This window comes from Komagataeibacter swingsii (assembly GCF_003207895.1).
Taxonomy (GTDB): domain Bacteria; phylum Pseudomonadota; class Alphaproteobacteria; order Acetobacterales; family Acetobacteraceae; genus Komagataeibacter; species Komagataeibacter swingsii.
This window is the reverse complement of record NZ_NKUB01000009.1, coordinates 1-57,671: the sequence shown is the minus strand read 5'-3', so window position 1 is coordinate 57,671 and position 57,671 is coordinate 1. Positions and strand designations below refer to the sequence as shown.

The following is a 57,671-nucleotide window of genomic DNA, read 5'->3' as shown; positions in this document are numbered from 1 at the left end:
GACAGCCCGACACCAAGGTTGCGGATGGCGGCCAGTCCCGCCATCGTGTCCTCGTTTTCATCCATCATGACGCTTTCCGTGATTTCGACACACAGGCGTTCAGGCGTCAGCTTGCGTTCCTTGAGGATACGCTCGATCAGCGCGGGCAGGCCACGGTTGCGGAAATGGGCCGCCGACAGGTTGACCGAAACCGTGGGGACATGCAGCCCCTGGCGTTCCCACTCATTGATCTGGCGCGTCGCTTCCTCCAGCGACCATGTGCCGATCGTCTCGATCTGCCCGGTATCTTCCGCCACCGCGATGAAGCGTGAGGGGTAGATGTTGCCCAGCGTCGGATGCTTCCACCGCGACAGCGCCTCCACGCCATACAGCCTGCCCGTCTTGATATCGACCTGCGGCTGGTAATGCAGGTTGAGCATGCCCTTGGCCAGCGATTCACGCAGCGCCGACCCCAGCAGCAGCCGGTCCTGTGCCGCGCGGTTATCCGCCGTGCTGGACACGCAGTAGCCGCCGCGCGCCTCCTTCTTGCACCGGCGCATGGCGATTTCGGCATGGCCCAGCAGGGATTCGCCATCCGGCCCGTTTTCAGGGAACAGGCTGATCCCGATACCAAGCGAGACGACAAGCAGGTTGCCCGCGATCTCGATGGGTTCCTGCATGGCCTTGATCAGGCTTTCGGCAAAGGCGGATGCCCTTTCCTCATCACTGTCGGGCATGACGATGACGAATTCATCCCCGCCTGAACGGCTGAGGATGTAGTTGCTGCGCGACATGCCCTTCAGCCGTTCGGCAATCGCCCTGAGGAAGGCATCGCCATTCTGGTGGCCCAGCGTGTCGTTGATGTCGCGGAAACGGTCCACATCAATCATGAAGACCGCGAACTGGTTGTCACCCGGCCGGTCGATCATCGACTTGATGACCTTGTGGATGGCGGTCCGGTTCAGGAAACCGGTCAGGGAATCATGGTTGGCAAGCTGCGAGATATGCTGCTGGGCCTCATAATTCTCGATCACGACGCTACAGAACGGCACGCAGCCGGTAACGATCTTCTGCGGCCAGTCGCTCAGCTTGTACTGGTTGCGCGAATACAGGGCGAAAATGCCCGAAATCCGCCCATTGCGCGACTTGATGGCCGAAGCCCAGCAGTTATGCAGCCCCAGCGATATCCCGAGCGAGCGGTAGCTGTCCCACACGATGCTGTTGGCTTCGGACAGGTCATTGCCCAGCGCGGCAAGGTCGCCTTCGGTCAGCGACATGTTTTCAAGTGCTGCGGCATAACGACGCGGCAGGCCGGGACCGGACAGGATGCTCAGGCGGTTGTTTTCATCCAGCAGGATGATGGCGGACACCGTGTTGGGCACAAAGCTTTCCACCTCGCGGCAGACAAGGTCGGCCACGTCCTCCACCTGCATGTCATTGGAAATGGCCTGGAACACCGTGTTCTGCAGGTCCAGCAGCTTGCGGCGGTGGCTTTCCTCGGTAACACCCTTCATGAAGGCCATGTAATAGCGCTTCTTGTCCGGACCAAGCAGGGCGGTCGAGATCGACATCTCGCCCGAAATGTAGTCCCCGGCCTTGTTCTCGAACGTGACCTCGCGCGATGTGCCGACAATACGGTTCACGCCCGTCTTGCGGTTCTTGTAGATATAGCTGTCATGATCGGCGCGGTAGACCGAGGGAACGAGGCAACTGACATTGCGGCCGATCACTTCTTCCTCGGTAAACCCCCACAGCTTTTCCGCTGCCGGGTTGAAGAACACGACCTCGTTACGCTCATTGATGATCACGACGCCGTCCGTTGCCTGCTCCAGCAACTGGAGACTGACATCCGCCGTCATGTCCAGCTTGGTGGTGGGCTTGTGATCGTCTATCATGGCAGGCGCGTCGTGGGGGGGCATTACGTTCTCACACTGTTTCATAAGGATATTCCAGCCGGTATCAGGCTGCGGGATAGAATGACGGGGCAAACGCCGCACGCATGGGTGTCGCGGCAAACGCCTGTGGCATGATGGGGGCGGCGGCTGGCACGCCTGCCGCCGTGGCGGCATGGGCGGGACGGCCGGGCAGGTGGCCCGGCCTTTCGTCACACCCTTCTGGCGACAGGCGCGCAAGCTGGCCCGGCGTCTCGATCCCCTGCGCCAGGACCGACACCTGCAACGCGTGACCCGCCATCATGACGGAGCGCACCAGTTCGGCCATGGCCGGGTCCGTGCCCACCTGCTGCATGAGGGCGCGGTCGATCTTGATCTTGTCAAAGGGGAATTCGCACAGCATCGACAGGACTGATTTCGGGCCACCGAATTCGTCCAGCGCAAGCCGTACCCCAAGCGCATGCACCTTGCGCGCCATGGCCAGCGCACGCGGGCGGTCACGCTGTATCGTGGCCTCGGTAATCTCGATGACAAGGCGGCCCGCGGGCAGGCCGGTGCGGGCAAGGGTCGCCTGCACCGTATCGGCGAACCGCGGCAGCAGGAACTGCGATGCGGACATGCCCACCGCGACACGGACATCCCCATCCCAGCCCGTCGCGGCCCGGCACGCCTGGTCCAGCACCCATTCACCCAGTTCGATAATCAGGCCGTTTTCATAGGCCAGATCCCGGATTTCCGCAGGCGGCACGTCGCCACGCACCGGATGTTCCCACCGCAGCAGGGCCTCGTATCCCGAAACCGCGCCCGTCGCGACAACGGTCTGTACCTGATAGAACAGCGAAAGCTGGCCATTGCTCATGGCGTTACGCAGGTCTTCACCCATCGCGCGGCGTTCACGCACACTCTGGTCCAGCGAACTTTCATAATACCAGATCGTATGATGCAGGTCGGTCTTGGCGCGGTACATGGCAAGGTCGGCACGCGAGATCAGGGTTTCACTATCCGTCGCGTCAACCGGATAGAGCGCAACCCCGATGCTGCCGCCACTGGTGACCACGTAATCATTGATGGGAATGGGCTGGTTCAGCGCCTGCTGGATGCGGTTGACGAAATCATGCAGTTCCGCCTGATCCGACGTACGGTAAATGGCGATGAATTCGTCCCCTCCCAGCCGGGCCACGAACTCGCCTTCCCCCAGTAGCGCACTGAAGCGTCCGGCCAGTGTGGTCAGCACAACATCGCCTGCGGCATGGCCACGGGTATCATTGATTTCCTTGAATTTATTCAGGTCGATACCAATGACCGCAAACTGTTCGCCCTTCTGGTCAGCCGTTGCGACTTCGTGATTGAGGCGTTCATTGAAGCTTATGCGGTTGGGCAGGCCGGTCAGCGCGTCGGACATGGCCATGCGGTGCAGTTCGTCATACGATTCCTGCCGCACGCTGCCATCAATGACAAAGCAGGCGATACCGGCGATGATCGTCAGCATCGAACCGGCGATGACAGCGAAGCCGATGGACTCAAACTGCCCATTGTCGTGCAGTGCCTGCATATGCGGGAGCATGGTGACATGCATGGCCGCCATGCCGGTGAAATGCAGCCCGGCCACGGCGCCCACCATGGCCAGCGTCATTTCGATCTCGCGCCGCAGGTTGAGCGGGCGCAACGCCAGCAGCAGGGCGGCGGCGGACAGCCCGATGCCGATCAGGACCGATACGATCACCATCGGCATGTTCCAGGCCACGGGCGCATCGATATGGTACGCCGCCATGCCGATATAATGCATGCTGGCGATACCAAGACCAAGGATGGCGCCCCCCAGCAGGCAGCCCCCGCGCCCGCGCAGCCTGACCGCCGCCATGACCGCAATGGGCATGGCCACGAACATGGCCACCAGCGAAAGCACGGTGTACAGCGGGTCCAGTTGCACGTCGCCACTGGCATGGTAGGCCAGCATGGCCGCGAAATGCGTGCACCAGACAAAACTGGCGCCCGCCATGGCGGTCAGGAAATACCAGCCGACACGCTGCCTGCCACTGGTTTCGGATACGCGGGCGACCAGTCGCATGGTAATCCATGCCCCCAGTACACAAACGATCAACGCACCAGAAAGCAGAAAGGGATTATAACCCCTCAGTTCATAGATATGATTGCTCATTGATTCCATTTTTGAACGATCAATACCATCTAATTATCAGCAGGCTTCCAAGGAAAAATCTGCCACCACACGGGTAATGTGGAAAACCGACCGGTATTAAACGCCTACAACAGGGGCATTTAACCAAGTATCAGATAATTATTTTTTTATTTGTTATGATTAACTGGATGTTAGTAAAGATTTCCAGAATATGCAACGAGAAATATCCTGTTGCGAATCCTGTATCCAGTGCCCCGCATCCCTGCACCATGCGGATAGGGGGACTGCGCCAATATTGATATGGAAATACCAGATCAGCACAAAATAATAGGCTTAAATTCCTAAATTATACCTGTTTCAGGCATTGTTCCAGTTTGTTACAGCCAGCCTTGCCAATGGCAATCCCCCAGCAGTGACCGTACGCCCCTTCAGGGCAACATGCGCTGGAAAACCTGATCCCGGATGCCCAGCAGGTGATAAAATCCTGCCCCGGCATGAAAGCACGCCAGGCAGAACAGTAACCATGCGTTCCAGTGATGTAACGATGAAAAAAAGGAATGCGTCCCGCCCATCAGGGCCGGGAAAGGGGAATTGATCGGAACGCCGAATGCAATCACGGGGCGCCCCGTTGTCCAGCGCGCCATGTAACCAAACGCGATTTCCCCGCCCAGCAGCAGGTAAAGCAGGCGGTGTATGCTGCGCGCGACACGATCCTGGAATGTCATGACAGGAAAGCGAATGGCCCGTCCCCCTGTCATGCCCCATGCGATGCGGGTAACGAACACCGCCGCCAGCAGCACGCCCAGCGACGTGTGCGTAGCCGCCAGAAACGCCCGCATGGGGGCGGTGCGGTCCATCAGGTGCCACGCCACCTGTCCCACCACGAACTGTTCCACCACCAGGACGGCGGTGATCCAGTGCAGCCAGCGGGTTTCCCAGCTATATCGCCGGGGCATGCGTGACGTGAGGGATGCATATGCTGCCATACCGATCACCTGCTGGCCTGCCCGCCGCTTAAAGACACCACGGATGCAAGGGCCGCATCAGTCAACGCCCGGAAGAATCGAACTGTCTTCCCCGCCGATATGCATGTTGGAATAGCCGCCATCCGTCATGCCGGGGGCTTCACTGCCCGATGCGGTGCCGGGCATCATCATCGCGCCCGTCATCTGGTCGGACTCCCCGCCATCATTATGGAACTGTGGCACGCCGCCACCCACGCCGGTTTCCGGCGCGCTGTAGCCGCCCGTCACCCCGGCGGCGGCATCATCCGCTTCCGATTCACCGGGTGTATAGCTGCCCATGCCACTGCCGTTTCCGCTGGAATGGCTGCGCGCATGCGCTACCCCCCCATGGCTGACCGCCACCATCATTCCCACCGCCAGGGCCGCCAGCCCCTTCGTGATATAACCTGACATCCGGCTTTTCCTCCCGTTATGTGCCACGCAACCGGGGCGCATGGCGTTCATGCTGTCTACATGGGGCATGCACCCCGCCGCGCCAATAGTATTGCGCATACGGCGGGACCGGGACATTTCTGCCACGCATATGACGCGCGTGTGCCATGCATCCTAAAACACGTGAACGGGCGTATGGTTGTCAAGAAACGTAACGCCGCACACGGTCCACCCGCCGCGTTACCGACACATTGCCTGCTGGAGAATGAGAGATGACCACCCTCGCCACCCTTCCCCTGAGCCAGATGACCGTCGTGCCCGACCTGCTGGCAGCGCCCGTGGGCACCGTGATGCTTGCATCCGAAGTCTCACGCGATGACCAGAAGATCGTCATTCGCAGCCGCCTTGTTGGAAACGGCGCGACAACGCCCGGCCTGATCATGATGACGGCGGCCGCCAAGGGCTATTTCGTGCCGGATGAGGCCTGTTCCGCCTTCGTGCGCACGGCGCTGGATGTCACGGAAGTCATGCCGCTGCTGCTGACGAAGATCGTCCCCGGCTTCCGCTACAAATACGACGCGGTCGTACGCGGTGATGTATGGCAACTGAAGGATGAGGCCGGTGCGCAGTTCGCGGGGCTTGCCATCGGTTCCTCCGACGAGGAGGAAAGCAAGGTCTATGCCTATGCCCGGATCGAGGGTGGCCGGATTGGCGATATCGTGGCGGCAACCCGCGTGGCCTATCTGGGCCAGCTTGATTTCGGCGCGGGCGCTGTCGCCCCGACCCTGGGCTGAGGCCATGCCCCCGCCCCGTTTGCGGGCGTGGGAACAGGCCGGCCGGTCACGCCGCGCCGGGCTGGCTTTCCAGGCTGGCGGAATTGGGCGTGCGCGGCAGGAAGAAGCGGATGATGCGCGCAAGGTTGGGCGCAAGCTTCGGCCGCAGCAGGCGCGGATCATAGCCGGAGAAGCGGCGTTCGTTCTCGATCAGGCAGATGTCGATCATGTCGCGCAGCGGCACATCGACATTGGCGACATCCTTCGTGCCATTCACGGTGAAGTTGTTGTCCTGCTCATGCTTGTTGCCTTCGGCATCGAACGTCGTGACCATGCCCAGCCGTTCATACAGCAAGAACAGCCAGACCCCGATCACGCGCGCCTCGAACCACGGGCGCTTCCACATCGGCATGGTGGCGCGATGCCAGGCCAGCCAGTTGGCGAACAGCAGGATATGTCGGCATTCTTCCTGCATCACCGGCTCGAACGTATCAATCAGCGCGGGCGGGAAGAAGGCGGATTTCTGCGCGATGGCAAACAGGCCGAACGCGAAGAAGCTGTCCACGCATTCCGAAAAGCCCGTGACCAGATAGGCCCATTCCACGTCGCGCGGTTCGATGTAAGGGGGTTCGGACGCCAGCGGGATATCGTAGGCCGCCACCATCTTGGACAGGACTTCCTTGTGGCGGTTTTCCTCCCACGCGTTGCGTGACAGGGCATCCTTCATGTCCGGGTCGTCAATCAGGCGGGCATAGGCCGCCATGCGCAGGCGCGCCTTGCCTTCGGTCTGCACGGCGATGTCCCAGATCGGCAGCGAGGTCACGCGTTCCAGCGTTTCCCTGTCAAGCCTGGGCCATTCGATGACCGAGGGTTTGTAGGGGTTGAAGGTCTCGCGGAACATGTCCGCCACAGCCTTCTTGTGCGCGGCCGATCCGGGCCTGAGCGGTCCCGGCACCGGGCTGGACCAGTGGCGGGCATTGAAATCGGCCTTCGCCACGGCATCAGGGGTCGCGGCCCCCGGGTCGCGGGCTTCGGGCAGAGTGGTATAGATGTCGGAAAGTGATTTCGTCATGTCGGCTCGCTGCTCGGAACGGTGTCGCGTGGATACGCCGGCCGATGTGGCATTCATCCCAACAGCTGACACCCTGATTGCCGGTGTCCATATCACACCGAACCAGGAAGTGCAGAACTGTTATCTGAAATTTGCGGGGAATGCCGAAACACCCCCCGCACAACGCAACACCAGCATTATGGACCCGCCAAGCGGTCCGCCTTGCCTTAAATCAATGCAGGTCAGAGATTTTGTCGATCACGCGCGTCACCAGCCCGTACTCGATCGCCTCATGCGCGGACATCCAGTAATTGCGGTCCGTATCCTTGCATACCTTTTCATAAGGCTGCCCGGTTTCGCGCGCGAACAGGCGGTTCAGGCGCTCGCGCATCTTGATGATCTCGCGCGCCTCGATGTCGATATCGGTAGCAGGCCCGCGCACGCCGCCCATGGGCTGGTGCAGCAGGAAACGGGTATTGGGCAGGCAGTAACGCCGTTCCCTGTTCCCTGCGGCAAAGATCAGCGCGCCGGCGGATGCGACCCAGCCGGTGCCGATCATGTTGATGGGGGCTACCGAATCGACAAAACGGATCATGTCATGGATGGTGTCGCCACTTTCCACATGGCCGCCGGGAGAGTTGACGTACACATCGATCGGCTTGTCCGACGCACCGGCCAGCGCCAGCAGGCGGCCGGTCACGTCGCGGGCGATCTTGTCGTTGATCGGACCGAACACCAGCACCTTGCGCTGGTCGAACAGGCGGCTTTCCAGCTCCCCGATGGGGGAGGACAGCGTGCGGTTCTTGTCGGGTTCCTCGGTTTCCGGACCCTGGGGTTCGGGGATATCGGGATCCCTGGGATCTTCATCATCCATGCGGATGCGGTGTTTCGGCTGCATGCCGTTCATCGGGTTCTCCCTATGCTCCGGGACTGTCCTGGTCATGTCCTTATCCTGCGCCGCCTTGCGTCCGGTGCCAAGTCCCGACCTGACAATCAGGCGCCATGACCGGAACCGGCCATATGGCCCCGTGCGCGATCCCCCTCGCTAAGATCGGCATTGCAGGCTAGTTTGCCCCGGTCGTGTCGTGTGCAGGCCAAAAAGGCCATGGGAGCTAAGATTGGGAAAGCGGGCACCATCGCCAAGTCCCGGAAGATTTTTTTTTCCGCCATCCAGGCAGGCCGCCACCGCGCGGGCCGCCCTGCTGGCGCTGCTTGCCACCGGCGTGGCGGGCTGCGCGCACCATCAGGACACGGTCGATTCCGTGTCCGACTGGTACCATAACTACCAGGGCGGCGTGATCGGCCAGCAGCGCCCGCCGCCACCGGGCACGCACCAGCCCTATCCCAAGGTCGGGCTGGGACCGGCCACGACGCCCGAACTCCCCTCCCCCGAACTGCGCGAGGACATCACCGCCGACCTTGAGGCGCAGCACGAACTCAACCAGCGCCAGGACGCGATCATGGGCACCATGCCCACCGCTGCCGACATTCCGCCCATCCCGTCGCATCCGGCTGGCAATGGCGGGGGGCAGTCCGCCTCCCTCGCCGCGGCGGATGATGGCGCGCAGGCGGGGCAGCAGGCAGCCGGGGGCGCCAGCAGGCCGAAATCCGAACGCGGCATGGCCCATCAGGCCGAACCCGTGCGTGACAGCAGGGGGCAACTGGTCATGCCGGAGGTGACGGAAACGGTATCCGACACGCCCGAGGCGATACCCGCCAACCTGCCGGCCATTGCCGACGGGCCGCCGGAACTCCCGTCGGTGGGCGGGATCAGCCTGCCCGACAACGCCGCGCGGGACGGCATGGACATGCCCAGCTATCACCTCGCGACACCGGATGACGGGGACGCGGTGCGTTTCCTGCCCGGGTCGGACCAGATCGAGGATGGCGAGGAAGACGTGGTCGGCAGCATCGTCAAACAGCGGGGCAACCGCTTTGTGATCGTGAATGGTTACGGCAATGCCGCCACCGCCACGGCGGAAGGGCAGACCGCGGCCCTCAACCTGGCCCTGCTGCGCACCCGCACCCTGGCCAGCATGCTGCGGGCGCGTGGCGTGCCAGCCAACCGTATCGTGGTGCACGCCCATGCCTTTGGCAATGGTGCAAGAATTGCCATCGTGCGCTAGAGTGTGGCGCCTGCCCCCCGATGGGCGGGCATGTCATTTCCCCAACCCGGCGCATATCCTGCCATGCGCCCGCAACAGAGCGTCCCATGACCGAAGAATTCCATCGTATCCGCCGCCTGCCGCCCTATGTCTTCGCTGAAGTCAACAAGGCCAAGGCCCAGGCCCGAGCGCGGGGGGAGGATATTATTGATCTGGGCATGGGCAACCCCGACACCCCCACCCCGCCCCATATCGTGCAGAAGCTGGTGGAAACCGTAAGCGACCCGCGCGCGCACCGCTATTCCGTCAGCCGTGGCATTCCCGGCCTGCGCCGGGCGCTGGCGGGTTATTACGAACGCCGCTTCAACGTAAAGCTGGACCCCGAGACGGAAGTGATCGCGACCCTTGGGTCCAAGGAAGGGCTGGCCAACCTCGCCTCCGCCATCACCAGCCCGGGCGATACGATCCTGGTGCCCAACCCGTCCTATCCCATCCATCAGTTCGGCTTCATCATCGCGGGCGCGTCCGTGCGTTCCATTCCCGCCACCCCGGATGATGAAATGCTGGAAGCGCTGGACCGCGCGGTGCGCCATTCCGTGCCGAAACCCACGGCGCTGATTGTCAATTTTCCGTCAAATCCCACCGCGTATCTCGCGGACCTTGATTTCTACCGCAAGCTGGTGGCCTTCGCGCGCAAGCACGAAATCTGGATCCTATCGGACCTGGCGTATGCGGAAATCTATTTTGGCGACAACGTGCCCCCCTCCATCCTTGAGGTGCCGGGCGCGAAGGACATCGCCGTCGAGTTCACGTCCCTGTCCAAGACCTATTCCATGGCGGGCTGGCGCATGGGCTTTGCCGCGGGCAACCCCAAGCTGATCGCGGCCCTGACCCGCATCAAGTCCTATCTGGACTATGGCGCGTTCACGCCCATCCAGGTCGCGGCGGTCGCGGCCCTCAGCGGCCCGCAGGACTGCGTGGCCGAAATCCGCGACATCTATCGCAAGCGCCGCGACGTGCTGATCCAGGGACTGCAGGCGGCGGGATGGGACGTACCCTCCCCCGAAGGGTCGATGTTCGCATGGGCGCCGATCCCCGGACGCTTCCGTGAACTGGGCAGCGTGGGCTTTTCCAAGCTGCTGCTGAAGGAAGCCGGCGTCGCGGTCGCCCCCGGCCTTGGCTTTGGCGAACATGGCGAGGGCTTCGTGCGCATCGGGCTGGTGGAAAACACCCAGCGCCTGCGCCAGGCCTGCCGCTCCATCCGCCATTTCATGACGGAACATGGCGGCATTGCCCCCACCACGCAGCAGGCCGCCCCGCTGCCTGACAGCCAGCCCGCCCATTCATGACTGCCCACTCGGTTGACGGAAAACACATGACTTCTTCCCCTTGCAAACCCGCCCCCAAACCGCCGCTACGCATCGGTATTGCGGGGCTGGGCACGGTTGGTGCCGGCGTTGTAAAGCTGCTGCGTGAAAACGCGGCCCTGATCCGTGCCCGCGCGGGCCGCGAACTGGTGGTGACCGCCGTCAGCGCGCGCGACCGCACGCGCGACCGGGGCGTTGACCTGAGCAATGTCGCATGGTGCGACACGCCTGAGGAACTGGCCACCCACCCCGATGTGGACGTGGTGGCCGAACTGATTGGCGGGGCGGAAGGGCCTGCGCGCCTGACGGTGACGCGCGCGCTGGAAAACCGCCGCCCGGTGGTGACCGCCAACAAGGCGCTGATCGCCATACACGGCGCCGAGCTGGCCTGCACGGCGCAGGCGGCGGGCGTGCCATTGATGTTCGAGGCGGCGGTGGCCGGCGGCATTCCCGCCATCAAGACCGTGCGCGAAGGGCTGGCGGCGGACCGGATCCTGAAGATTGGCGGCATCCTGAACGGCACGTGCAACTACATCCTGACCGTCATGCATGAAACCGGGCGGGACTTTGCCGAAATCCTGGCCGATGCGCAGAAGCTGGGCTATGCCGAGGCCGATCCCTCGACCGATGTGGACGGCGTCGATACCGCGCACAAGCTGGCGATCCTGGCCGGGCTGGCCTTCGGGCGGCCGGTGGTGTTTGCCTCCGTCTATATCGAGGGCATCCGCCGCATTGGCGCGCTGGACCTGCAATTCGCGCGCAGGATGGGCTACCGCATCAAGCTGCTGGGCATTGCGCGCCAGCATGAAAACGGCATCGAGGCCCGGGTGCATCCCTGCCTTGTGCCGCAGGACGCCCCCATCGCGGAAGTCAACGGCGTGTTCAACGCCGTGGTGGCGGAGGGGGCCTTTGCCGGTCGCCTGATGCTGGAGGGCCGGGGCGCGGGCGAAGGGCCGACCGCCACCGCCGTATGCGCCGACCTGATCGACATTGCCCGTGGCTCCGCCATGCCGGTCTGGGGCTGTGCCGCCGACAGCCTGGTGCAGGCCGTGGCCCTGCCCAGCAGGTCGTTCACGGGTGAATATTACCTGCGCCTGAACGTGGAAGACCGCCCCGGCGTGATTGCCGACATAACGGCGGTGCTGCGCGATAACGGGGTTTCGCTGCGCAGCATGCTCCAGCATGCCGATGCGCATGACATCCGCCCCGATGGCACCCACGCCGTGCCGCTGGTGCTGCTGACGCACAAGACCAGCGAGGCGGCGATGCAGCACGCGCTGCACCATATTGCCGAACTGTCCGCCGTACTGGATGAGCCTGCGCTGATCCGTATCGAAGCGGCCTGATCGACCGGCGGGGGATGGTCCCGGCCGGGCCATCCATACCGCCTGCCGCACCCCAACAAGGATCCGTTTTCATGTCCGCTGCCGACCTGCTTTCCCCCCTTCCCGCGTCCCCCGCGCCACAGGAGGAACAGGAGCCAGCCGTGCTGGGCGTTACCCGCAGTGTTACGGGCCGCCGGTGGAACTGGCGCGAGGGCGGGCAGGCCAGCCATACCGACCGCATGGGCATGGCCATTGCACAGCAGACCGGGCTGCCCGAAATCGTGGGCCGCATGCTGGCCCTGCGCCGCATCGCACCCGAACAGGTTGCAACCTACCTGGCCCCCACCCTGCGCGCGCTGATGCCCGACCCGTCCACCTTCACGGACATGGATGCGGCGGCCACCCGCCTGGCCACCGCCATCCGCAACGGGGAAACGGTGGGCCTGTTCGGGGATTATGACGTGGATGGCGCGTGTTCCACGGCACTACTGACCGATTTCCTGCGCCGTCAGGGCTGCACGGTGCTGACGCATATTCCCGACCGCATGACGGAAGGCTACGGCCCGAACGCGCCCGCGATCGCGGCCATGCAGGACCAGGGGGCGACCCTGACCGTCTGCCTGGACTGCGGCACGGCGGCGGTGGCAGTGCTGGAACATGCAAGCGGGCGCGGTGATGTCATTGTCCTTGACCACCATCAGGTGCAGGGGGCGCTGCCGCGTGTGCTGGCCACGGTCAACCCGAACCGGCCCGACTGCCCTTCGGGGCTGCACGGCATCTGTGCCGCCGCGGTCACATTCATGACCGTGGTGGCAACAGTGCGCATCCTGCGCCGTGACGGATGGTTTGAGTCCCGTCCCGACCCACAGCTTATGGACAGCCTCGACCTCGTGGCGCTGGCGACCGTATGCGATGTCATGCCGTTAAGCGGCCTGAACCGCGCCTTTGTCACGCAGGGGCTGAAGGTCATGGCGCGCAGGCAGCGTACGGGACTGTCCGCCCTGCTGGATGCGGCAGGGGCGCGTGACCCGCTTTCGGCATTTACATGCGGATTCGCGCTGGGGCCACGCATCAACGCCGGTGGGCGTATCGCGGATTCTAGCCTGGGGCTGCGCCTGTTGCTGTGCGAAGACGCAGCCGAAGCGCAGGCGTTGGCGGAGAAGCTGAATTCCGTCAACCACAACCGGCAGGGCGTCGAATCCGGCATCCTTGACCGCGCCATGGAACTGGCGGCCGCCCAACGCGCGCAGGGCCATGCCGTACTGGTGCTGAGCGGCCGGGACTGGCACCCCGGCGTGGTCGGGATCGTGGCCGGGCGCATCAAGGAAAAATTCAACCGCCCCGTTCTGGTGGGGGCGGAAATGGAAGATGGCAACGTGAAAGGCTCCGCCCGGTCCGTTCCGGGGCTGGACCTTGGTGGCGCCATCATCGCGGCACGGCAGGCGGGGCTGCTGTCATCGGGCGGGGGGCACGCCATGGCGGCGGGATTCGGCCTGCCGGCGGATGGCGTCCCCGCCCTGCATGAATTCCTTGACCGCCACCTGGCCTCCGCCGCCAGCCTGCCTGACGCCGTGGACCTGACCATTGACGCCGTGGTGAATGTGGCCGCCGCCGATGTGGCCCTTGCGACCGACATGGACCGTCTGGCCCCCTTTGGCGCGGGCAATGACGAACCCCTGATTGCCCTGCCCCGCGTGCGCGTGGCCTATGCCGAACGGATCGGGCGGGAAGGCAATACCCTGCGCCTGACACTGCAGGGTGAAGGCCGTGGTCCCCGGCTGAAGGCGCTGGTGTTCCGCGCCAATGAAAGCCCGCTGGCCCCCGTGCTGGAAGACCGTGACAGCCCACCACTGCATCTGGCGGGATGGTTGCGGGCCGAAAGCTGGAATGGCCGGACATCGGCCACTTTTTTCATCCGTGACGCGGCAATCGTCCAATAATTTCAATATTCCTGAATCAGGGGGTTGACCCTACCCCCGTGTCGGGATACTTACCGCTCACGCCTTTAGTCCCGTTCGTCTAGAGGCCTAGGACACCGCCCTTTCACGGCGGCAACACGGGTTCGAATCCCGTACGGGACGCCAGCTACTTTGCCGCAGTTTACTGCGGGTCTTGGCTGATCACAGGCACTTTCCTGATTTCCAGTTTGTTGGACCTTGAGCCAATCCTGAGCCAAACGGGTTTCCGTCACTCAGGGATGGCTTGGTGATATCAGGGATTCCCATGAGCGAATCACAAAAGACGAATATCGACCCCGCCATGGGCAGAACGCTGCCAAAAGAGATCTGGTATCGTGGCCCCAGCCAGTACCAGGCCCGGAAAATGGTCGACGGCAACCGTATCCGCTTTGGCCTGACACTGGTTCAATGAAAAACGGGCCGAGATTGATCCGGGCCAGTGTCATGATACCGCCGCCATCGACCGCATCCCGATCCGTCAGTTGATCGAACACTATCGGGATGCGTGCATGGCCCATAGGGAGAATGACCGCATCGGTCATATCCCTGCCCTCCTTGACGATCCTGTGGCGCCCTGAATGGCAAGCAAATGGAAACCTGCTGACTTGCGTGGATTTCGTGACAGGATGATTGAGACGGGCTTTGCGAAAGGCACGGTCGTCAAGCGCCTCCGCCATGCAATACGCCCGAATTTCTGGAGCCTGATGTGGTGCCGTTCATGTCATGCACGATCAGGCCCTGAGAGACTGCTTGAAAAGTCAGATCATGATAGCGCTTTAAAATTAAAGGAAGTTTTTGGTGAAGCTTTTTGCAAAAGCTTCGAAAGAACGCCGCCTTTTTGAGAAAAAGGCAGCACCCAAAAACTTTTATTGTTTTTTATCAATGATTTGTTTTCAAACAGCCTCTGAAGGAATACGGCGGAACCCACGGGGTCAAAAACGAAGATTTGCTGCACAATGCGTTGGCCCGCGCTGAAAACCGCTGATATCATGAGAAGTCCGATCCGCCGGACACCGCGACTTTAGCGACCGCATACACTTATGACATCACCCGTAATCATCCCTTCAATGACGCCAGCAAGCGAACAGGCTGGAGTTGCTGCATCCTTATTCCTTCGGCTGAATGGAACGCGTGTGCAGGTCAGCGCCCCGGACGCCGTCGAAACCATGGTTGCCCTTGCGTCTGGCGCAATGGAGGAAGACGCGTTCGCAGTCTGGCTTAGGCAGCCCTTTCAAGACTAAAAAATTTACATGTTTTCGGTACCGGATCAGATTTCCCCATGAGCATGACACCCCGCACGACCTCCCTGTCCTCCATGATCTGGCAGGTCGCTGATCTTCTACGCGGGGATTTCAGACCTGCGGAATATGGGCGCGTCATTCTGCCCTTCACCGTCCTGCGCCGCCTCGACGCCGTGTTGATCCCCACCCGTGACAAAGTGCTAAAGGAAAAGGCGAAGTGGGAAAGCAAAGGCATCGATCCGATGCCGTTCATGGAAAAAGCCGCCGGTTTGAAATTTGTAAACACGTCTGATTTTACCCTGAAAGACGTGCTGGGCGACCCGGACAACCTGACCCAGAACCTTTCCGCCTATATCAATGCCTTCTCACCTACCGCGCGCGACATCTTCGATCATTTCCGCTTCGCCGAGCAGACAGACCGCCTGGCAAAGGCCAATCTGCTCTATCTGGTCCTGGAAAAATTCGTAGGCTTCGACCTCAGTGACAAGGCCGTCGATAACCATCAGATGGGGCAGGTGTTCGAGGAGCTGATCCGCAAGTTCTCCGAAGCGTCCAACGAGACGGCGGGGGAACACTTCACCCCGCGCGAAGTCATCAAGCTGATGGTGAACCTGATCTTTGCCGAGGACGACGACCTGCTGACCCCAGGCAACCCGGCCGTGCGCACCATCTATGACCCCACGGCCGGCACGGGCGGCATGCTCTCGGTTGCGGAAGAATTCCTGCTTGACCACAACCCGGATGCGCGCCTGACCATGTTCGGGCAGGAACTGAACCCGGAATCCTATGCCATCTGCAAGGCTGACATGCTGATCCGTAATCAGGATGTCAGCAATATCCGCCTTGGCAACACGCTTTCTGATGACGAACTGGCGGATTACAAATTCGATTACATGCTCTCTAATCCACCTTTCGGCGTGGAATGGAAGAAGGTTGAGAAAGCCGTCCGGGCCGAGCATGAAAAGCTGGGTTATGATGGCCGCTTCGGCCCCGGCCTGCCCCGTATCTCGGACGGTTCCATGCTGTTCCTGCTGCATCTTGTCCACAAGATGCGTCCTGCAAAGGATGGTGGCGCGCGCTTTGGTATTGTCCTGAACGGCTCGCCCCTGTTCACCGGCGCTGCTGGTTCCGGTGAATCCGAAATCCGCCGTTTCGTGCTGGAAGAAGACCTGGTGGAAGCCATCATCGCGCTGCCGACCGACATGTTCTTCAACACCGGCATCGCCACCTATGTCTGGGTGCTGACCAACCGCAAGCCGAAGAACCGCAAGGGCAGGGTGCAACTGATCGACGCGTCGTCCTTCTGGCAGAAAATGCGCAAAAGCCTTGGCTCCAAGCGCAAGGAAATGGGAGAGGATGACATTACCCTTGTCACCCGCCTGTTCCGCGATGCGCAGGATGCACAGCTTGCCACCATCACCACCGCCGATGGCGCGCAGACGCGCGAAGTCGTGGCCAAGGGGGCGGAACCGCCCGAAGCCCCCGAAGGCGGCAAGGTCAGGCTGGCCCCGCTGAGCCGTATCTTCCGCAATGAAGATTTTGGCTACCAGACCATCACGGTGGAGCGCCCGCAGCGTGATGAGGATGGCAACATCATCCTCGGACAGCGCGGCAAGGCGAAGGGCAAGCCCATGCCCGACAGCAGCCTGCGCGATACGGAAAACGTGCCGCTGGATGAGGATATCCACGCCTACTTCAAATGCGAAGTCCTGCCTCATGCCCCGGATGCGTGGATTGACGAGGCCAGAACGAAGATTGGCTATGAAATCCCGTTCAACCGGTATTTCTATGTATTCGAGCCGCCGCGCCCGCTTGCGGAGATTGATGCGGACCTGAAGGATGTGACCGCGAAAATCATGGCGATGCTTGAGGAGCTTTCGGTATGAGTTTTCCGAAGTATCCGGCGTATAAGGATAGTGGGGTTGAGTGGATCGGTGAGATTCCGGTTGGGTGGAATATGGTCCAACTTAAACGGATTATCTCAGTTGTTTATGGCGACAACTTAAAAAATGAAGACCGCGCTGAGGATGGCTCTGTCCCAGTCTATGGTTCAAATGGAGTGGTCGGTTTTCACAATATTTCTAACGCACCATCTCCAACAATAATGATCGGAAGAAAAGGTTCGTGCGGTGCGTTAAACTGGTCTCAAATTCCCGCTTTCGCAATCGATACCGTATTTTTTGTTGAATTATCATCTTTGATAAATATGCGCTGGGTTTATTGGTTTCTGCATATTTTGAATTTAGCATCATTAAGTCAAGACACCGGCGTGCCGGGTTTATCGCGTGAAACACTGTATAGCCAATTAGTTACCTTTCCCTCACTTCCCGAACAACAGGCAATAGCCAGCTTTCTGGACCGTGAGTGCGGAAAAATTGACGCCCTGATTGCCAAACAGGAACGACTGATTGCCCTCCTTGCGGAAAAGCGGCAGGCCGTCATCTCCCACGCCGTAACAAAAGGCCTGAATCCCAACGCTCCCATGAAAGAGTCAGGTATTCCGTGGATTGGGATGGTGCCGGAAGGGTGGAAGGTTCGACCCTTGAAAAATGTGGCTTCTGTGCAAACAGGAATTGCCAAAGGCAAAGATGTATCTGAGGAAAAATCCGTAAAAATACCATATCTTCGCGTAGCAAATGTTCAAGATGGGTATCTGGATTTATCTGAATTAACAATGATTTATATTGATAGTGACCAAGTTGAACGATATCTGCTTCAAAAAGGCGATGTTCTGATGAATGAAGGTGGGGACTTCGACAAATTAGGTCGTGGCGCCATATGGCATGGCGAGATTGCTCCTTGTGTTCATCAAAATCACGTTTTTGCCGTGAGGCCAAAAGTCATAATTTCTGAATGGTTGTCTGCGGTCATAAGATCTGATTATGCCAAATTCTATTTTATGACTCGCGCCAAACAGTCAACTAATCTCGCTTCCATTTCTTCAACAAATTTAATGACTCTTCCAACTATAGTTCCTCCCCCTGAAGAACAGAAATTGATTGTTAAATTTTTAAAGATTGAACAAGGCAAATTTGAAAATATGATAACTGCTGCAAAGACAACAATCACTCTCCTCAAAGAACGCCGATCAGCCCTCATCTCAGCCGCCGTCACCGGCAAGATTGATGTCCGCAACCAGAACAAGGCCATCGCAGCATGATCGACACAAAAGGCCGCTCTCTGGAACTGTTCTATATCGACGGTCATCCGGATGGTATGGTGACGGCCGAACTGTTCAACTGGACGGGGCATGTATTCGTCACGCCGCGTACGCGCCTGACCGAAGCGCTGCGACGGAAGGAGGCCGATTATACTGGGGTTTATCTACTGCTGGGCGAAAAGGATGGACAGGATTTCGCCTATATCGGGGAAGCCGAGGACCTCAGCACACGGCTGAAGCAGCACGCGGCGGCGACTGACAAGGACTGGTGGGAAACGGCCGTTCTGGTCTCCGCCAGCGCCAACCGGCTCAACAAGGCGCATGTGAAATATCTGGAAGCGCGGCTGGTCACGATGGCGCGGGAGATCGGGCACACCCCGCTGCATAACGGCAACGCGCCCTCCCTACCGGGACTGACGGAAGCCGACATTGCCAAGATGGAGGCCTTTCTTGCCAACCTGATGGTGGTCCTGCCTGCCATCCGGGTGGATATGTTCATCCAGCGCAGCCGCCCAGCGGGGTCATCGCGGCCAGTTCCAACTTTTGAAGCGCCAGAGGCCGGAACGAACCCCACCACGACCGAGACAGCCCGCTTTTTCCTGCACAAACCACGCATTGACCTGACGGCGAAAGCCATCTTTCAGGACGGTGAATTTGTTGTGGAGGCAGGGTCTCAGGCCAGGACTGAATGGCATGGGGAAGGCACATATAAACCGCTGCATGAGGAACTGGTACGATCCGGTATTCTGCAACTGGCTGGCGAACATCGTGTGTTTACCAAGGATTATGCGTTCAGAAGCCCAAGTGCAGCCGCAGCCGTCGTGTTTGGTCATCCCGTAAGTGGGCCTGCTGCATGGAAGCTGGAAGATAACCCGGACATCACATTCCGCGACTGGCAGGCGCAACAGTTGGCGGCCATTCCTGACGAAGGGGCCGACTCATGACCGACCTCCACAAGGAACACCATCTGGAATCCGAAATCTGCGACTATCTCGGCCGTTCCGGCTGGCTGTATGAGGAAGGGTCTGCCAGCCGCTACGATGTCGGCCTGTCCCTGTTTCCCGAAGATCTGCTGGCATGGGTGCGCGAGTGCGAGCCGGATGCGTGGCAGACACTGGAAAAGACACATGGCGCAGCAGCAGGGACCGTGCTGTGCCAGCGTGTGCGCGATGCCCTGAACACGCGCGGCGTGCTGGTTGTGCTGCGTGACGGGCTGGACATTATCGGGCTGACGAAAACGCTGAAAATCTGCCAGTTCCGTCCAGCACTGAGGATGGTCCCACATCTACAGCATCTCTACAACGCCAATCGCCTGCGCGTGGTGCGCCAGGTGCGGTATTCGGCCAGCAATGGCAACGAACTGGATCTGGTGCTGTTTCTGAACGGCGTGCCCGTGGCAACAGCGGAACTGAAATCAAACTATACCCAGTCGGTTCAGGACGCGGTGGAGCAGTACTGCACCGACCGCCTGCCCAGGCCACCCGGCAAACCGGCGGAACCATTGCTCTCGGTCCCCGGTGGGGCAGTGGTGCATTTTGCCATCAGCAATAGCGACGTGATGATGTGCACCCATCTGGATGGCGCGCACAGCCGCTTCCTGCCATTCAATCAGGGGAATGATGGCAGGGCAGGCAATCCCGGCACCACAGCCTATCTGTGGCGTGAGGTATGGCAGCCGGATTCATGGCTGGACATTCTGGGCCGCTACATCATCCCGGTGAAGAAGAAGGGGAAGATTACCGGCTGGATCTTTCCACGCTATCACCAGCTTGCCGCCACGCGGCTTCTGGTTGCCACCATTGTGGCGGAAGGTCCGGGCCAGCGTTACCTGATCCAGCATTCCGCGGGGTCGGGCAAGACGAACTCCATTGCCTGGACGGCGCATTTCCTGTCAGACCTGCATGACCGGCATAATCACAAGGTGTTCGATACCGTGGTCGTGGTGTCGGACCGGACGGTTCTGGACCGGCAGCTTTCGGAAACAATCGAGAGTTTTGAACGCACGCGCGGCGTGGTGGCCTCCATTTCCGGCAATAATGACAGCAAAAGCCAGGAACTTGCCGAAGCCCTGCACGCGGGCAAAAAAATCATCATCTGCACGATCCAGACCTTTCCCTTCGCGCTGGCGGAAATCCGCAAGCTTGCAGCAACCGAGGGCAAGCATTTTGCTGTCATTGCAGATGAAGCCCATTCTTCCCAGACCGGCACAGCGGCCAGCAAGCTGAAGGCGGCCCTTTCAGCAGGGGAACTGGCAGAACTTGCCGATGGCGGGGAGGTCGGCATGGAAGACCTGCTGGCAGCGGAAATGGCGCAGCGGCCTGCCGCCGATGCGGGCATTTCCTTTATCGCCTTCACCGCCACGCCAAAGGCCAAGACGCTGGAACTGTTCGGGCGTCCGCCGCACCCCGACCAGCCCAAAGGGGAAAACAACAAGCCCGAAGCATTCCACATCTATTCCATGCGCCAGGCGATCGAGGAGGGCTTCATCCTTGATGTGTTGCAGAATTATGTATCGTGGAAACAGGCCTTTCGCCTGAGCCAGAACGGTCAGGTTCTGGATGAAACGGAAGTCGAAGCTTCGGAAGCAAAGAAGGTGCTGATGAAGTGGGTGCGACTGCACCCCACCAATATCGCCGCGCGTGTTCAGATCGTGGTGGAGCATTTCCGCCAGAATGTGCAGCCGCTCCTTGGCGGCAGGGCACGGGCCATGGTGGTAACGGCCAGCCGCATGGAAGCGGTGCGCTGGAAGCTGGCGATGGATCGCTACGTTAAGGAAAAGCATTATCCGTTCGGGTTGCTTGCAGCGTTCTCGGGCGAGGTGGATGACCCGGAAAGTGGCCCGGAGCCGTTTACGGAAAGCAACATCAATCCCGCCCTGAAGGGGCGCGACCTGCGGGAGGTTTTTGCCGAAGACCCGTGGCGGATTCTGATCGTGGCCAACAAGTTCCAGACCGGATTCGATCAGCCTTTGCTATGCGGCATGTATGTGGACCGGAAGCTGGGCGGCATTCAGGCTGTCCAGACGCTCTCGCGGCTGAACCGTTGCTATCCCGGCAAGGACATGACCTTCGTGGTGGATTTCGAGAACGACCCCGAAGTTATCCTCAAGGCGTTCCAGCAATATTACACCAGGGCCGAACTGGCCGACCTCAGCGATCCGAACTGCGTGGTCAACCTGCGCCACAAGCTGGATGATGCCGGGTTGTACGATCAGCCGGAAGTCGATCGCGTGGCCCGTATCCTGACTAATCCGAAAGCAACGCAGCAGCAGCTTGATGCGGCCATTGTGCCGGTCAGTTCCCGCGTGCTGGGCCGGTATCGCGCAGCCCGAAAACTCTTTCAGGACGAGCCGGAAGGTTCGCATGAACGGCAGGTGGCGAAGGAACGGATGGATGGCCTGATCCAGTTCCGGAGCGATCTGGCGTCCTATATGCGGATGTACGAGTTTTTCAGCCAGATGCTGAATTACGGCAATCCGGATTATGAAAAGCTGTATCTCTTTGCCAAAATGCTCTGGCCACTGCTGAAATTCGACCGTGAGCGCGAGACGGTCGATACAACCACCCTGCGCCTGACGCATCATCGCATGAAGGATCTTGGCAAGCAGAAGCTTGGGCTGAAGAACGAAACCGGAGAGGGGCTGGAACCAATAAAAGAGGCAGGTTCAGGGCTACCGCAGGACAAGGCGAAGGTTCAGCTCTCCCGTATTATCGAAGCCATCAATGATCTGTTCGAAGGGGACCTGACGGACGGAGACAAGGTGGCATTTGTTATGGGACTGGAAACCAAACTGGCAGAATCCAAAAAATTGCGCGAACAGGCGCAGGCCAATACCAAGGATCAGTTCGCCAATTCACCTGATCTCCAGGAAGAAGGGATGAATGCAACCATCGAGTTGATGGACGCACATGAAAAGATGGGCAAACAGATGCTCAACGATAATGCCCTACTGCGCACGGTTATTGCCGCCATCGTAAAACAGGGTGGGTTATGGGAAGGATTGCAGGGATAAAAATCACACCGGCGCCGTTTTCGTTCACAACACGGCAGGCGATAATAGTCCCATCGCCACAGGCTACGGCAGCGCCTGCACAGTCATTCGTCTGTATGCCCGGAATCCATACTTTTTATTTCCCTGATTTATCCGATAACATTTTATGCAAGTCCGGTCGAACCGTCTGCCCGATAGTACAGGTTTCGTCCTTGAGATCGACGCCGCTGTAATTGCGCATCCGCGCCGTCTTCAGCAACCATGCCAGGCTGTTCGCTGCGGCCATGGCGGATAACCCGCCATGGCCGTGAATGTTGGAAATGCAGTTCCGTCCCGAATCCCGCGTCCCTATCCGCGGATTCCACGTCATGTACAGGCTCATGCTTTCAGCGCAGCGCAGGCCGGGGCGTTCCCCGATCATCATCACCACGCACCGCGCGCCAAGGCCGGTCGCGATTTCATCGCCCAACGCCACCCGCGCCCTGTGCGCCACGACCAGCGGGGCGATACGCCAGCCGGCCAGCAGGGGCATCACCGCCGCCAGTACCGCAGGCCCCTGCTGCTGCGCCGCAAGCGCCGACAGCCCATCGGCAATGACGAACACCACATCATACCGCCCATGTGGCAGGCTTTCGCGGCTTCCGTCCGATAACTGTCGCCCAAGGTCGGGGCGCCTTACGTATTCCTCGCGGTCCCTGGCGCGACTTTCAACCGCGATCGGGGGCTGTGGCAGGTTCAGCCGACTGGTATCCAGCGTGGCGGAGACGGCATGACGCGCACGGACATGGGCGTACTGGAATTCCCGCACGGCCGCGCCGGAAATCGTGTTGCCGGCACGGGGCAGGCCGATCCGCGCCGAAGTCGTTGCCTGCAACCCGCGCCAGGTAAGAGGGGGATCATCAGTCATTGCAGGGTATCATCCCGGAAAAAAGGCCGGGGGGATTGATGCGCATCCGCCCCTTTGCATCAACCAGTTCCCGCGCGACCAGCCACGCCTCAAACTCCGGCGCCGCCCGCACGCCAAACAGCGAACGCAGGGTCTGGATATCGTGATAGGACAGGCTCTGGTAATTCAGCATGATGTCATCGCTGCCGGGCACGGCGATCAGGAAGTTGATACCAGCGGTGCATAACAGCATCATCAGGTTGTCCATGTCATCCTGGTCGGCCTCGGCATGGTTGGTGTAACAGACATCACACCCCATCGGCAGGCCCATGAGCTTTCCGCAGAAATGGTCTTCCAGCCCCGCCCGGATGATCTGCCTGCCATCATACAGGTATTCCGGGCCGATGAAGCCGACCACCGTATTGACCAGCAGCGGCGAGAAAGCCCGCGCCACGGCATAGGCCCGGACCTCCGCCGTCTGCTGGTCCATGCCGTGATGGGCATTGGCCGACAGGGCCGATCCCTGCCCCGTTTCAAAATACATGGTGTTCGTGCCGACCGTCCCCCGCCCCAGTGACTGGCTGGCCATATAGGCTTCGGACAGGACCGACAGGGAAATGCCAAAACCCGCATTCGCATCCTGCGTGCCGGATATGGACTGGAACACAAGATCCACCGGCGCGTTGCGCTCCATCAGCCGGAGGGTATTGGTCACATGCGTCAGCAGGCAGGTCTGGATGGGGATGTCATAGCGCACCCGCACATCTTCAAGCATATGCACGATGTCACCGGCATTGGCCATGTTGTCCGATGCCGGGTTTATGCCCACCACCGCGTCCCCCACCCCCAGCAGCAGGCCATCCAGCATGGACGCGGCAATACCCGGCAGGCTGTCCACCGGGTGATTGGGCTGCAGGCGCGACCCCATGCGCCCCGGCAGGCCCTGCGTATTGCGAAAGGCCGTGCGGACCGTAATCTTGCGGGCAACCGCCACCAGGTCCTGGTTACGCATGAGCTTGCTGACCGCCGCAACCATTTCAGCTGTCAGTCCCGGCGCAAGGGCCGCAAGGGTCGCGCCGTCGATTTCATGGTCCAGCAGCCAGTCACGCAGGTCCCCCACCGTCATATGCGCGACGGGGGCGAAGGCGGTGGCATCATGGCTGTCAATAATCAGCCGCGTGACTTCATCCGTCTCGTAAGGAACCGGGACCTCGTTCAGGAAGGTCCGGAGCGGAATGTTCGCCAGCGCCTCACGCGCACCGATACGCAGCAGGGGATCAGGGGCAGCGACCCCGGCCAGTTCATCACCGCTGCGATAGGGCGACGCATAGGCAAGCACCTGTTTCAGGGAGGAAAAGCAGAATTTCTCGCCCCCCAGGACAGCATGATATGACACGTGTACAATAGCCTTCCCAACAGGGGTGATTCATCCACGACCGGATTATAAACGCCTGTCCTCAGATTTCTTGACCGGCAGGCACAAAGACTTGACCAGTCCCCGCATGGGCGCGCGCCTGGCGGTCGCCACCTGCCTGCCGGGCCGTGCGGTACAGGCGTGGCGACACCCCGGTCCATTTGCGGAATGCGCGGCTGAAGGCGCTGATTTCCGAATATCCCAGCAACAGCGCGATCTCGCCAATCGGCATGGTGGGGCGGGCAAGGTATTCGCGGGCCGCGTCCTGCCGGATCCGTTCCACCAGGGCGGAAAACGTGATGCCCATCCCATCCAGACGACGTTGCAGGGTCCAGCGCGGCATGCGCAGCGTGTCCGCCACCTGCGACAGGGCCGGCACGCCATTGCCCATGGCATAGCGGATTTCGGCGCGGACGCGCGCCAGCAGCAAGTCCGTGGCGGGGGCTGCCTGCGGGCGCATTGCCGCGGATGGCAGCGCCGTTAGGCTACACCGCAGGACATCAAGCAGCCGCACATTTCCCTGCGGCATGGCGCAGCCCATTTCCGCCCTGTCAAATACCACCGCATTGACGCCCATGCCAAAATGCACCGGCGCGCCAAAGGCATTATCATATTCGCCCGGCGCGGCGATGCGGCGATGTTCCAGCCAGATGGCCCGTGGCGCCCAATGCTGCCCCAGCACATGGCGGAATATGTTGCAGAACATGCCCATGGTCAGTTCCGCATCCTGCCCGCGCCCGATGATGCCACCCGCCGTGATCCGGTATTCCAGCCGCGCGCAGCCATCATCCTGATGGACAAGGCGGGTCATGGTGCCGCCCTGGTGATATGGGAACAGTTCGGCCACGTTTTCCACCGCGTTGCCCAGCGTGGGGGACGCCATGGCGATAAAGCTGATCAGGCCCAGCATGTCCGGGGTGAAATGCCGGCCATAGGACAGGCCCACCCCCGCATGGCCGCTCTGCCGGGTGGTTTCCTCAAACAGAAGGCAGTACCCGGCAAGGTCGAGCGACGCCGTCTGCGAAAGGTCGGGATCAAGCCGCAGCCCGGCGGACAGGGCCACGCGGTCAGGATCGCAGCCCTGTTCACGGATGAACTGGTACGCCCCCGTGGCGGCAGCGGCAAGCACATGTGGCTGCCTGGCCGCGCCGTCTGCTGGGCCGGATATATCGCCAGGCCGCATCGTCCCTTCCCCACATCGTAAAGCAAGGGCCAGTTTTCATGTTTTGACGGTCCGGAACAAGCCCGAACCCTGTGATGCCAGAATGAATGATGCGGGGCATTCCGCCAGTGCCCCCATGCCATCGGCGCCAGCTGAACGGGCTGTTATTCCGCAAGGGCCTGTCTGAAAAGTCTGCCCGGGCGACATCCTGCAAGCATAAGGAATTGCTCTAACTCATTGTTTACCGAGCATCTTCACCCGTTCGAATGTGTCCATTCAAACCGGATCTGCTCTAGGTGACGCCTGCCGGGAACATGAACCGGCCTTCCCGACAGTGCCCAATACCTCAATTCCCGATATCAGGGAACAATACAGCCCCGTTGACGCAACAGCGTCCCCGTCAGGCTCCACGCGCGCGGCTGAGCCGATAAACCACCAGCCCCATGGCCATGAACACGCCATAGATACCAAAAATGGCCAGATGGCTGACGGCCATGCCCGCCAGTGCGCAGGATGCCGCGACAAAGGCAAAGCCCGGCACCACAGGATAACCCGGCACGGACCATGGCCGCGCCCGGTCCGGCCGGTTACGGCGCAGCCGGAACAGGCTGGCCATGGCGAACAGGTACATGGTCAGCGCACCGAATACCGATATGGTCACGAGCGTGGCGGTCAACGGCTGGCCGCCGATGGTGATATACCGGTCACCGTAAATGGCCCCCATCCCCACGCCGCCGCCAGCCAGCGTTGCCGCCCATGGCGTCCCGAAGCGGGGATGCAGGCGGCCCAGCACCGCGGGCAGGTAGCCTTCGCGCGCCATGGCATAGATCTGGCGCGAATATCCCATGATGATCCCGTGGAAAGACGCCACAAGGCCGAACAGCCCAAGCCATACCAGCATATGCACATAGCCGCTGCGGGGGCCGACCACGGCCAGCATGGCCTGTGGCAGCGGGTCGTTCAGGTTGGCCAGGGCTTTCCAGTCACCCACGCCCCCCGCAAGGATCATGATGCCGAACGCCAGGGCCATCAGGGTCATGATCCCGGCAATATAGGCCATGGGAATGGTCCGGTGCGGGGCGCGTGCTTCTTCCGCTGTCATGGCCACCCCTTCGATCGCAAGGAAAAACCATATGGCGAAAGGTACTGCCGCCAGGATGCCGCCGACGGCATGCAGGCTGAACGTATCGGACCCGGCCCAGCCATCGTGGACGAAATTCGCCCATGAAAAACCGGGCATCACCACAACCATGAACACAAGCAGCTCGGCAATGGCCGCCATGGTAATGACCAGTTCAAACGTGGCCGCAATATTCACCCCGACCATATTCAGCGCCATGAACACCACATACGCCCCCGTCGCGGCTGTCGCCGCGCCGACATGGGGGTACTGCACATGCAGGTAGGCCCCGATCGCCAGCGCGATGGCCGGGGGCGCAAAGACGAATTCCATGATCGAGGCAAAGCCCGTCAGGAACGCTGGTACAGGCCCGAACGCCGCCAGCACATAGGCAAACGGGCCGCCGGCCCTGGGTATGGACGTGGTCAGTTCGGTATAGGAAAAGATCAGCGCCACGTACATCAGCGCAACCATGAACGTGGTGACAAGGAAGCCCAGCGTGCCGGCCGTGGCCCAGCCATAACTCCACCCGAAATATTCTCCCGATATCACCAGCCCCACGGCAATGCCCCATAGATGAAAGACCCCGAAGCGGCGCTGGAGCACGGGCGCGGGGCTGCCAGCATCATGCGGCGGGGTGAGCGGGGTGGCAGAGGTCACGGAAGGGCGGGTCATTATCCACAACAGCTTTTATGATGGCCTGCAACAGGCGACACGCATGATGAACGCTCCCCGCCTAGCACGAAGTCCGGACAGGCTTCCATCACCACGATAGACCGCTCCGCCAACAATATTCTTGACCCCGTGAAACAGTTTCTTGACCTGGAAAAACGTCCTTGCCCCATCCTTCGCCCCGGGTGCCGCATCCGTCCCGTCCTCCAGGTGCAAGATCCGTTTCATCAGGCAATTTCCCGCCACCTGCCGGCAGGGCCGCAACAGGCGTTACACCAGCGAACAGGGGGAACGGCCGCCCCCTGTTCGCCGGGGTCATCGGGCGGACGCCGCACCATCGGCAGAATGCCATGCGCGCCATGGCCTGCATGGCTGATGGACGACACGCCCCTATCCCCCCGGGGCGCTGAAATATGGCATAGTCCGGCCACCACCCAAGGAGGGAACAGGCTTATGGAACCGTGGACGTCTTTCACGCTATTTGGAAAATCCGGCACAATCTACCAGTTCCGGCGCACGCCTTCGCCCCTGCCGCCGCAGGCCTGCATATTCCTGCTGACAACCGTCATGGGGTCAACGGTCAAGGGCGGGTCATGGCAGTTTCTTGAACCGGAAATCGGCACCGTGGCCTCACTGTCGGGCGAGTGGGACAGCGTGATCACGCCTGCCCGCGAAGCCAAGGCGGAAAGTGATGATGTCCTTGTCTGCTTTCCCGAAAGCGGCGACGTGGCCGACGCCTTTGCCGACCTGATCGAAGGCGGGGCCACACGCCTGCCGCGCTAGAAGCGGCCCGCCCCGCCCATATGTGAATGGACGCGGGTGCGCCCGCGGTCCACACTGCGCCGTCCCGCCGGATGGAGATCCCGCCATGTCCCGTTACCGCCGCCCTGTGCTGATGACCTTTGTGACGGGGCTTCTGCTAACCCACGGCATGGCTCATGCACGCCCGGACAGGCCGGTGCTGCTGCGCCATGCCACTGTTATCGATGGCACGGGCAGCGCGCCGCAGCCGGATACGGATATCCTGATCCGCGACGGGCACATCGCGGCAACCGGGCACAACCTGCCGCCCCCGGCCCATGCACGGACCATCGACCTGTCGGGCCAGACCGTGCTGCCGGGCCTGATTTCCGACCACAGCCATGTGGGACAGGTCAGCGGCACGCAGAATGGGGAAGTCAATTACACCCGCGCCAACATCCTGTCCGAACTGTCGCAGTACGAACATTATGGCGTGCTGACCGTTGTCGCCCTGGGGCTGAACCGCTCGCCCCTGTTTGACGACCTGCGGCGCGAACAGCATGCGGGCCTCAACCCCGGCGCCGACCTGTTTGGCGTGGACCAGGGCATTGGCGCACCCGATGGCGTACCGCCGCAGAACATGTTCCACCTTGGCGCCGACCAGATCTTCCGCCCCACCACGCCCGATGAAGCCCGCGCCGCGGTCAACAGGATGGCGGATGAAGGCACGGACCTGATCAAGCTGTGGGTCGATGATTTCCGCAACGGCGTGCCCGGCGCACGTGGCCTGCCCAAGATGCGGCCCGAAATATACCGCGCCGCCATTACGCAGGCCCACCTGCGCGGCAAGCGCGTGGCCGCCCATATCCATGACCTGTCCGATGCCCGCGCGCTGGTGGCGGCGGGCGTGGACATTCTTGCCCATGGCGTGCGGGACAGGTCGGTTGATGCCTCCCTGATCCATGCCATGACCCAGCAGGGCACGGGTTATATCGCAACGCTGGCCCTTGATGAGGCCAGCTATATCTTTGCCGAACACCCCGAATGGCTGGATGACCCGTTCCTGTCATTCGGGCTGTCACCCGCCCTGCGCCAGCAGTTCGCCGACCCGGCATGGCGGGAGAAGGTTCTGGCAGCCCCCCTGACCGCGGCCGCGCGCAAGGCGCTGGCGATGAACATGCGCAATCTGCTGACGCTGTACCGCGCGGGTGTCCCCATCGGTTTCGGCACGGATTCGGGCGCGACGCCAACCCGCATTCCCGGATTTGCCGAACACCGGGAATTCCGGCTGTCAGTCATGGCCGGGCTGACGCCATTACAGGCCATCACGCTGGCGACAGGGGATGCCGCCCACCTCATGCAGCTTGCGGACCGGGGCACGATCGCGACGGGACAACTGGCGGACCTGCTGGTGGTGTCAGGCAACCCGGCACAGGACCCGGCAGCGCTGGATCATATCCGGCAGGTCTGGCACCGTGGGCGTGAGGTGCCCGGCCCGCTGGCGGGACAGGACAGGCCGGCAGCCCGACCGAGGTGACAGAAAGCGATATGACCGGAAACAATATGCCCAAACCCCTCCGTAAACTGCTGCCCCTGATCGGGATGGCAGCCACCCTGGCCGCCTGCGCCGGGCCGGCCGGGCCGCAGCTATCGGGACCGGACGGTCCGATGATCGCCAATAACGACTGGAACGAACATAATTACGGTATGGGATTCTATTCCGGGCCGTATGATGACGGTTTCGAGGCGGAGGGACTGAACGGCGGGCCACCCAATTATCTGGGTGACGAGTTCATGGGCGTGCCGTGAACCAGAACCTGGCAACATGCTGGATGCAGTAAAAAAACAGCTTGAAAAACCATTGATAAATAAAAAGCTTCTGGATACCGCCTTTTGTCGAAAAGGCGGTATTTTCCTGAAGCTTTTTGAAAAAATATTTACCAAAAACTTCTTCATGATTTGCAGGATATATCGTCTGGTCCGGTATCATTTCGATGCGCCGCAGTCACGCGGCCACTGGTTGCCACCACCTGCGGCGCCTGCCAGTCCCATAACGCAGGCGGCCAGGACCTCCGGGCGCATGGAGGCAGGGGGCACCGGCACGGATGCGCCATGCATCTGCCGCGCCAGTTCCGCCCGGAACGGCTCCGCCAGCAGGGCGCCATAAAGATGCAGGCCGTCGATATTCACCGCGCCATCGGCTTCCCGTGTTGACCCCCCGATCCGCCGGGTCAGGGTGATGGACCCCACGCCCAGTTTCGTATCCGGTTCCTGGTTCACGATCATGTCGCCACGCGCATCCACCACACCACCCGTCGCAGCCGCCACGCCGTAACTCGCGCCTGGCCTGCCATCCGGGTACAGGGTCGGTTTCAGCACGATCACGTTGTCCACCGACTGCACATAGGCATTGGACACGACCTTCGGGTGGCGCTGTGATGTCGATTCAAAATAATTGCCGGTTATGCTGACCCTGACCCACGGGCGCATGGCGTCTTCATCCAGATGGGCAAGCGGGTCCGCGCAGCCAGGCGCGTCCGGGGTGACATAGCAGGTCAGCGTGCCGACCAGCATGACCTTGTTATGCGCCTGAAAATGATTGAAGGCGACCGTGGCATGGGATGCCGCATTGATCCGGCCCTTGCGCACGATGTCGACACAGCCATCCCCGCAGCGGCGGAAGTCGTTGTGCACGATCGCGACCCGGTCAAAAAAACCCGTCAGGCCAATGGCATCGCCGGTTTTGTCAGTCTTGTCGACATAGGGCTGCTTGGTCAGCTTCAGCCCCCGTATGATGATATTGGTTGAATCGGTAACGGTAAGGTCCGTAAGCCGCGCCCGCGCCGCAAGGGTCACCTGCCCGCACCCGCCATCAAGGGTTACGTTCGAGGGCAGGCGGAATGTCGCCTGCGGCGCGATGACACGCCCGTCCAGCTCGTGACTGAAAACAATCCATCCGCCACCGGCGGCCTGCGCGTCATTCAACGCATGGCGCAGCGTGCCCGGCGTCGGGTGCGCGCTGTCATCCCCCGCATCCGTGACCTCAAACAGGGGGTAGCCAAGGCCGCCCTGCGTATCCCCCGCTTCCCCGCCGAAATCATGGGGATAGGGATCATGGCGGACGATACCCCGCGCATCAGGCCGCACAACGGGGCAGGCCTGCCTGCCAAACCGGGCCGCGCCATCCCGGGCGGCGGCAAGGAAGGTAGCCGGGTCAGCGGCGCGCGCATGCCCCATGGGCATGATCGCGGCCATGCCCGCAAGCACGGCCGCAACCCCCATGGCGCGACGCATACCGGAAGTCCGGGACTGGCCATACGGATTCATGTGTCCTGCGCCCTATTCAGGAGTGCCGGAAATGGTGACGTTGCTTTCCTCCAGAAGCGGGCTGCCCTTTTTTGTATGGAGATGGGCATCCTCGAACGTCAGTTCGGCATTGCGTACTTCCATCGGCCTGGACGCCTCAAGCAGCACATGCCGCAGGAGCACCTTTTTTATGGGCAGGTCCGGCAGGCCCACGGCATAGCCCAGCATCAGGCCACCCGAACCCGTCACGTTCTGGATCGTGACATCATGGATGCGCGGTGATGCCCCCTCCCTTCCCACGGCGCGGTCATCATTCGCCGGGTCTTCATGCGGGATCTTGGGATAATAATCGGTCAGGATGATGGGTTCGCGCACATCTTCCATGGTTACGCCATCATAGACGATATCCGACACCTCGCCCCCATGCGCACGGTCCGTCTTGATGCGCAATCCGTTGGTCGTATGCTGGAACTGCAGGTGGCTGGCGCGCACATGCCGCACGCCGCCCGTGGTTTCGCTGCCGATGGACAACCCGTGCCCATGCAGGAATTTACAGTTTTCGATCACCACGTTTTCCGTCGCGGCATCGGGGTGCTGCGGGTCACGATGGCCGGACTTGATGGCGATGTTGTCATCCCCGTTGTCAATGACGACATTGCGGATGGTGATGTTGCGCCCGGCGGGATCGATCCCGTCCGTATTGGGTGAATCGGCGGGCGAGCTTATGGTAATGCCGTCCACCACCACGTTGCTGACATCCGTCATCAGCAGGTGGAAGGTCGGCGCATTGCGCAGCGTCAGGTTGCTTACATGCAGGTCATCAACATGTGAAAACGCGATCAGGCGCGGGCGGGGCGGCATTTTTTCGTGCCGGCTGCGGGCCTGCCGGGCAATCGTCCACCATGCCTCCCCCGCGCCATCAATCGTGCCCGCGCCCTGCAGCGTGATGTCCCCGACCTCCTTGCCATAAATGAAAGCCACGGGGGGCGTGCCCGCGCCGGGCACAAGGGCGGAGCGCAATGTCGCCCCCTTCTCGATCGACAGGGTCGTGTGCGACGGTATGACAAGCGGGCCGGAAAGGTATGTGCCGGCGGAAAGCTGGACCATGCCCTTGCCGGCGCATTCCCCAAGCGCATGGGTGATGGCCGGCCCGTCATCATGCGTGCCGTCATGCGTGGCCCCGAAACTTTCCGGTCGGCACACCGTATTCTCCGCCCTTGCCGCGACACAGGACAGTCCTGTCGCCACAAGCCCGACTGCAACCGCGGCAACCGCTCCGCGCGCCCTGCATGGGAAAAGGATGTTCCAGGCTGCCATCAATATTTTCCTTAACACAATAGAATTGCCAAAGCCGGGAAGAAGCCACGCGCCGGCGCGGTATCCTCCGTCCGGACCGCCTGGCGCCCTTCCGCCTGCGCCAGCCCCATCAGATCGGATGCATGAAGCGCATCATGGTCAGGATCTGCAGGAAGGGTGTCGTGAATTTCTCGAAATCATGCAGGCCGGAATGGCTGACCACTATGCCGTCATTGGGCTGGATGGGGAACATCCGCGCCAGGAAGAGGGATTCCCCGCGTGACATGTTGAACCTGTACACCGTGGGCCGTGGATTGGTGTCGGGATTGGTCAGGCGAAAGACGAATACATGGGTCCGGTCGGCCTGCATGTCATCCAGCCCGCCAGCCATGCCCAGCGCGTCAAGCAGGCTGGTGCGGCGCGCGGTCATGTCGATCTGCCCGGGCTTGAGCACGGCCCCCATCGCCACGAAGCGACGGGCATTGGCCAGGGCCAGAATCTGGTCGCCATCCGTCACTTCAAGCCGCGAGAGCAGAAGCTGCGTATAAGGCAGTTCAACCGACTGCCCATCCGCGCGGTGAACCACGACATCGGTGGCATTGCTGATCTGCGCCGGGCCGCCGCTGCGGGAAATGGCGTCAAGCACGTCAATCTTGCCGCCGATGGTGGGCACGCGCCCCGGCGTTTTCACGTCGCCCGCCACCACGACCGAATGACCGGGTGTCGTCACGAATTCGATCTCGACCTGCGGCCCGACGGCAAGCTGCTGCTGGACCAGCGCGTTGCGGATCGTGGTCGCCGCGTTGGCCAGGCTGGAATGCGCGACCTTGAGCGACCCCACATACGGCAGCGTAATGCTGCCATTGTTATCGACCATGACCGAAGGGAACACGGACCCGCCAATGGAAATGGGGGCAAACGTGCCGCCATCGCTGCGTTCATACACCGTAATGCGCAACGTATCCCCCGCCAGGATCGGCACGTCCGGTACCGTGACCGGGGTAAGGGAGACGGGCGTTACCTGCTCGGGGACAACATTTTGCGCCAGGTTGTTCGCCGTGATGTCAACAACATTGTAATTCGCCACGGAGTTGACCGAAGAGGGATGCGTAATCGCCTTCGCGCTGGGCGAGTCATGCGATCCGGAGCCAGCGCATCCGCTCAGCAACGGCATCATCATCAATCCGATGATCGCGGTGCAGCAAACCTTATTCAACATAGGCCTCCATCGTTTTCCCCAGCATGGTCAGGAGCGAGAAACGTTCAGTAGCCACCCGCCGGGCATCACGGGCGATCGTGGCGACGGATGTGGCTGATTCAGGTAATAAAGAAAGGACAGCGGCGCTTACCGCATGGGTATCAGGGGAAAGGGCGTCCGGCAGTACAATGCCGGTTACGCCGTCAACCAGCGTTTCGGCCGCGCCACCCGCCGGTGTCGTCACGACCGGAATGCCCGCCGCCTGTGCCTCGATCAGCACATTGGGCAGCCCTTCCCACCGCGAAAGCAGCACGAAAACGTCAAAATGCCGGAGCCAGAACCCGACATCGGGCCGCCTGCCGGTAAACAGGACACGATCCGCGATGCCCAGCCCGCATGCATGGGCATGGCACTGCTGCGCCAGCGGGCCGTCGCCCACCATGATGAAGCGCAGGTCCGGCCGCTGCGCCAGCATCCGCGCCGCGCAGTCAAGCCACAGCAGCGGGCGCTTGTTGTCATCAAGGCGCATGACCGTGCCGATGGTGCGCGTGGCCGGCACCCGGGCATTGAACGCCGCCATGAAGACCGCGCTGTCGCCGCGCGGCGTCTCGTCAAGCGGTCGCACGCCGTTATAGATGACGCGTACACGCGCCTCATCAATGCCCAGCCATGTGGCGTAACGCCGCGCGGCAAAGCGGGAATTGGCGGCCAGCACGATACCCGGCGCGGAAAGCAGGGTCTGGTAGAGCATGTGGTATTCGGGGCGGTCGCGTTCGGGACGGTCGGGCGGGGGCGCGCTGCGTACCGAAAGGACGATGCGCGGCACCGCCGCCAGCACCGCGCCCAGTCCCGCCGCCAGCACCATTCCGTCCTGCCACAGATGCACGACCTGCGGCCTGCGCTGGCGCAGCAGGGCGGCCACCCGTGCCGTCGCGGCGTCAAGCGGCGCGGGCAGCAGGTGTAGGACATCCCTTATGCCCCCCACAGCCGTGTCGCTGCGCGCCACGTCAGCAGGGATCTGGCTGTAGCAGTCAACGGATATGCCAGCGGATGTCAGGTCGGAGAGGAAAAAATCCCCATGTGGCCGGTCATCCAGCGCCCGGCAGGCGACTTCCACCGGACCATCGAGGCGATAATCACCAATGGCCCCGCCCGCGCGCGCGGCATGCGTCAGGCCCACGGCAGTATTGACCAGTTGCCGTTCCGCCCCCCCCGCACCCAGCGAGCCGTTGAACATGACCACCCGTCCGACCGGCCCCCGCATGGCGGGGGGCGTTCCACGCCGGGCAATGGCCGAGACAAGGCAGTCGCGCAGCACGGCCTGATGCATGTTGCGCGCGGCCGTATCACCCAGCCCGCGCCGTGCCAGCAGCCTGCGGTCACGACGCAGGGCGGCGAGCTGATCCGCCACGCCACCATCGTGCATGGCGGGCGCATCTTCACCCGGGGCCGGCGGCAGGCGTTCCAGCACGGCCTGCGCCGCGGACAGGTCGCCACGCCGCCTGAGCAACCCGGCATGGAGGCTGGCGACATCCACGGGCATGGCCCCTTTTTCCAGCAATGCGGAAAGCGTCGCATCGACACGCGCATGTTCTCCCACTTCCTCCCATGCGCGCGCCCACATGCCCAGATGCGGCAGGGCAGGCGCGCCGTCAGGAAAACGGGCCTCGACGAGTGCGCGGGCCGCATCGCGTCCCGTCATGCGCAGCACGGTGCGCACGACGATCACGAAGGCTTCACCACAATGGGGAAACCGCTCCGCAAGCCGCATCCAGCCCGCCAGCGCCGCCGGGCGCCCTTCGCTCCGGTCATGCAGGCGCATGGCCAGGAGGTGAAAACGCTCATGGTTGGGAAAGCGGGCGGCAAGGCTGTCCATTTCCCGCGCGCCCTGCGCAAATGTACGCACGCGCACGTGCCGCGCGAACATGGCTTCCGCCATGTCACGCGTGCCGCGGTCGGGATGCGATGGCTGCGCCGAGCCGTCGCCATCGGGACGTGATGCCCGATGGCCCAGGGTGTCCGCCGGCTCGTCGTGTATCAGGGGCACGCGGGTACCTTGTAGTAATCCCTGTACCACGCAACGAAGGCATCCACGCCGGTCTGCACGGGGGTCGCCGGGCGGAAGCCGGTCAGCGCCTGCAGGGCCGAGCAGTCGGCCCACGTACGGGGCACGTCGCCGGGCTGCATGGGCATGTAGTTGCGCACGCACGGCTTGCCCAGCGCCTTTTCGATCGCCTCGATGAACGCCATCAGGCTGACCGGCTGGCTGTTGCCGATATTGACCACCCGGTACGGCGCAACGGGGCTGGCGCCGGGATCGCTTTCACCAGCCTTGAGCGGCGGCTTCGCGGACAGCAGGCAGATCGCTTCCACCAGATCGTCGATATAGGTGAAATCGCGTTCCATGTTGCCGTTGTTGTAGACATCGATCGGCTTGCCCGCGAGCGTGTTGGCGGTGAACTTGAACAGCGCCATGTCCGGCCGGCCCCACGGGCCATACACCGTAAAGAAGCGGAAGGCGGTAATCGGCAGCTTCCAGATATAGGAATAGGAATGCGCCAGTTCCTCGGTCGCCTTCTTGGTGGCGGCGTACAGGCTGAGCGGATGGTCGCAACGCTGGGATTCGGAGAAGGGCATCTCCTTGTTCGCCCCATAGACGGAAGACGTTGACGCCATCATGAGATGGGGCGTCTTGTGCTGCTTGACCTGCTCAAGCACGTTATAGGTGCCGACCAGGTTGGCGCTGATATAGGTGCCCGGGTTTTCAATGCTGTACCGCACCCCCGCCTGCGCCGCGAGGTGGATGACCAGTTCGGGCTGGCACGCCGCAAAGGCGTTTTCCATGGCCTGCGCATCTTCAAGCATGAATTCGTTGCAGGTGAATTTATCGAATTCCCGCAGCATCGCATGGCGCTTCTGCTTCAGCGTCACGTCGTAATAGGTGGTCATGCCATCTATGCCGGTCACCTCATGGCCCTCACGCAGCAGGCGCCGGGCGACATGGAAACCGATGAACCCGGCCGTACCGGTAACAAGAATACGCATTGTATACTCCAGAAAATTCAGGTGGCCCGGGGTAAGCCACCCCTGTTTTGTCCTGACGGAACACGACCACGCCCACGCGTCGCCCTAACGGGAATCACGCAGCGCGTAGAACAGCAGAAGCGAAATGGCCCATGCGATGAACGCGCAGCCCGTGACGGTCAGCGGGGAGAGCAGGTAACGGGGGAATGCCGCCATGCCCGCCTTGACCGGCCGGACATAGATCAGCACGTACGCGTTCTGCTTGACGGCGTTCTGGCGCAGCTCACGCAATGTATTGCGGGCTTCGTCATAATGGGTCTGGGCTTCCTTCATCTGGTCAAGCAGGAGGGTATTGGTGTCCATGACCGAAGCCCACCCTTCGGTCGGGGTCGCGGCATGGTCGGCCGAACCGCCACGGACGCGCTGCTGGATTCCATTGATCTGGCCCTGGATCGTGGAAATCTTCTGCTGCAGCGACGCCAGCGCCGGGCTGTTCATGCCGCCAGAACGGCGCAGGTCATCGGCCTGGCTCTGCGCGGCAAACAGCGCCTGGCGCAGGGCCTGCTCCATGTTTATTTCGCTCTGGTTGGACCGTTCCGCGTCAACAACGCCCGTCCTGGCGCGGAACTCCGCCAGCCGGTTGCGGGTATCCGTCAGGTTTCTTTCGGTCTCGTTCAGGCTTTCCTCAGCATATTTCACCGCATCCTGCTGCACGCGCTGCGAAATGGTGTTGGCCATGCGTTCGCTCAACTGCAGCACGCCATCCGCCAGCGTGTAGGAATCATCGGCGCTAAAGGCATATGTATTGAGTGTGATGATGCCCTTGGTCACGTCGTACTGCAGGCGTACTTTCTTGCGCCAGTCCGCCACGACATCCTCGATCTTCGCGTGGGCGGAAAGCCTGCTGAGGAAATCGGCCCGTGGCGAGGCCAGCATGCCGCGCACGTTCACGCCCGCCTGGGTCAGGTCCTCGATGGCGGGCGCGGAATCAAGGTAACTGAGCAGCCCGTACGACTGCGTGGCCGAAACCGGGCCGGCCGGCGGCCCGAATATGCCAACACCCCCGCCCGTTTCACTACCGTAATGGTCTGTCGTGCTGCGGATGGCGAATGTCGCCTGCGTCTGGTACTGGGGGGCGGCCAGCAGGTCGTAATACACGAACGCGATGAACGTCGGCAGTATGACCATAAGGCCAAAAACCAGCAGCCCGAAGGAACGGCGCGGCAGTTCCAGCGGGAACGCAGGCAACCCGATGGCCGCGCGGCTGGAGGATAAGGGGGAGACCGATGGCGCCTTGGCCCGGGTCTCGACAGTTTGGGACGTGCCCGCAGATGACGTGTCAGACATGGATTATCCCAAGCTGGTTTTCAAATTCATTGATGGCGTCGGCCATGGTCTCATGCCACGATAGCTGGCCATCCACGATTACCGCGCCACGCGTGCACATGCGTCGGATGGTGGTCACCGCCTGGGAGACCATGATGATTTTCGCGTGCTTGCGGCGTTCGGCAAATGCGGCCATGCAGCGGCGTTTGAACGCGACATCGCCCACGGCGCTGACCTCATCGACAAGATAGATGTCAAAACGGATGGCCAGCGACATCGCGAACGCGATGCGCGATTTCACGCTGCTTGAGCAGAAACTGAGCGGCTGGTCGAAACTGCGTCCGATTTCGGCAAACTCACGCACGAAGCGGATGCACTCGTTTTCGTCAGCCCCGTACAGGCGCGCTATGAAACGCACGTTGTCACGACCGGACATGTGGGGATGGAAGAAACCGCTATAGGACAGCGGGTAGGAAACCCGCATGTCGGGACTGCGGATGATCTCCCCGCTATCGGGGTAATCCATACCGGCGAGCAGGCGGATGAGCGTACTCTTGCCTGACCCGTTGCCACCAAGGATCCCGATATCCTCACTGCCGTCAAACACCGCGTTCAGGTGCGACAGGACCGGGTTGTCCGCCGGCCGCCCGCGATAGGATTTGGTGATATCCGACATCGTGATCATGCGGATATGATCCGTTTGCGCATGAAGCGCTGCAGGCACAGGCCGACCACCACGGACCCGATGGCCCATTGCGAAAGATAGAGTGGACTCATGTAGATTGTATCATAATCAGACAGGTACCCCGCGCGGAACAGCGCCACGCCATGCAGCATCGGGTTCCACAGCAACCATCGCCGCAGGTCGACGGGCACCCGGTCGATAAAGAAGAAAATGGCGGAAAAGTGGTAAAGCGGGCGCGTGATGATCGGATACAGCATCACCCATGAACGCCACATCTTGCCCAGCACGGCATTGATCAGCCCGACACCCATTCCCATCGTGAAGATCAGGATGACCGCGCCGACGCATTCCATCGGGTATTCGGGCACGGGGGCGTACTCGCCCACGACCATTCCCCCCAGGATCATTACGGAGACCGCAAGCCACGTAACGCCTTCCAGCAGTCCCCACGATGTCACGATATCCAGCGCATGCACCAGCGGAAAGCGCAGGAGCATCTGGTTGGAACGGAGTGCCGCGCCAACATGTAGCGCCGTTTTCTGGAACAGGAAGAACGGCAGCACCCCGGTCACGAAAAACAGAAGGACATTGCCCCCCACCGGGTCCTGGCGGTTGATGGCCCAGTAGACGACGGACATGACGGCAACATGGGCGATCGGTTCGATCAGCGCCCACAGGTAACCCACGCTGGTATGCCCGAAACGGGTCTGCGCGGTGCGCAGGATCAGCGCGACGATAATGCGGTAATGGCGCATGAGGGCAGGCATGACCCAGTTGTCCGCCTGCGCTCCGTCCCCGGTCGGCATGGGGGGGATGGACGCGCCATTCCCCGCCATGTTTCCCACGCTGCCATTCATGTCTGTCATTCTCCATCAACCATTCGGTGCACCCATGGGCCAGGCACCAGGCCGGGCTGGTGCCTGAAGCCTCAGGCGGCGTTCGTTTTCACCTGACCACGTCCGACACCCGTGTAGGTGAAGCCCGCCTTGATGACATCCGTGGGATTGTAGACATTGCGCAGGTCCACAAGGATCGGGCTTTTCATCAGCCCACGCACCTTGGTCAGGTCGAGCGCGCGGAAAACGTCCCATTCCGTCACCACCGTCACGACATCCGCGCCGGCCACGGTTTCGTACGGGTCCTTGCAGAACACGACGCCGTCCTCGATCACCTTGCGCGCCTGTTCCATGCCGACCGGATCGAAGGCGCGGATATTCGCGCCCGCATCCTTGAGCGCGCGCGTGATGGCAATGGAGGGTGCGTCGCGCATGTCATCCGTGTTGGGCTTGAAGGTCAGGCCCAGCAGGGCAACCGTCTTGCCGCGGATATCGCCACCCGCCGCCTGGATGATCTTGCGGCCCATGGCGCGCTTGCGCTGGTCATTGACATTCGCCACCGCCTCGATGATGCGCCCGGGCGCGCCATAATCCTGGCCGGTCTTGATGAGCGCGCTGACATCCTTGGGGAAACACGACCCGCCAAAGCCGGGGCCTGCATGCAGGAACTTGGAACCGATACGGTTGTCCAGCCCCATGCCGCGCGCGACGTCCTGCACGTTGGCGCCGGCTTCCTCGCACAGGTCGGCGATTTCGTTGATGAACGTGATCTTGGTGGCGAGGAAGGCGTTGGCCGCGTATTTGGTCAGTTCGGACGTGCGGCGGTCGGTAAACAGGATGGGCGCCTGATTGAGGAACAGCGGACGATAGACTTCCGACATGACTTCGCGCGCACGCGGGTCGGTCGTGCCGATCACGATGCGGTCGGGGCGCTTGAAGTCACCGATTGCAGCACCTTCACGCAGGAATTCCGGGTTGGACGCCACCGTGAAATCCGCGTCGGGCCGCGTCTCGCGGATCAGGCGCTCGACTTCATCACCCGTGCCGACCGGCACCGTGGATTTTGTCACCACGACGGTATAGCCCTGCAGTTCCGCCGCGATATCCTTCGCCACCTGATAGACATAGGTCAGGTCGGCATGGCCATCGCCACGGCGCGACGGCGTACCCACGGCAATGAACACCGCGTCGGCGTCACGCACGCCCCACCCCAGATCCATGTCGAACTTGAGGCGGTCGGCCGCGACGTTGCTGGCGATCAGTTCCGCCAGACCCGGCTCATAGATCGGCACGCCACCGCTGCGCAGGGATTCGATCTTGCGTGGGTCCGTATCGATGCAGCGGACCTCATGCCCGAAATCCGCGAAACACGCGCCGGTTACGAGGCCGACATACCCGGCCCCAATCACAGCAATTTTCATCCTACTCTCCCTTGTAACGGAAAACCTGTGTCGTAAAGTGACATCGTATCCCCCAGCATGCGCTGGAGGCCGAATCTCTGCTCAATAAAGGCCGGGGCGCCGGTCCGGGCCTTGAGACGAAACGTGCGGTCCTGCATGACCCGGATAACCGCGGCGGCAAGGTTTTCGGCCTTGTCATCGCGGACCAGATACCCGGTAATGTCCTGGATCACCGCTTCACGCGAGCCACCGGCATCCGTCGTGACAACGGGAACGCCCAGTGTCTGGGCCTCCAGCAATACGTTGGGCAGGCCCTCGACCTCGCTGGCCAGCAGCATGACATCCATGGCCGCGATCCATGGCTCGACCGGACTCTGCCGGCCCGCAAGCGTCACGCGGTCGGCAAGGCCGTGGGCTGCGATCCACTGCTCAAGCTCCGCGCGCAGCACGCCATCGCCCACAATGGTGAAACGGGCCTCCGGCACCTGTGCGGCCACGATTTCAGCCACCGACAGCCACAGGTGCGGCCGCTTGGCGGGCGCCAGGCGGAACGTACCCCCCATAAGCAGGTTGTCCGGTCCCAGCCCGAGGCGTTCGCGCACCATGGCGCGCGCTTCGGGGTTGCCGCGCTTCTGCACGGACGCGGTCTCCACCCCGTTGCGGATCACGGCGATCGATCCCGGCTCCAGCCCCAGCCACTTTTCGTAATCTTCCGCGCCCACGCCGGAATTGGCGGTCAGGCGCACATCGGAACGCTGGGCCAGGCAGCGGTACATCGTGGCGAGATAGGAACGGTAGCGCCGCCGGTCCGTCTCCTGCGCCACGACATTGCGCGTGGAACAGACAATGCGCGGCACCCCCGCCAGCACGGCGGCGACCGAGCCGGTGGAAATGACGCCGTCCTGCCACAGATGCACCAGTCCGGGCCGATGGCGGCGAAAACAGTCATATAGTTTGATGACATCGCGCGATATGCGCGTGGGCATTGCCGCGATGATGCGCAGCGCCTCGCGCGCGCCCACATCCTCCGCCGCGATCTTGCGAAAGCACGCGGCCTGGTCGATCGGGCCAAGATCCTCCATCTGGAGGTGCTCGTTGGCGGCGACCGGCATCATCACGGCCCGCCCGCGCTCGGCGGCCATGTCCTGCGCGACCAGCCATGTCGGGCCACGACCGGCCGCCGCGCGCAGCCTGGCCACGCCCCCGGCCGAATAGGCGACCTGCCGTTCCGCCCCACCCGCGCCAAGCGACGACGTGACCAGCATGACCGCATCGCCCGGCTCGATCAGCGTGCGCGCGGGCGGATGCAGCAGCGCGCGTTCAAACAGCGCATCGGGAAAGCGGCGGCGCCCGCTGGTGACGGCCGGCTGCAGAAGGGAGGCCGAGCAGCGCGCCGCCATGCGCTCGGTCTCGATGCTGGCCGTGCCATCCTCCAGCCCGCCGGACAGGAAGCTCCATGCCCGCACGTAATCCCCCGCGGCCAGCAGGGCGGCCGACGCCGCTTCCCGCGCGCGCATGCGCATGCGGGGATTGGACATGGCGCTGACCGCCAGCTTCACCGCACGCTTGTGCTCCCCTATGGAGGTTTCGAGGATGGACAGGTCAACCAGCCCTTCGGCCCCGCCTGAACGGAAATGCTGGCGGGCCTTGGCAATCAGCGCGTCAATGGCGGCATTACGTTCCAGCTTGCCCAGCGCATTGATCAGCCCGCGCCAGTACGCAAGCTTGGTGTCATCCAGCCGCAGGGATGTTTCCCATGCCTTCGCGGCCCCGGCCCAGTCCTTGAAATTGGCGCACAGCCGCGCGCGCATGACATGATAGCGCGCGATGTCCGGCTCAAGCGAGATCAGGTGATCGATCGCCTTGAGCAGTTCATCCTTGGGCGCGCCCATGATCTGGCGGGTCCTGAAGCGGCTGCGCAACAGCGCGATGTTATTGCTGTACAGCGCGGCCGCCCGGTCCTGAACCGCCAGCGCGCGGTCGGGTTCATTCACGCCCTGGAAAATCTGGGCAATGCGCAGCGCGGCGGGCAGGCTGCCCTCCCACAGTGATTCGGCGTGCTCCAGCACCTTCAGGGCCTCGGCCTTGGTGTCATGGCGCAGCACATGGTCGGCCAGGCAGGCGGCGGAATTGGCCGTCTCGGGCCACGTGGCCAGATGTTCGGCGTAAACGCGCCGCAAAATCCTGCCGTCGGCCCTGTTCATGCGGGCTTCCAGCAGGCGTTCAGCCGCGGCGAGATCACCCGGACAGACCTGCAGGAAGCTTATGAACAGGCGCTCGGCTTCACCATAATCGCCCCGCTCCAGCGCGCCGTTACCCAGTTTCCACAGGTGGCGGCCATTGCCTTCCGCCGGGGACCCGGCCCGTTCCACTTCCAGCCACAGCAGCCGCGCCTTGTGCTTTTCCCCCACGCCTTCGTAAGCCTGCGCCAGCAGGGATTTCATGTCCCGCGTGGCGGCCGCTTCTTCCTGCAGGGGTTCCAGCATGCTGACCACCACCTGGAACTGTCCCGAACGGACCAGCCGGCGCGCATCCTCGACAATCAGGCCCAGGTCCGCGCATGTCAGGGCTTTCCCCGACGGGGGAAGAACCTGCAGGATGAGGGAATCGCTCATGCGTACCCCGCCATGACGGCCGGGGATACGGGGGCGTCCTCGCGGAAGGCATGCGGCGTGTCGATCGTGTCCTGGTACCACAGTTCGGTACAGAACATTGTCCACAGGATACGGATGCTGCGCGCGGAGCGGTGCGAGGCGTGACGGAGGTGGCGCTCGACCTGCGCCGTGCTGAACAGGCCGCGCTGACGGCAGGCCGAACCCGTCAGGAGGTCACGCATGTAGGAACCGACCAGGCGTTCGGTCAGGTCGCGCACGTAATGGCGGGGCAGGCCGACGTCTCCCCTTCCAGCCGGTGCGGATGCGCCTTCCTGCGCGGCAGGCGTGCCACAGTGCCGGACGACAGCCGGGTCCAGGAAGGGGGCCACCGCCTCACGGTCATCAAGGGCGGCCACGCAGTCCAGCACCAGCAGGTCGCGGCCCGGCAGGCTCAGGCGCAGGTCCATGGCCGCGCCCGCGCGGCGCAGGTCGGGCGTGTCCACCGCCTCCAGCCCCGGGCCGAGCGCATCCGGCACGGCAAAAAGCAGGGTATGGGTCATTGCGGGGCCGACGACCGTCATGCGTTCGGATTCCGTCAGGCCGCCATGGCAGTGCTGGAACAGGTCGCGCACGAAGGGCATGACATCATAGAACGACGTTTTCCACCATACCGGCGGTCGCCCTTCCTCACGCAGGCGCACGACGTCGCGCATGAACACGTCGTAGCGCGGCGCGCTGCCCAGCAGTGCCGCGCCACCCGCGGACGAGACAAGGACCGTTTCCTCCGAATACTGCGGGAACAGGGCCGGATGTCCCGGCAGCAGGGAGACAAGTGGTTCACCGGCAATGCGTTGCAGCGCGCGCAGGCGCTCGACAATGACATCGTCATCCTGATCCAGGTTATTGCGGACGGGATGGAGCGGGGGAGCCTGCGGCCCGAGAGTCCGCAGCAGGGCGTACCCGCTATCCGCTTCCCCATCCCCCATAAGCAACGCGCGCGCGCCACCGCTGCCGGTGGTGACCGCCCGGCCCAGCAGCCGTGACAGGGTGGCATCCGCTCCCGCCTGCTGCGTGCGGTCCATGGGCACGCCGTCCGGGGCCGGCATGGCCCACGGGGCCGTATGAACCTTCAGGTCGCGGCCTACCGTCAGCATGTGGCCCGGCAGCAGGCGGCTTATGCCCGCATGCAGGTCAAATTCCGACGGCGCGCAACCAAGGGAGAAAACATGGGCCAGGGCATCAAGGTTGATGCGCCCTTCCAGATGGGGCCAGGCCTGCACCGTGCGGACATCGGAAGCGAAGACGAATGTCTTGTCATGCGCGGCGTAATAGAGCGGGCGCTGGCCATGGCGGTCGCGGGCGCATGTCAGGCTCTGCGTGGCCCCGTCATGAATGGCGAGCGCAAAGGGACCCTGCAGGCGCACGAACAGGGCATGGCCATGACGTGCCCAGCCAGCCAGCAGCACGGCGCCGGCATCCGACCCCGCCGGGCAGGCAAGTTCGCGACACAGTTCGGCCAGGTTATCAAGCCTGCCATCAAACAGCATGATGACGCCGTGCCGATGCACATGAACGGGACCGCCCATGCAGGCAACATGCCCATCGGCCGATTCGATGACCCCCGACATGGCGCCACCCGGCGGAATACGATAGGCCAGGCCCGCACCGCCCTGCCGTATCATCGATACGACACGGGGCGATACCCTGGTATTTCCCATCCATCCGACAAGAGCGCCCATTCCCGGTGCCTTACGCCGCTGCTGCCTGAGCCTGGCGGTTCAGGATATCGCTCAGGAATTCGATGCTGCGGGTATTGTCGGGTTCCAGTTCCACCGCCTTGAGCGCAGCCTGCACGCCCAGGTCGTAATCCTTGCCCGAACGGCAGAAGCTGGCCAGACGACGCCAGTGGGTCGCCCGGTCCGGTTCCTGTTGCGTCAGATGGTTCTGGACCTCGATGGCGTCACGCCACTGGCGCTTGATACGATAGACCCGCGAAAGCACCTTGAGCGCATCGACACGGTTGGGCGCGAGGGCCAGGATCTTGCGGCCGAATTCTTCCTGCCGCTCAAGGTCTTCCGCCTGCACGGCATCCTTCATGATGCGGCGGTACGCGGAAACGGCCTTGCCCAGGAAACGGTGCGCCTTTTCATTCTGCGGGTCGATGCCCAGCACGATGTCCGCCTTTGACACGGCTTCCGCCACCGCGCCGGAATTGAAGTCGTTGCGGAGTTCCTTGACCAGCTTGCGCGTCAGGGATTCGATCTTGGTGCCAACGACCGCCTTCTCTTCGGGGGGAAGCTGCCCGAAGAGCTGCAGCGAGCGCGCCCAGTTCTGCGCGCGCGCCGCGTTACGGGCGGCACGCAGCAGCGAAGACCCGTCAACCGGGTTGGTCAGGTGGGCGTAATGTTCCCATGCATCCGCTGATTCCTCCCACGCCTGCTTGCCTTCCAGCGCCTTGGCCAGCACGCGCTGGAGCGGCATGTTCGCATGGTCAAATGACAGGCCACGCCGGCACAGGGCAATGGCCGGATCCGTTTCGCCAACGGCGACAAGGCGCCGCGTCTCGCGCACGATCGGCGAGACGATCTTGCGGATGCCCGAATGGGCGTTGCGGTTTTCGGGATCGATTTTCAGGACGCCGTTCCACGCGGCGGCGGCGTTCACGTCGTTATTCTGCTCGGCGGCATGCCGCGCACGGCGAATGAGCGAGCGCACCAGCCCCGCCTGCAGCACGGCGTCATCCGCGGCCGGGTGCCCCTTGAGGCGAATGCGCGCCAGCAGGTCCGCCGCGTCTTCCAGGTGGCCGGCATCCACCAGCGTTGGCACCGATCCCATCGCGGCGCCGGGATCGATATCGGCAATCTGCATGGCGACTTCCGCCAGCGGCTTCATGCGCTTCAGCCGCTGGAGCGCCATTGCCTTGATGACAAGGGCCGAGACATCCGCCCTGTCACGCTGCAGGGCGCCATCGGCGTCCTGGATGGCGGCTTCGAAGTTGCGGCCCTTCAGTTCCGCCCGGGCTGCTTCGGTCAGGGGCATGGACTGGGCGGGCTGCAAGACCGCCAGCCGCTTCCAGATCGCCGCGGCTTCCTGGAAGCGGCGGGATTTCACGAACGCCTTGGCCGCAGCCGTCAGGGCCTTGGAATCGTCGGGCGCTTCGGTCACCAGTTCGAGCGCGAGCGAACAGGCTTCCTCCAGCCGGTTCAGGCGCTGGGCGATGCGCACCAGCAGGATCTTGGGTTCGACCAGTTTCGGGTCCAGGTCAAGGGCGTGGCGCAGGCTGGCCAGGCCGGAAATGCTGTCGCCGCGGTGGTAGGCGATGGTGCCAAGCTGGGCAAAAACCTCGGCATTGGTCGGATGGTCGATGGAGGCGCCACGCAGCATGGCCTCGGCCTCATCGGCTTCGCCGCGCTTCACCATGGCGCGGGCGTCGGCCAGGATCGCGTCGATGCGCATGTCATCGGGATTGACGACCGGGGCCGGCATGGCCGATGCCGCCGGCCTGCTTTCAGGCGCGGACGTGGTACTGGCGTCTGGCGCGGGCTGCGCCGTGCCGGATGCCTGCGCCATCGCCGCCGTCATGATCGGGCGCGCGGTTCCCGGCGTGGTCAGGGGAACGACGTAATTTTCATACAGATAGGTGCCCAGCACATCCTTGAAGTCGGTGGCGTAGTGCTTGTTATCCTCGCCCTGCTTCGCCAGCGCGTTCTTCAGGCCATGGGCCGTGACCAGCGGGGTCGGGTCAAAGTAGTTATAGCCATGGGCCTGGCATTCGGCGCGTATCCAGCCACACAGCCGGTTGCGCGAGGCGATCAGTTCCCCATTGTCTCCAGGCACGTTGATATGGCTGACGAACACCACGTTATTGCCAAGCGTGCTGGCGATGCGCTGCATGTCCGCGGCCACTTCCTCCTGCTTCGTGAAATGCACGTAGCCTTCAAGCATGATGCTTTTCAGCAATGGGGAAAGCGTATGGAACGCAGGAATCTTTTCCAGAAGCTGCCGCCGCTCGGGAATTTCCTTGATGCGGCGGTGTTTGAAGAAGATCTCCTGAATATCCTTGTGATCTTCAAAAACCCGGTTGACGCAGTTCAACTGGAGCAGGAACGCCTTGTAATGTATTTCCTTTATGGATGAAATTTCCACGAAATACACATCGGACGGCGTCCTTGCCGTGTCGGCTTCGTAGCGCTCGGACGCGATAAGCGGCACCATGTCATCCGGAAGGTTCCGCCCTTCCATGCATTCGATAAGCTGAAGGATTTCCTTGGTGGTATGCACGTAACCATACACGCGCGACATGTTGCGCTGCATGTCGCAATGCTTGGAGGCGATATACAGCGGTTCCGCGATGCGGCAGGTGCCCAGGGGGGTGACGGTTACTTCATGCACTTCAGCCTGTGTCAGCTTTTCCTTAACAGGTGAACCGACTTCATTATCTTTCAGCATGTATCCGTTCCTGTTCGTGCATCATCTGTTAAAACAAAAGACCGGCGTCCCGCGCGGGGGACGTTTCTTCATCAAAGGCGGAAAAAATCGATTTCTGGCGGCATGTTTCCCGGATCAAGGATGGCCTTGACGTCGATGACGACCTTCCCCACGCCACCAAGGCAGCGGTCAACGAGTGACCAGCCCCCCGTTACGAATGCATCATGCGCGACGGCCAGTATGACGCCGTCCGAAGGTTCGATATCCGCCTCCGGGCATAGCGGTGCGCCCAGCTGCGCCACGACATCCGCCGGTTCGGCCCATGGGTCCACGATCTGCGGGACAATGCCGAACACCTGCAACTGCCGGATCAGCGCGCGTGCGGGGGTGTTGCGCATATCGGGCAGGTTTTCCTTGAACGTGACACCCAGCACGGTCACGCGCCGTCCGCGCTGCCCATCAGGCCCATGCTGCCGGACAAGGCGGTCAATGCATTGCTGCGCAATGAATCCCGGCATGCTGTCGTTGACATTGCGCGCGGTCAGCACGAGCGAAGGCTCGATCCCTGTCTGCCGGGCGCAATAGGCCAGGTACATGGGGTCGACCCCGATGCAGTGCCCACCGACAAGACCGGGCCGGTAGGAATGGAAATTCCATTTTGTCCGCGCGGCCTGGAAAACATTCGTTGCATCCAGCCCCAGCGCGCCAAAGATGCGCGCCATTTCGTTCATGAGCGCTATGTTGACGTCACGTTGCACGTTTTCAGCCAGCTTGGTCGCTTCCGCCACGCGGATCGTCGGGGCGGCATAGATCCCCGCCTCCACAATGCTGCCATACAGGCGGCTGGCCCGCGCCAGGGCGGCGGGCGTATGGCCGGCGACGACCTTCGTGACCGTGCTGAGGCAGTGCTGCCGGTCACCCGGGTTGATCCGCTCCGGACTGTAAGCAACCATGAAATCCCGCCCGGCCCTCAGGCCGGATCGTCTTTCCAGTATCGGAATGCATATGTCCTCGGTCACACCGGGAAAGACCGTGGATTCATAAACGACCAGCGCGCCCGGGCGCAGGGCCGCGCCAACGGTCTGGCAGGCGGCCTCGAGATCGGACAGATCCGGCCGCCCCTCCGCATCAAGCGGCGTTGGCACGCACACGATGAACACGTCGCATGCCGCAAGCGCTGCCGTGTCATCTGTATAATCAATATGGGTACTGGACAGTATCTGCTGCGTGAATTCCTGACCGGAATCCAGCCCTGCCTGCAATTCATTCAGTCGTTTCTTGTTAGTATCAAATCCGGTGACGGCGGCGCCCTGCCCGGTAAAAGCAACAGCCAGCGGCAAACCGACATAGCCCATGCCGATGACTGCGATACGCTCTCCCACAAGGGATATATCAGGGGCAACGACTCCCACTACCGCATCCCGCATGGATGCGACAGGCTCACGAACATTAGCAGGCTTGCACCAGATACTTTCATTTCGATTACTTTATTCTTTACCGATATTATATGACTTATTCCATAATTACCACAATCATTAACTAAATATTTACCTATTCGTCAATGGGTTAAATTAAACATTTTTCTGGTTTCAGTTATTCAAATTTCAGAAATATATAGGAATATATACCTATATATTTCGATATAACAACAAGATTTCAGGTTATATTGATTATTTACCTGCTTTTGCCAGTACTTGCGGTAAATTGATGACGGCAGTTACCATAACAGGCCATGACCGCAAAAGATCCGCCTGCCGTTCCGCATGCGATGGTCCCGGTTACTCGTTCCCGCTTCATGCCTCAAGGAACCGTGTTCGACCCTTATGGGGCCGGATCAGGAAGATTGATTTGGGTCAAGCACTTACGCCCCGTTCCCTGCCATTATCAGGCAGCAAGGTCAGGCAAGCGGGAGTGCCGTGCAATGGATACCGTCAATCACATGCATCCTCTGGATGCACCGTCAGGCAGCATGGATCTTCTGGCGATCAATACCATACGCACACTGGCGATCGACGCCATCCAGAAAGCCAATTCCGGCCACCCGGGCACGCCGATGGGGCTGGCGCCCGCATCCTACGTGCTGTGGCGCGATATCCTGAAATATGATCCCGCAGCGCCGGGATGGATCAATCGCGACCGCTTCGTGCTATCGGTCGGCCATGCCTCATCCATGCTCTATGCAACGCTTTTTCTCGCCGGTGTGCGCGAGATGGCGGCCAATGGCCATGTCACCGACCGCCTGGCCGTAACACTTGATGACATCCGGCAGTTCCGCCAGCTTGGCTCGCGCACGCCGGGCCATCCTGAATATGGCGTCACGACCGGCGTGGAAACGACAACCGGCCCGCTGGGTCAGGGCCTAGCGGTGTCCGTGGGCATGGCGATCGCGCAGGCTTGGCTGGCCAGGCATTTCAACCGTCCCGGCCATGATGTTTTCGATCATCATATCTACGCCTTTTCGGGCGAAGGCTGCCTTATGGAAGGGATCAGCGCGGAAGCCGCCTCGCTGGCCGGCCATCTGCAACTGGGGCACCTTGTCTGGCTGTATGACTGCAACAGGATATCCATTGAAGGGAATGTTGACATCACCTTCACCGAAAACCTTGCGGCGCGCTTTCGCGCTGCCGGGTGGGATGTGCTGGAAGTCGCCGATATCAACGATCTTGCCACATTGCGCGCAACCCTTCGCGCCGCGCGGGATGACCTGACAAAGCCCACTTTCGTCATCACCCACAGCATTATTGGCTATGGTTCGCCGCACAAGGCCGGCAAGGCGTCCGCGCATGGCGCCCCGCTGGGCGTGGAAGAAGTGCGCGAGACAAAGCGCGCCTATGGCTGGCCGGAGGATGCGCAGTTCCTGGTGCCGGACGGCGTGCCTGAACACATGCGTTCCGGCATGCAGGGCGCGCGTGCGCATGCGGCGTGGCACAGCATGATGGAGTCCTATCGCAGGACATGGCCGGACCTGGCCGCCGAACTTGACCGGATGGAGCACGGCGGCATGGCCGTGGCGGATATCATGAAGGCGGCGTGCCCCGATTACGCGCCCGATCCGGTTGGCAGGGCCACGCGCGAAACCTCGGGCGAAGTGCTGAACGCCGTTGCGCAGGCCATGCCTTTCCTGCTTGGCGGCTCGGGCGACCTTGCCCCCTCGAACAAATCCGCGCTGACATTCAAGGGAACAGGCTGGTTCGAATCCCCCGCCTGGCAGGGCGATTACAGCGGCCGGAATTTCCATTTCGGCATTCGCGAACACGCCATGGGCGCCATCTGCAACGGCATGGCGTCCTATCGTTTACGCCCCTATGCCGCCACCTTCCTTGTTTTCATGGATTACATGAAAACGCCCATCCGGCTTGCCGCGATGATGGGCCTGCCGGTCATTTACATCTTCACGCATGACTCCATCGGCATGGGCGAGGACGGCCCCACCCACCAGCCCATCGAGCACCTGCTCCAGCTGCGCGGCATTCCGAACCTGCTGACCATTCGCCCGGCGGACGCCAATGAAGTGGCCGTGGCGTGGCAGGTGGCCATGCAGTCCACATCCCGCCCGGTTGCGTTCGCGCTGAGCCGGCAGGCACTGCCCACGATTGACCGTTCGCGTTACGGCGCGGCGGACGGGCTGCGCAGGGGGGGCTATATTGTGGCCGACATGCCCGACCCGCAACTGATCCTGATCGCGACAGGGGGTGAGTTGCATCTGGCCATGGGCGCGCATGAAACACTCCGGGCCGAGGGCGTGGCCACACGTGTCGTCTCGCTACCGTGCTGGGAACTGTTTGAAGAACAGCACCAGTCCTACCGGGATTCGGTTCTGCCGCCAGCGGTCACGCGGCGCGTTACGATCGAAGCCGGTTGCGGGATTGGCTGGGAACGTTATGCAGGCCCGCAGGGCAGGATCATTGCCATGCATTCCTTCGGCGCATCGGCGCCTTATCAGGATCTGATGCAAAAATTCGGCTTTACCGAGGACGCCGTCCTCTCGACCGCGCGCTCCCTGCTCTGACCCCGGCGGCGCGTCGAGGGGTGTAACGTCGGAATTCTCGGATGCCGCCTTTTTTTCAAGAAGGCGGCTGCTGCCTGAAATGTTGGAAAAAAGCGTCCCCCGGAACGTCCCCGCGGTTTGCGCCCGGCCCGCGGGGGAGTCCTAGCACCGCGTCGAAAAGCGGTCCCACGGCGTGATGCGCGTCACGGGCAGATCAACGGGGCGGGCATAGACCTCGGCTGACAGGAACGCCAGTTCCCCCGCCACCTGGTCTTCGGGCAGCGAGATGGACCATGCACGTGGGTTCCCATCGGTTCCGTCATTCCAGCGGTAGCCACGCTGGCGCAGCATGTCCTTGTATTCATAGGGCGCGTTCTCCGCCCAGATCCGGCAGCGGATCTGGCGCGCGCTTTCCAGCAGCGCCCCCAGCGCCGGACGCCCCGATACCGGCAGGTCGCGATCCAGGATCGCGATCCCCGCCAGGCAGTCATCCACCGCCCGATGGCCGTCGAACCAGAAACCCGCCTGCATGCCCAGATAGGACAGCTTGCGCCCTTCATACCCTTCCGCCGCCCAATCGACATCGCGCATGGAACATGCCCACGGCTTGGTGGTGAAGGCAGGCGTGAAGCGTTCGGCGAACTTGCGGTCAAAATTTGCATTATGGGCGATAATCAACGATGCGGGCGCGACAAAACGTTCCACTTCCTCCGGGATGACGGACTGCCCCGCCACCATGGCCGGGGTAATGCCGGTCAGTTCGGTAATCTGGGCCGGGATGGGACACGATGGTTCACGCAGGCGGCTGAAGGGTTCCAGCGATCCCAGTATTCGCCCATCCAGCGTGTAGACGAAGGGCACGATCCCGAATTCGATGATTTCGTCCTTCGCGGCGCTCAGCCCGGTTGTCTCAAGGTCAAGGAACATGCCAAGCCGCGTGCCCGTCCCCTCCGGGTACTGGTCCAGCACGCGCGGCGCCAGCGGGCGCAGGACGCGGTAACGGCCCGTGCCCTCCAGCGTCCGGGCCATGTGTTCCATCTGTTCGGGGGCTGGGTCGTCTGTCATCACGGCTCTCCTGTAGCAGGCATGTCTGCATGGATATGTAGACAGCATGCGCGTTGCGTCCAGCAGAACGGGCGTTGTCCTGTGGCGCGACATGGAATATTACAAAATTTGTCAGGTCGGCCTGATCCTGATGCAATCCGACATGCGCACACAGGATACGCCATGGCCCAGCATGCCGCGCCAGACCCCGCCCCCCGGCCCGCCAGTCCCGCGCCCCCGGCATCGGGGCCTGCGAACGCCCACCGCCTGGAAGATAACGGGCATGACACGATCGTGCGCGTGGGGCAGGTCGACCGTATCTGGTCCGATTTCTACCACCATGCCCTGACCGCGCCGTGGAGCACGTTCTTCTACGGCTCCCTGCTGGTTTATATCGGCATCAACCTGCTGTTCGCCCTGCTGTACATGGCGGACAGTGACGGGATCAGCGGCACGCATCCGCACAGCTTCGCCGATTTCTTCTTTTTCAGCGTGCAGACCCTGTCCACCGTAGGCTATGGCGGCATGATCCCCACAAGCCACACCGCCAACCTGATCGCCACGGTGGAGGTGCTGGGCGGCATGATGATCAACGCCCTGGCGACCGGGCTGATCTTTGCCCGTTTCTCCCGCCCGCGCGCGCGGGTCATGTTCAGTGACAAGGCGCTCATACTGCGCGAAAACAACCAGCTTCACCTTGATATCCGCATCGCCAACTGCAGGCGCAGCCCGATCCTGTCGGTGGATGTGGAATTCGCGCTGGCCCGCCTGATCCGCACGCCCGCGGGCCGGGTGGTGCGGCAGTTCGATCCCCTGCCCCTGCAGCAGGCGCACGTGCCGGTGCTGCGCTTTGCCTGCACGCCCACACATGTCATTGATGAAAACAGCCCGCTATGTGGCATGACGGAAGCCGACCTGTCGGCGCAGGAGGCGGAAATCATCGTCAGCCTGACCGGCACGGACGAAGCATCCGGCCAGACAGTATTCGCTCGCTCCGCTTACGGTTTTGACCGTATGCTCTATAACCATCGCTTCGTGGATATCATAAACGCCGGGCCGGATGGACGGATCACCGTTGACTACACCCGTTTCGACCAGACCGAATCGCCACAGGACGCAGCTGCCGATGTGGCGGAATACCTGGCTGACCAGCCTGACTGACATGGACGGGCCGCGCATCCTGCGCGCGGGCCTGTGCGCCATGGGCATCATGGGCATCATGGGCATCATGGGCATCATCATGGCCTGCGCGGGGATCACGCACGCCCGCCCCGTGCGCCATGCCCCGCCGCCGCCCGCGCCCGACGCTGCACCCGAGCTGCTGTATGGCCTGCCCGCCGCCTGCATCGCCCATGTCATCACGGCCCCGCTGCTGACCAACAGCGGCAGCCCCATCATTCCTGTCACGTTCAACGCGATGGACGGACTGTCCTATCTCAGCGTAACGCAGGACAGGGTGGGGGTGTACGCCGCCACGACACATGACTTTCCCGTGGAATCCATCATCGACGTCCAGACCATCGCGGGCGGGGACACCACCTATACCACCACCCTGAACACCCTGCGCATAAGCAACGGCATGGCGGAAAACGTGCCGGCCCTGCTGGAGGGGATCGGCCTGCCCCACGTCAATGACCGGCCCGTGCTGGGGATCATCGGGTATGATGTGCTGGGCAATTACGACGTGCTGTTCGACTTCCCGGCCCGGCGCATGGTCCTGTTCCTGCCGCGCGAGGGCGGCGCATGCCCGCCGATGCGTGACTGGCTGGGGGCGGACAGCACGGCGCTGCCGCTCCTGCCCGATTCCACCGGGCGGATGACCGGGGTGGCCCTGCGGATGGGGGAACGCACCATCCGGATGGAGGTCGAGCCGGGGGCCGACATCTCATCCCTTTCCCGCAGGGACGCACGCGCGCTGGGCCTGACCAGCGCCATGCTGCGCACGGACATGCATGTGCGCACCAATGCAGGCAAGATCCTGAACGGCCGGCGGCATCATTTCGATAATGTCACGCTGGGGTCGTGGCAGAACCTCGGGCTGGACGTGAATGTGGAAAAGACCACCTACAGCGTCCTTGGCATGAATTTCCTGCGCCGCAGGCGGGTCCTCATGGCCTTTCCACAGGACATGGTCTTCATGACCCCGCAGCAGGACATGCCGGACGACCGGGGACAGGCGACACATGGCGTGCTGAGCACGCGCACCGCCATCGCCCGCATGGTCGATACCCCGCCGCCTGCGGGCAACACCCTGCTGGTGCCAACGGACAGGCCCGCCGCCGGGCCTGCCGCGCCCTGACCCCTATGCCGGCAGGTCGCCACCCGCAGGCAGCAGCCTGTCGCGATAAGGACCGGGCACGCGTTCGAGTTCGGCCATGCTGCCCTGCTGGGCGATGCGTCCCTTTTCCATCACCACGATACGGTCGAACCCGCGCAGCGTGGACAGGCGGTGCGCCACCGCGATCACGGTGCGCCCGACCATCAGCCGTTCAAGGGCGGCATGGACATGGCGCTCGCTTTCACCATCCAGCGCGCTGGTCGCCTCATCCAGGATCAGCACCGGCGCATTGCGCAGGAAGGCGCGCGCGATGGCGATGCGCTGACGCTGCCCGCCCGACAGCATCACGCCCCGCTCCCCCACCACGGTATCGAAGCCGCGCGGCATGGCGGCGATGAAGCCGGTGCATCCCGCAGCCTCCGCCGCCGCGTGGATTTCGGCATCGGTGGCGTCGGGGCGGCCATAGCGGATATTTTCCCCCACCGAACGGCGCAGCAGGTACACATCCTGCGGCACGACCGCCATGGTGGCGCGCAGGCTGGCCTCATCCAGTTCCAGAATGTTGATGCCGTCCATCTCCACCGCCCCCGCCTGCACGAAACGCTGGCGCTGCAGCAGGGCCAGGACCGTGCTTTTGCCCGACCCCGACACGCCCACCAGCCCGACACGGGTACCTGCGGGAATGTCCAGGTCAAAATGCGACAGGACCGGCGGGCTGCCGGGATAGGCAAAGGTGACATCGCGTAGCCGCACATGCCCCCGGCATGCGGCGGGGGGCAGGGTCATGGACTCCACGACACCGCTATGTTCATGCGGCACCAGCAGGTGGCCCAGCGTTTCAGACAGGCGGGTGACATGCTTCATGGCCTCGACCATGGAAAAGGCAAGGTCGCGCGTGCAGTTCAGGATCAGGAAGCCCAGCGTCGTCACCATCACCACGTCACCCGTCGTGGCCCGGTGCATACGCCACAGCAGCACCGCCCAGACCAGCAGCCCCGTGGTCATGAAGGCGGTGACGGTGGAATGGATCATGCGCAGCTGTTCCATGTACCGCAGCGACCGGCTGTGCATGCCTGTTTCTACCTGGATGCGCCTGCGCATGCGGCCGTGTTCGGAACCGATCATGCCATAGGCGCGCACCAGTGGCAGGTTCTGCATCACATCCAGCATTTCGCCATCCACCTCCGCCGCCTCGGCGGCATAGGACAGGTGCAGGAACTGCCCCCGCCCCGCCAGCCGGTATATGCCAAGGCCCAGCAGCAGGGTCATGCCCACCAGCACCAGCGCCATCCACGGGCTGACGGTGCCAAGGGTGACAATGGCCAGCACAAGGTTCAGCACCGAAGGCAGCAGGTTCCACGCCGCCATGTTTTCCAGCGCCACCACCGCGCCCGCCGCCGCCGACACGCGCGCCGCCAGCGCACCGGACAGCCGGTCCGCAAAATAGGTCGCGGCGTGGCCCGTAAGGTAACGGAACAGGTCCTGGCGCACATCGCCGCCCACGCGCACGAACACGCCCGACGCCATCCATCCCGCCACGCGCCATGCCGCGTTGTCACAGATGATGGTGGCGCAGAACAGGATGATGGACACCCATACCGCCCCCATCCCCTGCCCGCCCTGCGTCATGCCGTTGACCAGGTGGCGGATGATGGCGGACATGCCCACGTTGCACGCGACCGCCACCGCGATCGCACCGACGATGATGGCATGCCAGCGCGCATGCAGGCGCACGTAATGGAAAATGAATGTTAAGCGGCATGGAAAAGTGACCCCTTCGGAAGGGGGACAGGCAGCTAAAAACGACCCCTTTCTGAGAAACGGGTTCACGATGGCCTTCATGCTGAATGGAGGCCCGGTTTGGGATGCTTGTTGTGGAAACAATTGGAAAGATCCG

43 protein-coding genes and 1 tRNA gene (1 of these 44 running past the window's edge) are annotated in these 57,671 nt (G+C 62.3%); 18 read left to right on the top strand and 26 right to left on the bottom strand.

The genetic code is table 11. The features are described 5' to 3' along the window. From CFR76_RS08715 to CFR76_RS08700, 4 genes are all read right to left on the bottom strand, one after another. On the bottom strand, positions 1 to 1,874 hold the 5' portion of the coding sequence (locus tag CFR76_RS08715; RefSeq protein WP_110556782.1) for an EAL domain-containing protein. It extends 361 nt beyond the left edge of the window; only the first 1,874 of its 2,235 coding nucleotides appear in the window; its start codon is at positions 1,872 to 1,874; the stop codon falls past the left edge of the window. Between the two features lie 64 nt (positions 1,875 to 1,938). Beyond that, entirely contained in the window at positions 1,939 to 3,939 is a 2,001-nt protein-coding gene (locus CFR76_RS08710; protein ID WP_244191852.1) for a putative bifunctional diguanylate cyclase/phosphodiesterase, read from the bottom strand. A 497-nt stretch (positions 3,940 to 4,436) separates the two neighbouring features. Then, a complete protein-coding gene (locus CFR76_RS08705) occupies positions 4,437 to 4,994 on the bottom strand; it encodes a cytochrome b (protein ID WP_110556780.1) in 558 nt (185 codons plus the stop codon). Positions 4,995 to 5,051: 57 nt separating this feature from the next. Further along, on the bottom strand, positions 5,052 to 5,426 hold the full coding sequence (locus CFR76_RS08700; RefSeq protein WP_110556779.1) for a hypothetical protein: 375 nt from the start codon (positions 5,424 to 5,426) through the stop codon (positions 5,052 to 5,054). A 251-nt stretch (positions 5,427 to 5,677) separates the two neighbouring features. Here CFR76_RS08700 and CFR76_RS08695 point away from each other — a divergent pair, with 251 nt between their 5' ends. Continuing rightward, on the top strand, positions 5,678 to 6,199 hold the full coding sequence (locus CFR76_RS08695; RefSeq protein ID WP_110556778.1) for a hypothetical protein: 522 nt from the start codon (positions 5,678 to 5,680) through the stop codon (positions 6,197 to 6,199). Between the two features lie 46 nt (positions 6,200 to 6,245). On the opposite strand, the gene CFR76_RS08690 is transcribed toward CFR76_RS08695, so the two are convergent. Together CFR76_RS08690 and CFR76_RS08685 are read right to left on the bottom strand one after the other, a co-directional pair. Then, the gene (locus tag CFR76_RS08690) at positions 6,246 to 7,250 is read right to left on the bottom strand and encodes a ferritin-like domain-containing protein (RefSeq protein ID WP_110556840.1); all 1,005 of its coding nucleotides are present in this window, start codon (positions 7,248 to 7,250) and stop codon (positions 6,246 to 6,248) included. Positions 7,251 to 7,461: 211 nt separating this feature from the next. Then, positions 7,462 to 8,136: an ATP-dependent Clp protease proteolytic subunit gene (locus CFR76_RS08685; RefSeq protein ID WP_110556777.1), complete on the bottom strand. Its 675-nt coding sequence runs from the start codon at positions 8,134 to 8,136 to the stop codon at positions 7,462 to 7,464. A 211-nt stretch (positions 8,137 to 8,347) separates the two neighbouring features. Here CFR76_RS08685 and CFR76_RS08680 point away from each other — a divergent pair, with 211 nt between their 5' ends. The 6 genes from CFR76_RS08680 (at position 8,348) to CFR76_RS18005 (ending at position 14,396) form a co-directional block, all read left to right on the top strand. Next, entirely contained in the window at positions 8,348 to 9,355 is a 1,008-nt protein-coding gene (locus CFR76_RS08680; protein WP_110556776.1) for an OmpA family protein, read from the top strand. Positions 9,356 to 9,441: 86 nt separating this feature from the next. Further along, positions 9,442 to 10,683: an LL-diaminopimelate aminotransferase gene (locus CFR76_RS08675; RefSeq protein ID WP_025439351.1), complete on the top strand. Its 1,242-nt coding sequence runs from the start codon at positions 9,442 to 9,444 to the stop codon at positions 10,681 to 10,683. A gap of 26 nt (positions 10,684 to 10,709) precedes the next feature. Further along, positions 10,710 to 12,047, top strand: coding sequence for a homoserine dehydrogenase (locus CFR76_RS08670; protein ID WP_110556775.1), 1,338 nt, complete (start codon positions 10,710 to 10,712; stop codon positions 12,045 to 12,047). Positions 12,048 to 12,118: 71 nt separating this feature from the next. Continuing rightward, positions 12,119 to 13,966, top strand: coding sequence for a single-stranded-DNA-specific exonuclease RecJ (recJ, locus tag CFR76_RS08665; RefSeq protein WP_110556774.1), 1,848 nt, complete (start codon positions 12,119 to 12,121; stop codon positions 13,964 to 13,966). A gap of 68 nt (positions 13,967 to 14,034) precedes the next feature. Then, positions 14,035 to 14,110, top strand: a tRNA-Glu gene (locus CFR76_RS08660). A gap of 139 nt (positions 14,111 to 14,249) precedes the next feature. After that, positions 14,250 to 14,396 carry a hypothetical protein gene (locus CFR76_RS18005; protein WP_167402086.1) on the top strand — a complete coding sequence of 49 codons (147 nt, stop codon included), beginning with the start codon at positions 14,250 to 14,252 and terminating at the stop codon, positions 14,394 to 14,396. 351 nt (positions 14,397 to 14,747) lie between these two features. Here CFR76_RS18005 and CFR76_RS18000 read toward each other — a convergent pair whose 3' ends face one another. Continuing rightward, entirely contained in the window at positions 14,748 to 14,975 is a 228-nt protein-coding gene (locus CFR76_RS18000; RefSeq protein ID WP_167402085.1) for a hypothetical protein, read from the bottom strand. A gap of 54 nt (positions 14,976 to 15,029) precedes the next feature. Here CFR76_RS18000 and CFR76_RS18795 point away from each other — a divergent pair, with 54 nt between their 5' ends. Genes CFR76_RS18795 through CFR76_RS08635 form a run of 5 tightly spaced genes read left to right on the top strand, consistent with a single transcriptional unit; the run spans position 15,030 to position 22,397 of the window. Then, positions 15,030 to 15,206 carry a hypothetical protein gene (locus CFR76_RS18795; protein ID WP_408884363.1) on the top strand — a complete coding sequence of 59 codons (177 nt, stop codon included), beginning with the start codon at positions 15,030 to 15,032 and terminating at the stop codon, positions 15,204 to 15,206. A 57-nt stretch (positions 15,207 to 15,263) separates the two neighbouring features. After that, complete coding sequence (locus CFR76_RS08650; protein WP_244191851.1) at positions 15,264 to 17,111, top strand: type I restriction-modification system subunit M; 1,848 nt, start codon at positions 15,264 to 15,266, stop codon at positions 17,109 to 17,111. Next, the gene (locus CFR76_RS08645; RefSeq protein ID WP_110556773.1) at positions 17,108 to 18,385 is read left to right on the top strand and encodes a restriction endonuclease subunit S; all 1,278 of its coding nucleotides are present in this window, start codon (positions 17,108 to 17,110) and stop codon (positions 18,383 to 18,385) included. The genes CFR76_RS08650 and CFR76_RS08645 overlap by 4 nt, the downstream gene beginning before the upstream one ends. Beyond that, the gene (locus CFR76_RS08640; protein WP_110556772.1) at positions 18,382 to 19,329 is read left to right on the top strand and encodes a GIY-YIG nuclease family protein; all 948 of its coding nucleotides are present in this window, start codon (positions 18,382 to 18,384) and stop codon (positions 19,327 to 19,329) included. Before CFR76_RS08645 ends, CFR76_RS08640 begins: the two co-directional genes overlap by 4 nt. After that, positions 19,326 to 22,397, top strand: coding sequence for a type I restriction endonuclease subunit R (locus CFR76_RS08635; RefSeq protein ID WP_110556771.1), 3,072 nt, complete (start codon positions 19,326 to 19,328; stop codon positions 22,395 to 22,397). The genes CFR76_RS08640 and CFR76_RS08635 overlap by 4 nt, the downstream gene beginning before the upstream one ends. A gap of 115 nt (positions 22,398 to 22,512) precedes the next feature. On the opposite strand, the gene eutC is transcribed toward CFR76_RS08635, so the two are convergent. From eutC to eat, 4 genes are all read right to left on the bottom strand, one after another. Then, on the bottom strand, positions 22,513 to 23,283 hold the full coding sequence (gene eutC, locus CFR76_RS08630; RefSeq protein WP_110556770.1) for an ethanolamine ammonia-lyase subunit EutC: 771 nt from the start codon (positions 23,281 to 23,283) through the stop codon (positions 22,513 to 22,515). Continuing rightward, entirely contained in the window at positions 23,276 to 24,658 is a 1,383-nt protein-coding gene (locus CFR76_RS08625) for an ethanolamine ammonia-lyase subunit EutB (RefSeq protein ID WP_110556769.1), read from the bottom strand. The genes eutC and CFR76_RS08625 overlap by 8 nt, the downstream gene beginning before the upstream one ends. Positions 24,659 to 24,719: 61 nt before the next feature. Continuing rightward, positions 24,720 to 25,805: an AraC-like transcriptional regulator QhpR gene (gene qhpR / locus CFR76_RS08620; RefSeq protein ID WP_244191850.1), complete on the bottom strand. Its 1,086-nt coding sequence runs from the start codon at positions 25,803 to 25,805 to the stop codon at positions 24,720 to 24,722. Between the two features lie 433 nt (positions 25,806 to 26,238). After that, complete coding sequence (gene eat, locus CFR76_RS08615) at positions 26,239 to 27,633, bottom strand: ethanolamine permease (protein WP_110556767.1); 1,395 nt, start codon at positions 27,631 to 27,633, stop codon at positions 26,239 to 26,241. Positions 27,634 to 28,083: 450 nt separating this feature from the next. On the opposite strand from eat, the gene CFR76_RS08605 reads away from it, so the two are divergent. The 3 genes from CFR76_RS08605 (at position 28,084) to CFR76_RS08595 (ending at position 30,180) form a co-directional block, all read left to right on the top strand. Further along, positions 28,084 to 28,413 (top strand): hypothetical protein, encoded by a 330-nt coding sequence (locus tag CFR76_RS08605; RefSeq protein ID WP_110556765.1) that lies wholly within the window; start codon positions 28,084 to 28,086, stop codon positions 28,411 to 28,413. 85 nt (positions 28,414 to 28,498) lie between these two features. Beyond that, on the top strand, positions 28,499 to 29,908 hold the full coding sequence (locus CFR76_RS08600) for an amidohydrolase family protein (protein WP_110556764.1): 1,410 nt from the start codon (positions 28,499 to 28,501) through the stop codon (positions 29,906 to 29,908). A gap of 26 nt (positions 29,909 to 29,934) precedes the next feature. Beyond that, positions 29,935 to 30,180 (top strand): hypothetical protein, encoded by a 246-nt coding sequence (locus CFR76_RS08595; protein ID WP_244191849.1) that lies wholly within the window; start codon positions 29,935 to 29,937, stop codon positions 30,178 to 30,180. Between the two features lie 177 nt (positions 30,181 to 30,357). Here the strand turns inward: CFR76_RS08595 and CFR76_RS08585 are convergent, their stop codons facing one another. The 13 genes from CFR76_RS08585 to CFR76_RS08525 all read right to left on the bottom strand — a co-directional run bounded on the left by CFR76_RS08585 (position 30,358) and on the right by CFR76_RS08525 (position 49,876). After that, positions 30,358 to 31,665 (bottom strand): hypothetical protein, encoded by a 1,308-nt coding sequence (locus tag CFR76_RS08585; RefSeq protein WP_244191848.1) that lies wholly within the window; start codon positions 31,663 to 31,665, stop codon positions 30,358 to 30,360. Positions 31,666 to 31,710: 45 nt separating this feature from the next. Continuing rightward, positions 31,711 to 32,994 (bottom strand): glycoside hydrolase family 28 protein, encoded by a 1,284-nt coding sequence (locus CFR76_RS08580; RefSeq protein ID WP_110556761.1) that lies wholly within the window; start codon positions 32,992 to 32,994, stop codon positions 31,711 to 31,713. Between the two features lie 109 nt (positions 32,995 to 33,103). Further along, positions 33,104 to 34,192, bottom strand: coding sequence for a polysaccharide biosynthesis/export family protein (locus tag CFR76_RS08575; RefSeq protein ID WP_244191847.1), 1,089 nt, complete (start codon positions 34,190 to 34,192; stop codon positions 33,104 to 33,106). Beyond that, entirely contained in the window at positions 34,182 to 36,218 is a 2,037-nt protein-coding gene (locus CFR76_RS08570; protein ID WP_110556759.1) for a glycosyltransferase, read from the bottom strand. The genes CFR76_RS08575 and CFR76_RS08570 overlap by 11 nt, the downstream gene beginning before the upstream one ends. Next, complete coding sequence (locus CFR76_RS08565) at positions 36,209 to 37,216, bottom strand: NAD-dependent epimerase (protein WP_110556758.1); 1,008 nt, start codon at positions 37,214 to 37,216, stop codon at positions 36,209 to 36,211. Before CFR76_RS08565 ends, CFR76_RS08570 begins: the two co-directional genes overlap by 10 nt. Before the next feature lie 84 nt (positions 37,217 to 37,300). Beyond that, entirely contained in the window at positions 37,301 to 38,542 is a 1,242-nt protein-coding gene (locus tag CFR76_RS08560) for a hypothetical protein (protein ID WP_110556757.1), read from the bottom strand. Next, positions 38,535 to 39,206, bottom strand: a complete 672-nt coding sequence (locus tag CFR76_RS08555) for an ABC transporter ATP-binding protein (protein WP_110556756.1) — start codon at positions 39,204 to 39,206, stop codon at positions 38,535 to 38,537. The genes CFR76_RS08560 and CFR76_RS08555 overlap by 8 nt, the downstream gene beginning before the upstream one ends. Next, positions 39,203 to 40,072 (bottom strand): ABC transporter permease, encoded by an 870-nt coding sequence (locus tag CFR76_RS08550; RefSeq protein WP_244191846.1) that lies wholly within the window; start codon positions 40,070 to 40,072, stop codon positions 39,203 to 39,205. Before CFR76_RS08550 ends, CFR76_RS08555 begins: the two co-directional genes overlap by 4 nt. Positions 40,073 to 40,134: 62 nt before the next feature. Then, positions 40,135 to 41,463: a UDP-glucose dehydrogenase family protein gene (locus tag CFR76_RS08545; RefSeq protein ID WP_110556754.1), complete on the bottom strand. Its 1,329-nt coding sequence runs from the start codon at positions 41,461 to 41,463 to the stop codon at positions 40,135 to 40,137. Continuing rightward, a complete protein-coding gene (locus CFR76_RS08540; protein ID WP_110556753.1) occupies positions 41,460 to 44,057 on the bottom strand; it encodes a glycosyltransferase in 2,598 nt (865 codons plus the stop codon). Before CFR76_RS08540 ends, CFR76_RS08545 begins: the two co-directional genes overlap by 4 nt. Further along, entirely contained in the window at positions 44,054 to 45,775 is a 1,722-nt protein-coding gene (locus CFR76_RS08535; RefSeq protein WP_244191845.1) for an asparagine synthetase B family protein, read from the bottom strand. The genes CFR76_RS08540 and CFR76_RS08535 overlap by 4 nt, the downstream gene beginning before the upstream one ends. Before the next feature lie 10 nt (positions 45,776 to 45,785). Further along, on the bottom strand, positions 45,786 to 48,485 hold the full coding sequence (locus tag CFR76_RS08530; protein ID WP_110556751.1) for a hypothetical protein: 2,700 nt from the start codon (positions 48,483 to 48,485) through the stop codon (positions 45,786 to 45,788). A 71-nt stretch (positions 48,486 to 48,556) separates the two neighbouring features. Next, a complete protein-coding gene (locus tag CFR76_RS08525; RefSeq protein ID WP_244191844.1) occupies positions 48,557 to 49,876 on the bottom strand; it encodes a nucleotide sugar dehydrogenase in 1,320 nt (439 codons plus the stop codon). A 509-nt stretch (positions 49,877 to 50,385) separates the two neighbouring features. Between CFR76_RS08525 and tkt the strand changes: the two genes are divergently transcribed. After that, positions 50,386 to 52,473 carry a transketolase gene (tkt, locus tag CFR76_RS08520; protein WP_110556749.1) on the top strand — a complete coding sequence of 696 codons (2,088 nt, stop codon included), beginning with the start codon at positions 50,386 to 50,388 and terminating at the stop codon, positions 52,471 to 52,473. A 141-nt stretch (positions 52,474 to 52,614) separates the two neighbouring features. Here tkt and CFR76_RS08515 read toward each other — a convergent pair whose 3' ends face one another. After that, positions 52,615 to 53,517: a 3'-5' exonuclease gene (locus CFR76_RS08515; RefSeq protein ID WP_110556748.1), complete on the bottom strand. Its 903-nt coding sequence runs from the start codon at positions 53,515 to 53,517 to the stop codon at positions 52,615 to 52,617. A gap of 162 nt (positions 53,518 to 53,679) precedes the next feature. Here CFR76_RS08515 and CFR76_RS08510 point away from each other — a divergent pair, with 162 nt between their 5' ends. After that, complete coding sequence (locus CFR76_RS08510; protein WP_110556747.1) at positions 53,680 to 54,657, top strand: ion channel; 978 nt, start codon at positions 53,680 to 53,682, stop codon at positions 54,655 to 54,657. Further along, positions 54,623 to 55,795: a retropepsin-like aspartic protease gene (locus CFR76_RS08505; RefSeq protein WP_110556746.1), complete on the top strand. Its 1,173-nt coding sequence runs from the start codon at positions 54,623 to 54,625 to the stop codon at positions 55,793 to 55,795. The genes CFR76_RS08510 and CFR76_RS08505 overlap by 35 nt, the downstream gene beginning before the upstream one ends. Positions 55,796 to 55,798: 3 nt before the next feature. On the opposite strand, the gene CFR76_RS08500 is transcribed toward CFR76_RS08505, so the two are convergent. Then, entirely contained in the window at positions 55,799 to 57,616 is a 1,818-nt protein-coding gene (locus tag CFR76_RS08500) for an ABC transporter ATP-binding protein (protein ID WP_408884362.1), read from the bottom strand. Positions 57,617 to 57,671 lie beyond the last annotated feature (55 nt).

What these genes read in the sequence shown, in the direction of transcription:
- CFR76_RS08565 (WP_110556758.1), bottom strand. Translation starts at nt 37,216, where the DNA reads ATGCGTATTCTTGTTACCGGTACGGCCGGGTTCATCGGTTTCCATGTC.
- CFR76_RS08690 (WP_110556840.1), bottom strand. Translation starts at nt 7,250, where the DNA reads ATGACGAAATCACTTTCCGACATCTATACCACTCTGCCCGAAGCCCGC.
- CFR76_RS08585 (WP_244191848.1), bottom strand. Translation starts at nt 31,665, where the DNA reads ATGCGTCGCGCCATGGGGGTTGCGGCCGTGCTTGCGGGCATGGCCGCG.
- CFR76_RS08705 (WP_110556780.1), bottom strand. Translation starts at nt 4,994, where the DNA reads ATGGCAGCATATGCATCCCTCACGTCACGCATGCCCCGGCGATATAGC.
- CFR76_RS08595 (WP_244191849.1), top strand. Translation starts at nt 29,935, where the DNA reads ATGCCCAAACCCCTCCGTAAACTGCTGCCCCTGATCGGGATGGCAGCC.
- CFR76_RS08545 (WP_110556754.1), bottom strand. Translation starts at nt 41,463, where the DNA reads ATGAAAATTGCTGTGATTGGGGCCGGGTATGTCGGCCTCGTAACCGGC.
- CFR76_RS18000 (WP_167402085.1), bottom strand. Translation starts at nt 14,975, where the DNA reads ATGATATCAGCGGTTTTCAGCGCGGGCCAACGCATTGTGCAGCAAATC.
- CFR76_RS08530 (WP_110556751.1), bottom strand. Translation starts at nt 48,485, where the DNA reads ATGCTGAAAGATAATGAAGTCGGTTCACCTGTTAAGGAAAAGCTGACA.
- tkt (WP_110556749.1), top strand. Translation starts at nt 50,386, where the DNA reads ATGGATACCGTCAATCACATGCATCCTCTGGATGCACCGTCAGGCAGC.
- CFR76_RS08685 (WP_110556777.1), bottom strand. Translation starts at nt 8,136, where the DNA reads ATGAACGGCATGCAGCCGAAACACCGCATCCGCATGGATGATGAAGAT.
- CFR76_RS08650 (WP_244191851.1), top strand. Translation starts at nt 15,264, where the DNA reads ATGAGCATGACACCCCGCACGACCTCCCTGTCCTCCATGATCTGGCAG.
- CFR76_RS08575 (WP_244191847.1), bottom strand. Translation starts at nt 34,192, where the DNA reads ATGTTGAATAAGGTTTGCTGCACCGCGATCATCGGATTGATGATGATG.
- eutC (WP_110556770.1), bottom strand. Translation starts at nt 23,283, where the DNA reads ATGACTGATGATCCCCCTCTTACCTGGCGCGGGTTGCAGGCAACGACT.
- CFR76_RS18005 (WP_167402086.1), top strand. Translation starts at nt 14,250, where the DNA reads ATGAGCGAATCACAAAAGACGAATATCGACCCCGCCATGGGCAGAACG.
- CFR76_RS08645 (WP_110556773.1), top strand. Translation starts at nt 17,108, where the DNA reads ATGAGTTTTCCGAAGTATCCGGCGTATAAGGATAGTGGGGTTGAGTGG.
- CFR76_RS08700 (WP_110556779.1), bottom strand. Translation starts at nt 5,426, where the DNA reads ATGTCAGGTTATATCACGAAGGGGCTGGCGGCCCTGGCGGTGGGAATG.
- CFR76_RS08515 (WP_110556748.1), bottom strand. Translation starts at nt 53,517, where the DNA reads ATGACAGACGACCCAGCCCCCGAACAGATGGAACACATGGCCCGGACG.
- CFR76_RS08710 (WP_244191852.1), bottom strand. Translation starts at nt 3,939, where the DNA reads ATGCGACTGGTCGCCCGCGTATCCGAAACCAGTGGCAGGCAGCGTGTC.
- CFR76_RS08550 (WP_244191846.1), bottom strand. Translation starts at nt 40,072, where the DNA reads ATGACAGACATGAATGGCAGCGTGGGAAACATGGCGGGGAATGGCGCG.
- CFR76_RS08555 (WP_110556756.1), bottom strand. Translation starts at nt 39,206, where the DNA reads ATGATCACGATGTCGGATATCACCAAATCCTATCGCGGGCGGCCGGCG.
- recJ (WP_110556774.1), top strand. Translation starts at nt 12,119, where the DNA reads ATGTCCGCTGCCGACCTGCTTTCCCCCCTTCCCGCGTCCCCCGCGCCA.
- CFR76_RS08560 (WP_110556757.1), bottom strand. Translation starts at nt 38,542, where the DNA reads ATGTCTGACACGTCATCTGCGGGCACGTCCCAAACTGTCGAGACCCGG.
- CFR76_RS08605 (WP_110556765.1), top strand. Translation starts at nt 28,084, where the DNA reads ATGGAACCGTGGACGTCTTTCACGCTATTTGGAAAATCCGGCACAATC.
- CFR76_RS08505 (WP_110556746.1), top strand. Translation starts at nt 54,623, where the DNA reads ATGTGGCGGAATACCTGGCTGACCAGCCTGACTGACATGGACGGGCCG.
- CFR76_RS08670 (WP_110556775.1), top strand. Translation starts at nt 10,710, where the DNA reads ATGACTTCTTCCCCTTGCAAACCCGCCCCCAAACCGCCGCTACGCATC.
- eat (WP_110556767.1), bottom strand. Translation starts at nt 27,633, where the DNA reads ATGACCCGCCCTTCCGTGACCTCTGCCACCCCGCTCACCCCGCCGCAT.
- CFR76_RS08500 (WP_408884362.1), bottom strand. Translation starts at nt 57,616, where the DNA reads ATGAAGGCCATCGTGAACCCGTTTCTCAGAAAGGGGTCGTTTTTAGCT.
- CFR76_RS08635 (WP_110556771.1), top strand. Translation starts at nt 19,326, where the DNA reads ATGACCGACCTCCACAAGGAACACCATCTGGAATCCGAAATCTGCGAC.
- CFR76_RS08580 (WP_110556761.1), bottom strand. Translation starts at nt 32,994, where the DNA reads ATGGCAGCCTGGAACATCCTTTTCCCATGCAGGGCGCGCGGAGCGGTT.
- CFR76_RS08540 (WP_110556753.1), bottom strand. Translation starts at nt 44,057, where the DNA reads ATGAGCGATTCCCTCATCCTGCAGGTTCTTCCCCCGTCGGGGAAAGCC.
- CFR76_RS08600 (WP_110556764.1), top strand. Translation starts at nt 28,499, where the DNA reads ATGTCCCGTTACCGCCGCCCTGTGCTGATGACCTTTGTGACGGGGCTT.
- CFR76_RS08535 (WP_244191845.1), bottom strand. Translation starts at nt 45,775, where the DNA reads ATGGGCGCTCTTGTCGGATGGATGGGAAATACCAGGGTATCGCCCCGT.
- CFR76_RS08675 (WP_025439351.1), top strand. Translation starts at nt 9,442, where the DNA reads ATGACCGAAGAATTCCATCGTATCCGCCGCCTGCCGCCCTATGTCTTC.
- CFR76_RS08510 (WP_110556747.1), top strand. Translation starts at nt 53,680, where the DNA reads ATGGCCCAGCATGCCGCGCCAGACCCCGCCCCCCGGCCCGCCAGTCCC.
- CFR76_RS08640 (WP_110556772.1), top strand. Translation starts at nt 18,382, where the DNA reads ATGATCGACACAAAAGGCCGCTCTCTGGAACTGTTCTATATCGACGGT.
- CFR76_RS08695 (WP_110556778.1), top strand. Translation starts at nt 5,678, where the DNA reads ATGACCACCCTCGCCACCCTTCCCCTGAGCCAGATGACCGTCGTGCCC.